Here is a 57,671-nt window from a genome sequence, read left to right as displayed (position 1 = left end):
AAAAATTATATGAAGACAAGGTTAACCTACCGTGCTGATTTCTGGGTGGAGGTGGTTTCCGATCTGCTCTTCCAGGCAACGAACTTTATCTTCATTCTGGTCATTTTCATGCATACCGACAGCCTGGGCGGCTGGAATCAGAACGAAGTGGTGTTCGTCTACGGCTTCTTCATGGTGCCGTTCGGCGTGTTCAGCTGCTTCGTGAATATGTGGGGCTTCAGTGAGCGTTATATCGTCAAAGGCGAGATGGACCGTATTCTGACCCGTCCGGCGCATAACCTGTTCCAGATCTTCCTGGAGAATGTGGACCCGCCGTCACTTGTGGGTTCCTTCATCGGACTGATTGTTATGGCCATCAGCGGCAGCAATCTGGGCTTGCCGTTCGAATGGTGGACCATTCCGATGCTGATTATCCTGACACTCAGTGCGGTAGCAATCTATACCGGCATCTATACGACATTGACTTCACTTTCGTTCTACTCGGATGCGCCGACGGGTATTCTGCCGCTGATGTATAATATCCAGACCTACGGCCGTTATCCGGTTACGATCTACAACCGGGCGATTCAGGTGCTGCTAACCTGGATTATCCCGTTTGCATTTGTCGGGATCTATCCGGCAGCCCTGTTCCTCCACCGTGATGAGATGAAGGGGATGGCGCTGCTGACCCCCGTAGTGGGTGCAGTGTTCCTCGGCATCGGCCTGATGGCCTGGAGCTATGGCGTTAAGCGGTACAAAGGTGCGGGGTCTTAAGGGATTCCGCAAAGAACATTATACAGGGTCGTCCAAGCAGCTATTCATTGGCTGGCGCGGACGGCCCTTTTTTGTGTAGAAAATACTATAACAATGCTCAAAAAATCCTACCTGCCCAATACATGAAAGCGCATAATAAGTGGTGAGAGTAAAGTAAGGATAAGGACAATTGCTGTAAAGGAGCAGAAGCGATGAACAATTATACTATAGGCGTCGATTTGGGCGGCACCAATATCAAAGCGGGATTGTTCGATGGGGATTTCAACGCAGTCGAGGAGCTGTCTCTGCCAACGGAAGCGGCGGCAGGACCGGCGCATGTGCTGGAGCGGATCAGATTGGCCGTTACACAGCTGACAGAGGGCAAGGGGATAGATCAGCAGCAGATCACCTGTATGGGGATGGGAATTCCCGGTCTGCTGGACCCGGAGGAAGGCCTGTCCATCTTTTCGCCTAACTTTCCCGGATGGGAACAAATACATATAGTGAATGCAATGAAACCCTTTTATGATTATCCGGTCTACATCGATAATGATGTGCGGGTTAACTTATATGGGGAATGGCAGCAGGGAGCCGGAAAAGGATGCCGTAACCTGGTGCTGCTCACACTTGGAACCGGACTGGGCTCAGGCATTGTCGATGACGGCAAGGTGTTGTACGGAACAACCTTCAGCGCTGGTGAAATCGGACATATGAATATGTACCGGCAGGGCCGGCCCTGCCGCTGCGGGAGCTCCGGCTGTCTCGGGAGGTATGTATCTGCTGTGGGTATGGTCAACACGTTCAAAGAGAAGCTGCTGGATGGCAGGAGCAGTCTGATTCAGACTTGGACGAATCAGGATGACGGACAAATTACCGCAAAAATGATTTCGGAGGCTTATGATCTCGGGGACCCGCTGGCGATTGAGGTCATGCATGAAACCGGAGAGCTGCTGGGGTACGGTCTGGCTAATGTAATTAATCTGCTGAACCCGGAGCTGATCATTATTGGAGGCGGTATGGCTGCCGCAGGAGAACGGCTGCTGGGCAGCGTCCGCGGCACTGTAAATGCTCATGCGCTGAAGCTCTCAGGGAGCAAATGCAGGATCGTTCAAGCCGAACTGGGCAGCAGGGCGGGCACACTTGGCGCAGCAGTATATGCGGACCAGAGACTGAATGCTCTTAAATGATGATTGACCGGAACAATGATCGGCGAAGATTAACGTAAGGTGATGCAAAACTATTGAATCCCAATAATTCACCATATCTACATATTAAGGACCTTAAACGACAATAATCGTCAAATTATCCCAATGATGACAGCATATTCTTGGCTGTATACTAATAGCAGGTTAAGAATTCGGCAGCAGTTCTATATCCGGCAGTTCCTGAGGAAGCGGCATGTAACGGTTCTTCATAACTGCTAAACATCATCCCGGGCAGACTGAATAAACACTGAAGCTGGTGGCTGAAGGTATTCATACGCTCGATAAGGAGCCGGTAATGTTATGAATCTCGTAATCGGAGGCAATGGCGGTTTGGGCCATTCCATTACCCAAGAATTACTGTGGCGGGGGAAGCTGGTAACAGCGACCTATAATCGTTCTAATGAGGCACTAAGCAGACTGAGAGGACCTCTGCTGACTATGGCTTCACTGGATATACAAGATGAGAGGGCTCTTGCTGCTCTCCTGACAGGAGTGAAAACGGTCTACTTCTGTCTTAATGTGCCTTACCAGGACTGGTACACGATCATGCCCAAAGCGCTGGAACGGGTAACCGCGAAGCTGCATTCCGGGCAGACGCTGGTATTTCCCGGCAATGTTTACGGATACGGCAGATTCCAATACCTTCCTGCAGATGAAAACCATCCCAAGGCGGCACTTACCCGAAAAGGGAAGCTCCGTAACCAGCTGGAGGAGCTGCTGAAGAAGCGGGCAGCGGAGAAGGGCTTCCGCTATGTCATTCCGCGTTATCCCGACTACTATGGACCCAACGTTACGAACAGGGTATTCGGCCCGATATTCAACGGAGCGCTGCAGGCCAAAACCATCGCCTGGCCGGTCAGGCTGGATGTTCCCCATGATCTGGTCTATATCCGCGATGCGGCCAAAGCAGCCGTGCTGCTGGCTGATAGCGGGGAAGAAGGGGAATGGCATGTGTCGGGCTCCGGGGCGATTGAAGGCGGCCAGTTCCTGAATATCATCCAGGATGAAGCAGACAGTCCAAGGAAATGCCGGACCCTCCCGGGCTGGGCAGTTGGTTTGGCAGGTATATTCGATAAAGAAGCTAAGGAATTCCATGAGCTGCTATACGAATTCCAGTATCCGCTGGTGCTGAGCGAGAACAAATTCATGAAGCGGTTCCCGGAATATACTCCAACCGCTTACAAGGATGCAGTCAAAGAAACCTTGGGCTGGTTCCGGGAGCAGCAGGAATAGACCGGAGAACCGATAGGAGGCATGGCCGTTCATGCATATCATTGCTGTATCACTCGGGACTGCTTTTTCGATTCCTGAGCTGCTGCCCCATGTGTCACCGGAGCGCCGGATGAGCAGCAGCCGGCTGAAACGTGAAGACGATGTTCGCAGGTCTCTTATCGGAGACATCCTTGCCCGGATGTTCGCCATGGATATGGAGGGAATGCGGAATGATGAGATCCGTTTTGACAAAGGGGTGTTTGGCAAACCCCGGCTGTCTGCTATGCGTGAACCGTGGGACTATAACCTCTCACATTCGGGAAAATGGGTAGCAGGTATCGTCAGCCGCAAGGGACAGCGGGTTGGAATCGACATTCAGAAGATGGCTGCCATAAATCCGGCGTTAGCCCGGTACAGCCTGTCCCCTGAAGAAATGGAGCAATACCAGAGCTTGAAATCAGAGGCTCAAATACGCTATTACTATGACTTGTGGACGCGTAAGGAGAGTTATCTGAAGATGGAGGGCATTGGCCTGACGATTCCAATCCGATCTGTATTCTCCGAGCAGTACGCTTTGAAGTATGAGCAGTCTGTGCTTAGTGACCGGCTGCCCGATCATGCGTTCAGGCAATATCCGGTAGATCCGGGTTACGTGCTGACCGCTTGTTCAACAGATTTCCGCTTTCCTGATCAGTATTTGGTGGTCCGGGCTAAGGATCTTGCTGAAGTGTTTCTGCGGCGCTGCCGGCTGCAGGCGGAGCAATCCGCTTCAGAGCCTGACGGACTCACCGTCTTGTAGGGAAGATGGCACCTGCCAGCCGATATTAGATATACTGGGCACAGAATGTCATTGCACTGCGCGACACTTACATATAGCAGCGATTGCCAATCATGGCACCGCTGCTTTTTTGGCGAGTATTACCATTCAGGGCTTAGTTTCTAGGTCTCAGAATTGTACGCGATCCGGGGTAGCATGATATGCTGTAGATATTGAAGCTCACAGGAGGGTAATGATGAAACGAGACATTCAGCATGTGCCTTATGGTTATGAACCGCCAGCCGGTGAACGCAAAGGGACCTTGATCTTCTATGATTCATTCGAGCATATCTCGGATATGGATTTGTTGAAGGCGGCTGAGACAGCGATTGAGCGCAAATTCACCAAGCTGGTGCTGTATCCGCTGCATGAAGAAACCGTGAGACGGATGACGAAGGAGCCGGTGCAGGCTTTTTATAAACGGGAGGACCGGCTGCATGAGTGGAAAAGAGATCAGGGGCGCTCTTTCATTACCGTGGAAAGTCTGGAGGGGAAACGCAAGAAATACACCCCGCTTGATTCTGCGCTGCGCCATATCAGCGAGGTCTATTCCGCACCTTACTTTCTCTATCTGACTCCGGAGATGGCTAATCTGTTCGCTTCCTATTCCTCATTCGAGGAATGGATCGTCAAGCTGCGTTTGCTGTTGTCAGAAGCGCCCGCACAACTGCATCCGCGGCTGGAGAAATTCCGTCACCGCTGGGATGTGGCTGGCGAAGGCCGCTAGGCAAATAGTTGTATACCTAAACCCGTGGGAGGGTGATGAGCATGAATGAGGCCTATCAACTCGATGTCAGATTGCAGCCCAATGAGACGCTTGCGCTGATCAAAGAGGGAATGACGCAGGAGTCGGAGCTGTTGTACGAGGAGCTGAATGATCTCGGTGAAGGCAAGATGATCGGAACGCTGGTCTATGAGCGGTATTATTTCCGGTCCGGTAATCAGGCGGCGCTGGTGATTCTAGTGGATAATCTGAAGGGCAGAAGTAATGTCCGGCTTATTCCGGCGGGAGGCTCCAACGGATTGATCCTTAAGCTCGATTGGGGCGCCGGCAAAAGCTTCGCTTCTTCAGTGGAGCGAATTCTGGCGGATTATATTGTGGAATAACCGGGGATGTTAAGGAGAAGGAGCTTGGAGGCCAGCATAGGTCTGGCAGCATACTGCTGCTGCTGTGGCTTACTGGCCTTGTAAGATACACCGTACGGGCAGACTCCTGCTTATTTGTGGAGGGCTGCCTGTTTGCGTCTATAGGTATACATTCTCCACTGGTAGTGGATGAAGCACCCGATGCAGAAGCCGAGGATAGCTACTGTGGCTGCTACCGCAACCATGATCGTGAAGATATAAGCCGCTACGGTCCAGCCGGCAAGGAAGCTGACCAGCCCTGCAGTCAGGCAGAAGACGGCAATGCTCTGGTTGAACTGCTGCTGTTCCCAGTCTTCCAGTACATAGGCGGAGCGCTCCTTAGTCAGGAAGTTCGCCGCAACCTTGATCACCGGATTATATCCGAAGATTAGGCCAGACAGTCCTGCGGCAAGCGGCAGGGCAAGAATCCAGTAAGCTCCCGTAAACAGTGACAATAATACAGAAATTACGATAAAAGCCTGATTAGTTCTGACTAACGGCCGGGGAATTCCCTTAATGATTGAAGGCTCACTCATTTAAATCACACCTTTCGCATTGGAATAATTAAATTATAACCAATGATCCGCAATGTGGCAATCGGTAAGCGTAAACATTAAAATTTGAAATTATTATCCATTGACAGCCGGAGCCCACTCGTGGTTTTATTATGTAGACCAATTGTTATAAAAGTGCAGAAACATCTATAAAGGAAGTGTCCGGCTTGTCAAACAAGCATAATGCACGTGAAGCTATTCTGGATACGGCTTCAAGATTGTTTTTCACACAGGGCTATCATGCAACCGGACTAAATCAGATCATCAAGGACAGCGATTCGCCCAAAGGATCATTGTATTATTATTTTCCTCACGGCAAAGAAGAGCTGGTGTTGACCTGTATTAACCGGACAAGTGAAATGGTCTCCCAAAATTTGCGGCATTATGTAGAGAGTGAAGACTCACCTGCTCAGGCAGTGCAGAATTTCATTCTGTCTATGGCCAGGGAAGCGGAGGAATCGTCTTTTGAAGGATTGGTGCCGTTCAGCTTCTGGGTAGCCGTGGAGACTTCCTGTGTCAGCAATGAGCTGCGAACCGCTTGTCAATGTGTGTTCAAGGATTGGCAGGATGTGATCGCCCAGCGTCTGATGAAGGATGGCATGCAGGAGGAAGCTGCTGTGGGAAAAGCGACTGTTGTGGTCTCCTTGTTTGAAGGTGCGCTGCTCCTGGCGTTAACCTGCCGAAATGTCCAGCCGCTGGTTGCGGCAGCAGAGAGTATTCCGGCAATACTGGCTTAAGGTTTCATAGTACCATCGCAAGACTGCAACACAGTAACAAATAGAGAGAGAACAAACAGATTATCAGGAGGATATGAGAGTGAACGCAACTATGACTGGTAAGGGGCACACAGAGCCCCGCAAATTTAAGACCCTTCCAATTCTCGTCTCCTTATTGCTTGCCGGATTTATCGGCATGTTCAGTGAGACCGCATTAAATGTAGCCTTAAGTGATCTTATGAATGTATTACAAATTACTCCGACCACAGCGCAGTGGCTGACTACAGCTTACCTGCTGACGCTGGGGATTCTGGTTCCGATCTCCGGGCTGCTCCTGCAGTGGTTCACGACCAGACAGCTGTTCATTGCTGCGCTATGCTTCTCGATTGCGGGAACATTCCTGGCTGCAATGGCGCCGAACTTCGAATTCCTGCTTACAGCGCGTGTGGTTCAGGCGATGGGAACTGCACTTCTATTGCCGCTGATGTTCAATACGATCCTGATTATTATCCCTGCTGAGAAAAGAGGCGCGGCGATGGGGCTCATCGGCCTCGTCATCATGGTAGCTCCAGCGATCGGCCCTACTATTGCCGGCTTGCTTATTGAGAGTCTGAGCTGGCACTGGATCTTCTGGCTGTCCCTGCCGTTCCTTGTGATCGCGCTGTTCAGCGGAATTTTCTTCATGCAGAACGTCACAGAAGTGACCAAGCCGAAGATTGATATCCTCTCGATTGTATTATCCTCACTTGGTTTCGGCGGTGTTGTGTATGGATTCAGCAGCGCCGGTGAAGCGGAAGGCTGGGGAAGTCCGAAGGTGATTATCGCCATTGCTATTGGTGTAATTGCGCTCGTTCTATTCTGCATCCGGCAGTTGACGATGAAGCAGCCGATGATTAATCTGCGTGCCTTCAAATTCCCGATGTTCGTGGTCGGTGTACTGATGGTCTTCATTTGCATGATGGTGATTCTGTCTTCGATGCTGATTCTTCCAATGTACCTGCAGCAGGGACAAGGCTATACAGCGTTCAAAGCAGGATTACTGCTGCTGCCGGGCGGAATTATCAACGGACTGATGTCACCAGTGATGGGACGCCTGTTCGATAAATACGGTCCGAAATGGCTCGTTATTCCAGGACTTGTGCTCGTTGCTGTCTCGCTGTGGTTCTTCTCGAGTATTACAGCAACTTCTACCGTTATCTTCGTAATTGTACTTCACAGCGTGCTGATGATCGGAATCTCGATGATTATGATGCCTGCCCAGACGAACGGGATCAATCAGCTTCCGCTGGAATACTATCCTGACGGTACAGCGATCATGAATACTCTGCAGCAGGTTGCAGGGGCAATTGGTACGGCTCTGGCAGTAAGCATTATGACCTCCGGTACCAAGAGCTACATGAAGACTGTAACTGATCCTGGTGATCCGCTGAATATTGGCGCTGCATTTACCCATGGGGTACAGAATGCGTTCATCTTCGGCATGGTGATGGCCATTATCGGTCTGGTTGTTGCTTTCTTCCTCAAACGTGTTATTGTCTCGCACAAAACACAGGCTTCCATGCACTAATCTCATTAATTGACTGCAAGCACATCCGTAATCCGGGTGTGCTTTTTTGCTATGTGCAATATGGAGCTTACAGAGCATTCATTGTATAAAATCCTGCCCTAAATACAACATTTCCCTCATGATATCGCTCCTAATTCATATTTGTTGTAAAAAAGGCAACATTTCTCCTACTCCAAACGGATTATTTGGACAATTCTTGTATTTCGTACAACAATCCTCTCTGGCGCCCGGGTATCTGGGGATCAAAGTTGTAAAACGTACAACATAAATGCCCAAGAGGCTGCTTATCTGCAAGTGCAAGTATTATCGGGTTACTTGTCTGCCAGCGTTAACTGTTACTCATACGCAAGTTAACGGATTACTCATATGGCTGACGTGGAGACAATCTCTGGACATCAACTGGGAATTAAAGTATATTAAGCATAGATTAACGATGTATCGACGGACAGCCATTCGTACGGGAGGGAATGCCGATGAAAGTCAGTAAAGAAATGCTGAAGGGCAGCACGGGGACCTTGATTCTCACTCTGCTGCTCGATAAGCCGTTATACGGCTACGAACTGATTAAAGAGCTGGAGCAGCGCTCGCAGGGGGTATTTTCCCTGAAGGAGGGCACGCTCTATCCAATACTCCATGCGATGGAGAGCGAACGCTGGGTAGAGGCGTATTGGCTTGAGGTAGAAGGGCGCAAACGCAAATATTACCGGCTGCTGGATGAAGGCAAGGCGAAGCTGCAGGAGAAGAGAGCAGAATGGAATCTTTTCAAAGGCGCGGTGGATTCGGTACTGGGGGAGGGCGGCGCATGATGGAGCAGTGGAAGAAGCTGGACAACTATCTGGACAGGGTGTGTGCAGAGGTTAGAGCCAAAGGGATGCACAGGGAGATAAGGGAGGAACTCAGCGGGCACTTCCAGGACTTGATGCTGGAGCGGCAGCAGCTTGGTGCAACTGAAGAAGAAGCACAGCAATATGCTATCGCGCAAATGGGTGATCCGCAGGTGGTCGGCCGGGATCTGCACAGAATCCATAAACCGCGGATTCCGTGGGGACTGCTCACCGCAGTAATGATGTTGTCAGCTGTGAGTCTGCTGGGGATGGGGGCTATAGAAGCCGGAACCTCCTTCAACCCGGCCCTATCTGATCTGACGATGCGCCAGACGGTGTATATCATCCTTGGGATCGCCGTTATGACAGGAATGTACTTCGTCAATTTCAAGCTGCTTCAGAAAGCATCAGTAATTATATATCTCGCAGCATTAATGGCTATCGTTGCCAGCCTATTGCTGGGTCCTGAATTAATCAATGGGAATAGACGCTATGTTGGTTTTATGGGCTTTTATTTTGATCTGGTTGGATACAGTCCTTATATATTTGTTGTCGCTCTGACAGGAATATGGACCAGCCACAGCTTTGTGCTGAAATGGAGCGGACGGACCAGGGAATTCGCGGAGTTCGCCTTACTGCTGCTGCCTGCGGTGATCTATGCGGCGATCCGGTCTTTACCGGAGCTGGTGGTTTATTTGGCAGTATCGCTGACGCTATATGTATGGATAACACGGCGCTGGATTACAGCCGGATTAATGGCTATAACATTTGTGTCGGGCGGAGCCATCTATGTTTGGAATAATTTGAACTTGCGTGACAGGGTCATCGGAGCGATAAATCATAATTACATGCTTAATGGCCCGGGTTACCTCAACCGCAGAATTCACGAGACCATTACATCCGCAGGCTGGAGAGGGTATGGCTTCGGAGGTGCGGAAGAAGGACTGCCGTATGCGTATTCGGATCTTTTTCCGGTATTTCTGGTTCAATGCTTCGGCTGGGCCGGGGGCTTGCTCTTCATCGCGGCAGTGTGCTGGTTCGTTCTCAAAATGATTTCCTATACCCGCGCTGTACGCGATACCTACGGGCGGATGCTTATCCTTGCTCTGGCCCTTATGCTAGCCATCCGCTTAGCTTATGGTCTATCGATCCTCAGCGGAAGAATGCCAATTACAGCTATACCGTTCCCATTCCTCAGCTACGGACAGCATGTCTTCATTGAATTCGCCGCTGTCGGGCTGCTGATGGGTGTCTACCGGCGGAAGGATATGCTCCCTGCGGACACAAGCCTAGACTTAACTATGGACGCCTAGTGCGGCTGCACGTATACTGGTAGGGTGAAAATACGGACGAGGCAGGAGAGGGGGAGCATTGTGATGAAGCTGCGAAATACAGGTAGAAAATTAGGGCTGGTCTCATGTGCGCTTATCCTAGGCGGAGCTACGCTTTTAACGGCAACAGCAACAGCAGCCACAGCGGCTGCTCCTAAGCTACAGAATACAGCCGCAGCCCCGGCGCAAAGCAAGGTGGAGAAGAAACACAATCTGCCCGGCGGCTTTGTGTATCTGGATGAAGTGATTCCAACGGCGCAGTATGAGATACGCTACTACAGTGAGAATAATTTTACCGGAACAAGGGTGGACGGGTATAAGGCTCCGCTGGCGATTTTCTCGCGGACAGCAGCGAGTGCGCTGAAGAAAGTCAGTGAGGATCTGGCTGGCAAAGGGTATATCCTGAGAATCTATGATGCCTACCGTCCGCAACAAGCCGTTAATCACTTCGTACGCTGGTCACAGGATGCCGCGGATATTAAGATGAAGCAGCAGTATTATCCCAAGCTGGACAAGCGTAATCTGTTCAAGCTGGGCTTCATCTCCAAGAAATCGGGGCATTCGCGGGGCAGCACTATCGATCTGACACTGGCTGATAAAAAAACAGGGGCACTGGTTGACATGGGCAGCCCGTATGATTTCTTCGGCGAGATTTCTTACTATAATACCACTCTGGTCAACAGTACCCAGCATGCCAACCGTAAAGTTCTTAAGGATGCCATGTCGAAGCAGGGCTTCAAGCCCTATACCAAGGAGTGGTGGCATTTCACACTGATCAAGGAGCCTTATCCACAGCAGTATTTTAACTTTAATGTGGAGTGAGGCTGTTCCAAAGCTGCGCAGAACGGTTAATGATTAATATAAGTTTAGTCCCTGAAGTTTGCGTGCATAATAATTATATTACAGGAGAGGTGGGATCGATTTGAAGAACAGAATCGCAGCCGTTTTCCTAAGTGTACTGTTATTGGCAGCAGGATTGGGAGTATTAACCGGAAATAGTGTCCACGCAACACCGGGTGTAAATATTATTGTGAACGGACAAGCCTTGCAGCTGGATGGACCGCAAACCTATACCAGCGGAACAACCCTCATGCTCCCGCTCCGGGAGACTACGGAAATCCTTAAGTATAAGACTACCTTTGTAGGTGCCACAGGACAGTTCAAGCTGAATCGCTTCAAGGAAACCATTGAGTTCAGATTGAGCGGGAAAGAGATCATTCTGAACGGCAAGGATCGGGTGCCTTTTACAGATAGTATTGAACTGAAGCAGCAGCGCGCATATGCACCTTTGTCGTTTTTTGCAGCGATCGGGCTGGTTACATCCTATAATCAGGCAAAAGGGCAGGTTGAAATCTACTCACCGGAGGTAACTGCCGGAGCTGTAGCCGGATTGCTGGCCGCAGGCAACTATACAGGACTCCGCGAGCGTTACTTCACTGCGGAAGCAGAACAGCCCCCGCTGCCCGTCATTCAGCAGAACTGGGAGGGTGTAAGCGCTCCGGCTGGCCAGTACTTCGGAGTGAAATCTACGGAGAGCCGGCAGCATGACGGGAATATGACAATAACAAGCGTGTTGTCCTTCTCCAAATCTGAGGCGCTGCTGACCCTGGAGCTGAATACATCGGGCAAGATCGTGAAGCTGAGCCTGGCGGCGCTGCAGGCAGCGGAAGTGCTGGTCAACCCTTCGAAATAACAAACAACGGATCATTCATAGCAGGAGCATCTCGCAGCTGTAATCCGCTGCCGGAGATGCTTCTTTTTTATTAATGCTAACTCTTTTGAAAATTCCTGAAAACTTCTGTTGACAGATCACTCCAAAGAGAGTAATTTTAAATTCTGATTAAACGCTGTTTAAATCGATGATTAGAAATCGCGGCAAAGGAGGGCGACAAGCTGCATTATGGTTAAATATGACAACAAAGCTGATTCTTCAGATAAAGATACGAAGCAGATTATACTCGATGCAACCGTGGATTTGATCCGCGAAGAGGGGTTCAGCTGTATCACCCTTCGGAGTATCGCAGCAAGGGCAGAGACGAATCTTGCACTGGTGAATTATTATTACGGCTCCAAGGAAAAACTGTTTGGCGACGCAGTGAAGAGACTCGTGTCTACCTTTGATGATGCCTTCAAAGCACTGGAAGATGACAGCCTGCCGCCGAAGGAGCGGATGAAGTTATTTTTCATGCGTTATATTATGAATCTCAGCCGTTACCCGGGAATGGCCCGGCAGATGCTTGATCAAAGACATCATATTATGGGCTCACAGGATGAATATGCGAAGTACTCCAAGCTGATGAGACTGGAGCGCATTAAGGAAGTGCTCAGTGAGATCACTGGGGAGCAGGACCGCGACAAGCTCATGATGATGATGATGCAAGTCTATGGGGCCATTGTTTTTCCGGTAATTATGGTCTCCAGCCTGCCGAAGGAACGGGAGGATCTCAAGGAGATGTTCAGGCTTTCGCCGCTTGAGGAGCAGATTGACGGTTTATTTGATCTTTATTTTCATAAGTATAACTAATTATAAACAGAGAAAAGAGTGGAGAATAGAATGACAAACACCGCAAATAAAGGAAACAGTGCAGCAGTAGAAGCACCGTTCTCGCTGAAAGCCATTATTCCGCCGTTAATGGCTATTATCGTCGGCATGATTATGGTTATCCTGGACAGCACTGCCGTAAACGTTGCGGTACCGAATCTGGTGCAGTATTTCGCAACAGATCTTAAGACCGTTCAGTGGGCCATTACGGGTTATACGCTGGCGCTGGCTGCCGTAATTCCGCTGGCTGGCTACATGACTGACCGCTTCGGTTCCAAGCAAGTCTTTCTAACGACTATTGTTATGTTTGTACTGGGGTCCGTTCTTTGTTCGGTTGCCCAGACCTCAACGCAGCTGGTCATCTTCCGTGTCATTCAAGGTCTTGGCGGCGGTATGGTAGCTCCAATCGGTATGGCCATGGTCTTCAGACTGGCTCCGGCAGAGCGCAGAGGTTCTATTATGGGGATGCTCGGAATTCCCATGCTGCTGGCTCCGGCACTTGGACCGATCCTCTCCGGCTGGCTGGTAGAATACGTGAGCTGGCACTGGATCTTCCTTATCAACCTGCCTATCGGTATCGTTGGTATCATTCTGGGAGTTAAATATCTGCCTGTTACAGAGAAGAAGGGCAAAGCCCATCTGGATATCTTCGGTATCATTCTGGCTCCGCTTGCGTTCTCCATGCTTGCCTATGGCGTCAATCAAGGCGGAGGCGAAAGCTGGACTTCGACGGGGGCTCTCGTAGGTCTATCTGTCGGCGGTGTGGCGCTGGTGCTGTTCGTCATTGCTGAGCTGATGCAGAAGCATCCGCTGCTGGAGCTGCGCGTCTTCCGTTCATCGGACTTCACACGCGGCATTATCCTATCCTGGGTGACCCAGGCTGCCTTGTTCGGTTCCATGCTGTTCGTTCCGTTGTATCTGCAGCAGATCCGCAACTACACACCGCTTGAGACAGGTCTGATTCTGCTTCCGCAGGCGCTGGCATCCGGTATCGGTATGCCGGTGGGCGGCCGTTTATTTGATAAAATTGGTGCACGTCCGCTGTTGTTCGTCGGACTCAGTGTCATTTCCACTGCACTGTTCCTGTTGTCCGGTGTTACGGTAGACACCAGTCTTCCCGTTATCATGGGCTGTCTCGCTATGATGGGTCTGGGTATGGGCTTGTCGATGATGCCGGTTAACACTCATGTTCTGAACTCTGCGCCGCGTGAATGGGTTGGCCGGGTGACTCCGCTGACCGCCGCAGCCCAGCAGGTCGTAGTATCGTTCGCGGTTGCCGGAATGACCGGATACTTAACCAGCCAGATTACCGTTCATATGGGTGAGATGGCTGCCGGAAGCAATCCGCTTGTCGCCGCTGTTCAGGGCTTCAATGATGTATTCTTCCTCTCCGCATGCATCGCGCTGGCCGGAGTGGTCATCAGTCTGATTCTGCGCAAGCCGAAGACAGCCGGTTCCGCCGGAACTCCGGAAGGGCAGCAGGCCGACGCTGCTGTAATGATGGGACATTAATTTATATCTTGGGTTTACGGCCGCCTCAGCTAATCGCTGCGGCGGTTTTTTCTCATTTCACCCCCGTTGTCGCGATTACGATTCGAAATCCTGCACGAAATACAACATTTATGTCTTTACAGCAAGAACTGAAGTCACTCAATTGCTGTCATCTTATAGGACGGCTATACAGAAGGGCGAAAGGAGGAATTAGAGGTATACATCACATCGCCTTGGATGCGATACAGAAGGCGAAATGGGAGGAATTACGGCGGTATGTGGGATTTATCCGGGGCAGGCGCCAGTTGGAGTATTTTGTGAACCGCTTGACGGCTGATAAGGAATTCTATATAGTTTTAATAAAACTATTAACGAGGGGTTTCCTTATGTATGAATTACTGGTCCTGTCATTGCTGATGCATTTCCCGCTGCATGCTTATCTGATTGCGAAGATTATCAGCCCGTGGGAGAAAATCAGCCGCGGAACGCTGTCCACCCTGTTGTCCAGACTTGAGAGAGAGGGACTGATCTGCGAAGCCGATCCTTCATCAGTGCCTTATCCCAGTGAACGGCCGTCCCGTGCGCTGCAGCTCACCGGTAAAGGGCGGACCCGGTTCACCGAGCTGATGATGGATACGGGGACGGAGTCGGCAACCTATCAGAAGCTTTTTCATATTAAAGCCCAGCATTTGGAGTTCCTTGCCCCTGAAGCGCAGCTGGCGCTTGTAGACCATTATCTTGCGTACGCCGCTAAAGGCATTGCAGAGCTGCTAAAAGGGATAGACGCCTTCCGAAAAGAGACTGCTCCTGATGCTGCCGCGCCGGGAGGGCGATTCTATGCGACAACGATGGATCTGCTGCAGGTGCGTCTGGAGGCGCAGGAGCTGGATCTGGCCTGGGCGCAGCGTTTGCGGGAAGCCGTGATGACGCAGAAAGAAGGACAACAATGAAGGGTTCCCAAGAAAGCTGGCAGAGCAGAGCGGTTAAGCTGGGCTTGCGCCTCATGAGGATTAACGCCATGTGGAAGAAGACAGGGATAGCTTTGCGGAAGGAAATTGAAACGAAGCAGCGGAAGGAGAGCAGTAAGCCGCCGGCTAAAGTGTATACGTTATGCAGCGTCGAAGAGCGTGAGATAGCCGGTTCTCCTTACTATGTGCTGTCTGCAAAGTCTCTTTCGGGCGGCAAACAGATCCTGTATCTGCACGGCGGAGGTTATGTGCTGAAGATATCCCCGCTGCATTGGGAGTTCCTGGCCGGTATGGCAGACAAGCTGAGGTGTACGATTGCGGTTCCCATGTACCCTTTGGCACCGCAATATGGACATAAGGAAGTATTTCAGATGCTGGTACCGCTATATGAGGAGATGTTAGCACAAAGTTCTGAGTGTGGAGACAAGCTTGTGGTCATGGGGGATTCGGCTGGCGGCGGAATGGGGCTTGCACTAGTGCAGCTGCTTAAGGAAAAGGGGATACCACGGCCTGCACACACGATCCTGATCTCCCCGGTGCTCGACATGACCTTCAGCAACCCGGATATCAAGGCTGTGGAGCGTAAAGATCCTGTCACGGCAGTTCCTGCCATCAAAGAAATTGCTGAGTGGTATGCGGGGGATCAGGAGATTACTTCTCATTTGATCAGCCCCGCTTATGGGGAGGTCACGGATATAGGGCCGGTCAGCATCTTCATTGGGACGCATGACATTGTGTATCCCGATGTCAAGAGGTTCAAAGACCGGTTACTGGTTGAAGGAATAAAGATCGGCTACTATGAATATCCGCAAATGCTGCATGTCTGGCCGCTGTTCTTTTTCCCGGAATCCAAGACAGCGAGAGCACAGATCAGAGCAATTATTGAAGACTTATAGATCTGCCCGCCGTTTCTTGAGCATCCTTGCCTGAAAAGGGGCGAAGTGCAATCTGCCGAGCAGTTCGGAAGCTATAATGCCCAGCAGGACAAGGGCAGCGCCGGTGTAGCCCTGCAGCGAAAGCTGTTCATGTGCGAACCAGTAGCCGAAGAAGGCGGCAAAGACCGGTTCGAGGGCGAAGATTAATCCGGTGCGGGTCGGCGTTGTGTATTTCTGGGCAACGGGCTGCAGGATGAAGCCGCAGGCACTGCAGAAAATACCGAGTGCGAGGATGGCGATCCAGCCGGGAAGTGTCGAAGGCAGTGCAGGAGTCTCGAAGACTGCTGACAGAATCAGGGCATATCCTCCGGCGAACCCCAGCTGCAGAATGCCGATATTCAGCGAATCGCTGCTCTTGACAGCGCGGCTGGTAACCAGAATCTGCACTGCGTAGAAAATGGCAGCCAGAATACAGAGCAGATCACCAGGCTGTACATGCAGCGACCCGTTCAGGGTGAGCAGCCCGATGCCGGCGATGGCCAGAATGGCACCGAAGATTTGCGGAGGGGCGACCTTCTTTTTGAAGATCAGAACATCCAGCAGCGGTACAAAAACAACGGTCAAAGCGACCAGAAATCCGGCATTGGAGGTCGTGGTGGTCTTCAGTCCGAAGGTGATGCAGGTGAACACACCGAGCAGAAGAAAGCCGAGCAGGGCTCCATATTTCAATGTTCTGGCGTCCACACTGCGCAGCCGTTTGCGGAACAGCAGAGCCGCCAGAATGAAGGCCAGTCCGAAGCGCAGTGCAATCAGATTGAATTCCCCCAGTGTGCCGAGTCCCATTTTCATGAACAGGTAGGAGGAACCCCAGAACATCGTTACTACTATGAGCATCAGCTCGGCCTTTAACGGCTTCATTCCATCATCATCCTTCTTTATTTCAAGTGATTATAGTATAATACGCTCAAATACATAAGGTAACTGAATGTTTATCATATGAAACATGAGAAATTCTCATGCAAACTGTGGGGGTCAGCGATGAGTATAATCAAATACGAAGTGTTCCTCAAAGTGGTTGAACTGGGCAGTCTGACCAAAGCCGCTGAGGTGCTGGGCTTCACCCAATCCGGTATCAGCCATACGATCAGCAGCCTGGAGAGCGAATTTGGTTTTCCGCTGCTTGTGAGGAGCCGTTCCGGTGTCAAGCTGACTGTCAATGGGGAGCAGGTTATTCCGCCTATCCGCGAAATCCTCAAATGGAATGAGCAGCTGAAGCAGCAGGTGGCCGATATTCATGGTCTGGAGACAGGGACAATTACACTAGGCACCTTCACAAGCGTATCCGTTCACTGGCTGCCGGACATGATCAAACAGTTCCGCAAAGAGTACCCATACATTGAATTCAAGCTGATGGAGGGCGGATATCTGGAGATTGAGCAATGGATTGAGGCTGGTGTGGTCGACTGCGGCTTCCTGTCGCTGCCTACCCGGGAGAAGTTTGAGGTCTTTCCGCTGAAGCAGGACCGGATGCTGGCGATTCTTCCGTTGGACCACCCGCTGAGCAAAGCCCCGTACATGCCGCTGGCCCAGATCGCCTACGAGGATTTCATCATTCCGAGACCCGGCTCGGACTATGATGTGCAGCGGGTGCTGGAGAAGGCGGGGATTAAGCCGAACATCAAATTCTCGGCCGGGGATGACTATGCGATCATAGCCATGGTAGAGAAGGGGCTGGGCATCAGCATCCTCCCGGAGCTGGTCACCCGGTTCCAGAATCATAATGTGGCCATGCTTGAGCTGGAGGAACGGAGTTTCCGCTCATTGGGAATTGCCGTCAGCTCGATGAAATATGCTTCTCCTGCAACGAGACGATTCCTGCAGCATGTGCAGAGCTGGTCGTCCGGCCAAGAAGGGATTTGACTTGATAAATCCAGCGCAAAAAAGGCACGTTTTCAGTTTTGAAAACGTGCCTTTTTGCAATGCGCATCATTTGCTTAATTTGCGTCCTTCTTTGTCGAGAAACAACAGCTCGTAGTATTTTTTCGGCCGCCCTTTACTGTTGTCACGTTTTTCAAATACCGTTTGTACGTATTTTTTTTCTTCAATTTTGTTAAGGATACGGTTTGCACCTTTGACGGTCATGGACAGGCACCCAGCAACATCCTCAGAGGATAATTTATTTGTTCTCATAATTTCTGCGTAGGACATGATTTTCTGCAAATTGATGTTGTTTATTCCAATATTTTTGGCCAATGCGATGATTTCCGGGTCCCCCTGTTCAGAGAACTGTATGACATTCATGCTCTGCATTGGGCCGATAACCTTCTGATCCTCGTTTATAAAAAAGCTGCAGCTGCCCGTGTAGGCTTTCGCCTGTCTGTAAGCTTTGGCGGCGTTTTCGTTAGCTTGAAAATATTCATGTCCCGAGCCCCACCCGATCTTCACCTTGTAGCTTACGTACAATTCCAGATACTTCAGCAGTGAGCAGTTCTGCGCATTGGAGGTAATTTTCATGAAATTTCCGTAAGTGGTGTATAGTCTGACAAAGCCTTCCGAAATTTGGGCTGTGTCGGCAAGATTCACGCTATGCAGAAACCTGCCAACCAGGGCTTTCAGCTCTTGAAGCTGATCTTCAGATGGTGGCTGCTCATTGTGGACCGATAAGTATGCGACAACTGCCCGCTGGTTCTTGAGCTTGAGGATGGTAATCTCGTTGATGACCTCGCTTAGGGTCTCTTTAACATCTTCCAAAGTGGGCCGGATCAAGATATATCTGACTCCATGCTTCTGAAGTTTCGGAACAAAATGGCCGAATGCCGTGATGGACAGATCAATCTTCTTGTCTTCCCACAGCGTGATATGGTTCTCCAGCATGGTCTCCACCCGTTCGAACAAATCTCCGCTGTCAACAGGCTTCCCTTCATGAGTCAGGTATTGCTGGAATTCACTGAAGGAATCGATAACATACGCATAATCCACATAGATCCTCGATATATCAAGCCCGGGCTCTGTCACCAGCACCCGGAAGAGTTCTCTATATAGAAGGTTCTCATTATCCTGCAAAATGTGAATAGGGACCTTCTCATCCAGGCAATCCTTATCTATTGACTCATAAAGCATCCTGCCGCTGACCACAAATCCATCCACCGAATCTAAGTTCTGCAGATACAGGTCTGTTGTTTGTCCGAAGGTGCTGATGGTAAGGAACCGGAACTGGCATATGGGCCGCATTTCTTGTTCAATGGCGCGGAAATAATCCATATGGCTCTCTGGCGTGATAATACCCAGCTTGATTTTCATAGTATATTCCTTTCAAAAGACAATGCAATCAAAAGAGTTATATCACAATAAATGTGATATTACAACGTTCCACCACCTTTAAAATAATGTTCTTAAAATGTCTAATAATCTCTTGACAGCGAATGAATTTAAAAGTACGATAAAATCGTTCTTAAAAAGTCTTAAAATGTGAAGGAGGCCATTTAAACTCTGTACTTACATTCATTCAATTTGTGTTTTGGGAGATGTTATTGTGATTGAAGAAGCTGGAGACGATTTGAGTATGGCTCATCAGCTACAGGACAAATTGGTCATGTACAGGCATCATCTTCATGCGATTCCGGAGCTTGATTTAAGTTTGCCCAGAACAACGGCCTACGTCAAAGAGGTGTTGGAGTCGATGGGTCTTAAGCCCGCTCCCGTAGGGGAATCAGGGCTAACAGTTACCATTGGCGGACAGCATGACGGGAAGGTGGTTCTTCTCCGTGCAGATATGGACGCTTTGCCCATTTCAGAGGAAACGGAGCTTTCTTACGCGTCGTTGAACGGGAACATGCATGCTTGCGGTCATGACATGCATACTTCCATGCTGCTGGGAGCGGCGGAGATCCTGAAGGCTAACGAAGAGCAGCTTCGCGGGACGGTTAAGCTTATGTTTCAGCCGGGTGAAGAGACGCTGCACGGGGCAAAAATGATGCTTGAGAGCGGGATTCTCGACAAACCTAAAGTGGATGCAGCCATGATGCTTCACGTGTTGACCGGAATGCCACTTCCTATCGGACAATTTGTAGTGCCTGAGGAAGGTGGAGCGATTTCTGCTTCTTCGGATTGGTTCGAAATCATCATCCGCGGACGGGGCTCACATGGCGCAATGCCCGAGGCCGCAGTGGACCCCTTAAATGTGGCTGCTCATCTTCATCTGGCGCTGCAGGGTATACTTAGCCGGGAAATTTCGCCGATTGATAATGCAGTCCTTACCATAGGCGTGATGGAAGGCGGAAGTACAAACAATGTGATTCCCGATACGGCCAGAATGAAAGGCAGTGTACGCACATTTAACACCGCACTGCGGGATAAAGTGGAGACCCGAATCCGCGAAATTAGCGCAGGGATCGGAGAAACTTTTCAGGCCAAGGTGGAAGTGATCTATACCAGAGGCTGTCCCGAAGTGAAAACGGATGGCAGGCTTAATGAGCAAATGAGGGTTTCGATTGCAAATACCTTTGGTGACGGTTCCTACATTGGTATAACCGAACTGGTACCCGGCGGCAAATTAATGGGCTCGGAAGACTTCGCGTTTGTCTCACAGGCGGTGCCAAGTACCACAGTGTTTCTTAACGCAGGCAATATCGAAGATGGTTATCGTTACCCTGTACACCATCCAAAGACGATGTTCTCGGATGAGGTGCTTCATAGAGGGGCTGCGGCTTACGCAGCTTTTGCCAGAGACTGGCTTGAAAGTAACAGATAAGCTCTAAACCAAACTTAGGAGGAATTACAATGACAGAGAGACGGATGATTGGACCCACCAAATTTGAAGAGTACTCGGAGAAATACAAGGAATTCCTGTTAATGACCCGCCGTGACGGAATCCTTGAAGTGCGTCTTCACACCGACGGAGGATCGTACACGCACAATTGGGAAGCTCATACCGCCTGGTCTCATGCCTGGTCAGATATTGGCCGTGACCCTGAGAACGAAGTCATGATTATTACGGGAACCGGGGATAAATGGCTGATTGGCGACCCTGAGGTCTGGAATACTAAATTCATGGACTGGCCGAAGCAAAAGAAGCTCGAACAGTATCATGAATCGCTGAGACTGCTTGAAAATCTGATCTTCTGCATTGACATCCCGACCATCGGGGCGGTCAACGGGCCGGGAACGCACTGTGAACTCGCAACGCTCTGCGATATTACCATTTGCACGGAAGACGCGGACTTTTTCGATCCGCATTATCTGGGAGGCACGCCTCCAGGAGATGGAATGCTGCTCACACTGCAGAGCATGATCGGTTTCAAAAAAGCAGCCTACTACGCATACACCGGCAAGAATATCAACGGTCAGACCGCCTTGGATCTGGGTATTGTCAGTGAAGTTCTGCCCCGTGAGCAGCTTCTTCCACGCGCTTGGGAGCTCGCGGAGATGATCATGCAGGCACCGCGTTCAACGAGACATCTGTCTCACTCCATTATCTCCCGGCCATGGAAGCAGGCTCTGGTCGCCGATCAGGGATTCCAGCTTGCCCACCAGATGTACGACATGGCTATTGATGAAGAAGGAGCACTGGAACGGCTGAAGAAAATGCAGGGACGCCTGATGGGCAACGATGTTCAATAGAAAGATGACGGGGCCTACTCGGCTCGAAGAATACTCGGAGAAGTACAAGGACTTATTCCTCATGACCCGCCGCGGCGGCATCCTGGAAGTGCGTATGCACACTGACGGGGGACCTTTACAATTCGACTGGCCGGTCCAAGCCGCTTATGGTCACGTATGGTCAGATATTGGCCGTGATCCTGAGAATGAGGTCATGATTCTTACAGGGACAGGAGAGTTATGGCAGACCGGCAATCCTGAAGTCTGGAATACGAAATTCATGGATTGGCCGAATCGCCGGAAGCTGGAAATGTACCATGAATCACTTAGAATGATTGAGAATATGGTTCATTGCCTGGATATCCCCACCATTGGGGTGGTTAATGGCACTGGTGCACACTGGCAGCTGGGAACGCTTTGTGATATTACCATCTGTGCGGAAGACACAGCGTTCTTCGATGCCCATTACCTGGGCGGTGTACCGCCCGGAGACGGAATTGTCTTAGCACTTCAACAACTGCTGGGAACCAAGAAAGCGGCATTCTACGCATATACGGGGATGAACATTAATGCTCAAGCGGCATTAGACCTCGGTCTGGTCAGTGAGGTGCTGCCTCGTGAACAGCTTCTTCCACGCGCGTGGGAGCTGGCAGAAAGAATCATGCAGGCGCCCCGCTCGGTAAGACATCTTACACATTCGATTGTGTCGCACCCGTGGAAAAAAGCCCTTGCCCATGATCAGGGTCTACAGATTACTCACCAATTGTATGACATGGCCATGGATGATGAGGGGATTCATGAGCGGCTCATGAAGCTCAAGGAACGTTTTCAGAGGAATGGGCAATAGCCAGAAGGGGGATAAGGGTGCTATGAGATCTTTGACTGAGCTATTTAAGATTGGCAGTGGACCGTCCAGCTCCCATACTATGGGGCCGGAGAAGGCGGCCAGGATCTTCAAATCAGAGAATGAAGACGCAGATGAGTTCAAGGCGTTGATCTATGGTTCCCTTGCCAAAACAGGCAAAGGCCATTTGACGGACAAGGCTATTCTTAGAGCACTTTCACCCGTTCCGGCGGAGGTTGAATTTGTTCCACAGGCAGATTTTGTTCTGCCCCATCCCAATACGATGGATTTGTTCGCTTACAAAGACGGGCGCCAAATCTCATCCATGCGTGTCGTCAGTATCGGCGGCGGGGACATCGTTATTGAGGGACGGGAGGAGATGCAAACGCCAGATGTCTACCCTGAGAACAGCTTTGCTGAGATCAGCACCTTTTGTAACGCCAATCATATTCGTCTAAGCGATTACGTCGAGCAGCGCGAAGGCAAACAGATCTGGGATTTCCTCCAAGGAATCTGGGAAGCGATGAAGCGTTCGATTGACGAAGGGCTGTCTGTCACAGGTATTCTGGAGGGCGGTCTTGAGGTCGAACGCAAGGCGAAATATCTGTATCATCAGCGGGATATGGATGAGAGCCCGGAGACGAGGGAGAACAGGATCGTCAGCGCGTACGCTTTTGCTGTCAACGAACAGAATGCCGCCGCTGGCACAGTCGTAACGGCCCCGACCTGCGGGGCCAGCGGTGTCGTGCCCGCTTCGCTCCGTTATATGCAGGAGAAGATGCAGGTCCCGGACGAACAGATCCTCCGGGCTCTGGCCGTCGGCGGGCTCATTGGCAACCTGGTCAAGCAGAACGCCTCCATCAGCGGCGCTCAGTGCGGCTGCCAGGCGGAGGTTGGCACGGCTTGCTCTATGGCAGCGGCTGCACTGGCTGAACTGTCCGGTATGGAGATTGACCAGATTGAGTATGCGGCGGAGGTTGCTATGGAACACCACTTGGGGTTAACCTGTGATCCGATTAACGGACTCGTTCAAATCCCTTGCATTGAGCGGAATGCTGTCGGTGCGATGCGGGCGATCAATGCGCTGAGCCTGGCCAAATTCTTGTCTGGTACCCGTAAGATATCCTTTGATCTGGTTGTACAGACCATGTATGAGACAGGCCTGGATATGAACAGCAGGTACCGCGAAACTTCAGAAGGCGGGCTCGCTAAGCTCTACAAAGCTGACAGTTAAATGATACTTCCATGATCATGTGGCTGTAATTTCATACTTGTGTAATGTAACGAAGAACGTCCCGTGCTGCCGGTTGGCAGAAAGGACGTTCTTTTTTTGGAGGCTATACAGGGCAGGCTGCTGCTTCAAGAAGCAATTTGACGGGGCGCCGCTTGGATGAGAAAATGTATGCGTGTACATGGAGTGTGATTTCAACAGAGGAGGCTTCAAATGGAACAGCTACGCATTGGAATGATAGGTTATAAATTCATGGGCAAGGCCCACAGCAACGCCTACCGCAGTCTGCCGATGTTCTTCCCGAAGGCCGTCAAACCGCAAATGTCCGTCATCTGCGGACGCAATGAAGAAGCGCTGAAGGAGGCGGCAGACCAGCTGGGCTGGTCGGAGAGTGTAACCGACTGGAAAGAGCTGATCGGGCGTGACGATATTGATCTAATCGACATCAATGCGCCGAGCAATGCCCATAAGGAGATTGCGTTGGCGGCTGCTGCTGCAAGCAAGCATATTTTCTGCGAGAAGCCGCTGGCGCTGAATCTGGCAGATTCGCGAGAAATGCTCCAGGCTGCAGAGGCGGCCGGCATTGTTCATATGGTTGGCTTCAATTACCGTTTCTCCCCGGCGGTCAGGCTGGCGAAACGGCTGATCGAGAGCGGGCGGCTGGGAAAGATCTATCATTTCCGTGCCTGGTTCCTGCAGGACTGGATTCTCGACCCTGAATTCCCGCTGGTCTGGCGGCTGCAGAAGGAGATTGCCGGTTCAGGATCGCATGGGGATCTGGGGGCCCATCTGATTGATCTGGCCCATTTCCTGGTAGGGGATGTGCAGGAGGTCATCGGCATGAGTGAGACGTTCGTCAAGGAACGGCCCCTGGCAACGGAGATGACAGGTCTCAGCGCCCGGGCCAGCAAAGATGCACCGCGCGGCGCGGTAACGGTGGATGATGCTACTTTGTTCCTGGCCCGTTTTGCAAACGGCGCATTGGGCAGCTTTGAGGCGACACGGTTCGCGGCCGGGCATCGTTCGACCAATTCTTTTGAGATCAATGGCAGTCTGGGCAGTGTGAAATTCGACTTCGAGCGGATGAACGAACTGGAGGTCTATCTGACCTCGGATGATGAGGATGTGCAGGGCTTCCGGAGAGTGCTCGCCACCGATCCCGCACATGACTATGCTGAAGCCTGGTGGCCGCCGGGTCATACGATTGGATTTGAGCACACATTCATTCACGAGATGCTGGAGCTGTCGAATGCGATTGCCGAAGGCCGTCAGCCTGAGCCGAATTTCCGGGACGGTGTGAAATGCCAGGCTGTACTGGAAGCTGTGGAACGTTCGATTGAAGAGCGGCGCTGGGTTCCGATATCTGAAATGTAAATAAGCTCATAGAGCATTTAAATAACACCGCACGAAATCTGCTGCGGTGTTATTTTTATGTCTTATTTTCGCGCCCTGGTTGGGGTCAGGCCTTTGTACTGCTTATAGAGCTTCGTGAAATAATTGGGATTGTCACAGCCGACTCTGCCGGAAATCTCTGTAATGCTGAAGCCGGTCTCCCGCAGCAGCCGCTCGGCTTCATCCATCCGGCACAGGTTCACATAGTCAATGAAGGTGCGTCCGGTCAGCTTCTTGAAGGTTTTGCAGAAATGGAAAGCGTTCAGATTGACAAAGCGGGCAGCACGCTCGACCGACATTTTCTGATCGACATGTGTTTCCAGGTATTCCAGCAGCGGCTTGAAGCGTTCGCGGTTGATAGAATGACGTTCACTCTGCTGGGCGGGGAAGGTACGGGACAGGAGTGTGAAGAATAAGTGGAGCTGGTTCTTCACCACGAGCTGAAAAGCCGGTTGTTTAGCCTGCACCTCCTCAATAATCCGCTCAAGCAAGGGATAATACGAGGCGCATTCCGGGTTGTGGACCACCGGCATGACCGGAAACTGATACTGATTGCTAAGATAAGGGGCCACAAATTGCTCATGCTGGGAATCCTGATTCCGGTCCTTGAACAATGAGGCATGAAAAACAATCGAGATATAAGAAACATCTCCGCTATACAAGCTATAGCCGACATGCAGCCCGCCGGAAGGTACCATGATTACGTCTCCGGGACCGGCTTCATACGGTTTGCTGTCCACATGAAAGATCGCCCGGCCTTCACGCATGACAATAATCTCGAAATGCTCATGCCAGTGCAGGAAAAGGATATTCTGCTCGGGCTTGGCGCCCTGGCACTGATTAAAGAACAAGCGGAATGGATAGATCTTCTCCTCGAGCGCAGGGTATTCCTTAAGTTCCTTCGGATAAGTCATGATGGCTTCAACTCCCACAAGATTCAGCTAGTTTAACACAAGATAAGAAGAGATTTTGCCCGAAATGAAGGATATACTTGGGTTGTTGAACTAACTATAAACCAATATTGGAGTGGTATACAAGATGCAGGATACAATGAGAATCGGGACACTGGTGGGAGGCGGGGATGCACTAAGAGTGATTCCACAAATTATAGGTCACGGGTTCGAATCATTCAGCCTGACCTTCTGGCAGACAACGGGAAACACGGATCTGACAGAAACTGCTGCACGGGTGCGTGAACTGGCTGCGGAGCATGATTTCGTGATCTCTTCTGTAGGGATATTCGGGAATCCGCTTACAGGCACTGGGGATAACTCGGATGCGCTGGGCAGCTGGGAACGGCTGATCGACCACGCCCATTTGTTTGGAACCGATATGGTCTCCGGCTTCACCGGACGACTGCCCGGGGTTTCGATTGACGAGTCCATCCCGAAATTTGCAGAGGTGTTTGGTGAGCTCTCCAAAAGAGCCGCGGACCGTGGCGTCAGAATTGCCTTTGAGAACTGTTCCATGGATGGAAACTGGCAATCCGGAGACTGGAATATTGCCCATAACCCTACAGCATGGGAGAAGATGTTCAATGCGGTGAATGCCGATAATCTGGGTCTGGAATGGGAGCCCTGCCACCAGATGGTGCAGCTGATTGATCCGATTCCGCAGCTGCGCAAATGGACGGACAAAATTTTCCACGTGCACGGCAAGGACGCTACGATTGCCTGGGATATTATCAAGGAATACGGAATTCACGGACCTAAACCGTATGTGTGGCACCGGACACCGGGCTTCGGGGATACGAATTGGACTGATGTAATCTCGGTACTGCGGCAGGCCGGATACACAGGAACGATTGACATCGAAGGCTGGCATGATCCCGTTTACCGTGACGATCTGGAAATGACCGGCCAGGTTCATGCGCTCCATTATTTGAAGAATTGCCGGGGCGGCAGTTTCGTGCCAAATCCGGTCTAATCCAGAAAGCGGGGAACACCTATGACAGCAGTATATCGTGTAGTTGTTGCGGGCTGTGGAGCGATGGCTAATGAATGGATCAGCTATGCGCTGAAGCATGCTGATATTGAAATCGTCGGACTCGTAGATATCCGGGTGGAATCCGCGCAGGCCATGGCAGAGAAACATGGACTCACCTGCCCGGTATTTACAGATATATCACAGGCAATTGAAGCTACAGCGGCCAATCTGGTGTTCGATATCACCGTGCCTTCCAGCCATTTCAGTATTGCCAGTAAGGCACTGGAAGCCGGATGTCATGTCTTTACCGAGAAGCCGCTGGCGGAAACGATGGAGCAATGTAATGAAATCGTTAACATGGCCGGACGTACCGGGCTGAGCCATGCCGTCATGCAGAACCGCAGGTATGATCCGCATATCCGCTCTTTGCGCGGGCTAATCACCTCGGGAGTCATAGGGCGGACGGGCTCCATAAGCGCAAGCTTCTTTCTGGCTCCGCATTTCGGCGGTTTCCGGGAAGCGATGGACAGCCCGCTGCTTCTGGACATGGCCATCCATACCTTCGATCAGGCCCGCTTTATCAGCGGCGCCGATCCTGTAAGTGTGTACTGCCAGGAATTCAACCCTCCAGGATCGTGGTATGAAGGGAATGCGGCGGCTATCTGTATTTTTGAAATGTCAGACGGCTCCGTATTCTGTTATCAGGGCTCATGGTGTGCAGAAGGAGCGCCTACGTCCTGGGAAGCCTCATGGCGGGTCCAGGGGGAACGGGGGGCAGCCATCTGGGATGGCCGGGATATGCCGTATGCCGAGATTATCGGTGGCGGTGAAGCTGCCGGACAGTTCCTCAATGAATATGAGCGGGTAGAAGGGCCGGCTGTGCAGATGGAGGAGACCTTCCATCAGGGCTGTCTCGAAGAGATGTTCCGCTCGCTTGCGGAGCAGCGCCCAGCCGAGACCGACTGCCGCGACAACCGCTATAGTATGGCGATGGTGCTTGGCGCTTTGGAGAGTGCGCGGACAGGCAGCAAGCTGGACATTGCCGAATTCATCCGGAATGCCGAGCGGAATGTGCCGGATAAATAAAATGTGCGGAAGAGGGAAGGGCAGCCGACCGGCGGCTCTTTTCTTTTGTGAAAGATAGGAAATCAGCGATTCTCTAAGAAACTTGTAACTGGTTACTGGTAGTGCTGGAACAAGACGAGTAGCGTGATGCGGACTGAGAATCCGTTATGCAAAATAAGTCACATAAATCCATCTGAATCTGACAATGCTGTATTCCTGATTACTCCAATTGAGATTACAATGAATACCAGGGTAGTGGATGCTAATCAAGGAGTGATCCGGTTGAATGAACCATTAAGAGTAGTGATTGGAAGCGGAGGTAGTCCGCACAACAAAGGATGGCTGCATACGGAAGAAACGGAACTGAATCTGCTGCGTGAAGCGGACTGGTCAGAGAAATTCCGCCCCGGCTCCCTGAAGGTCGTTCTTGCCGAACATGTCTGGGAGCATCTGACCTATGAGGAAGGTGTGCAGGCAGCCTGCAACTGTTATACCTATCTGGCTCCAGGCGGATATATCCGCTGTGCTGTTCCGGACGGATTCTTCCCGGATGAAGCTTATCAGAACATTGTGCAGATCGGCGGGCCGGGACCCCTGGACCATCCTGCTGCCTCTCACCGGATCGTACATACTTATATTACTCTGCAGAAGATGTTCACTGCCGCAGGGTATCAGGTTAAACTGCTGGAGTACTGTGATGAATCCGGCCAATTTCATGAATTTCCCTGGGATGAGCGCGGCGGTTTCATCTACCGGTCCAAGCGTTTTGATCACCGTAATACGGAGGGGAAGTTAGGTTTTGTTTCATTAATTGCAGATGCAGTTAAAGTGTGAGACTTGTATTTAAAAGTAACAAATAGGCTGATCCGGTAGCAGAGAAATCTGCGTATGGATCAGCCTTTTTGCGTTCTTAATAACTAATGCCGGTTAGAACCCTTTATACTGCGGCTCTTCTTTCTCGATTTCGGCTACGCGGCCTTCCACCTGCTGGACAATCTGCAGCGTCTGCTCTGCAGCATTGGTGAACAGGGTTTTGGCTTCCTCGTTCTGGGTTTCCATGGCGAACTGCTCAAGACTGGCTTGGGCGCTCTTCAGCGAAGCTACGCAGGTTTTGACCTGTGATGCAACAGTCATTGGATCATTACCTCCTCGGGTCTGGGTTGGAACAGAATCTCACAGTGTAGTATCCGCATCCCTTAGCAGGACATACAGGTAACAAATCCCATTTGGCAGATAGTCTGTGCGCCCATTTGGCAGCAGGAATTTATTCTCTTGGTTATTTTCCGCCTGTTTTGACAAATAATGAAGCTGATGCGATATATGCGGGTAATGAATAACTTTACAGGAGGTTTTACGAATGCCGGAAGCACTGGAGGTCATTCTTCGGACAATTTTTGCTGTAGTAGTGCTTTTCTTCCTTACTAAAATACTGGGGAAGCGTCAGGTTTCACAGCTGTCTTTTTTCGAATACATTACGGGAATTACTATAGGCAGCTTGGCAGCATATATCTCGCTGGATACGGACAAAACCTGGCACCTCGGCCTGATTGCACTAATTGTCTGGGTTGCCTTCTCGTTCGGAATTGAATTCCTTCAGATCAAGAGCAAGAAAGCGCGGGATTTCATTGATTTCAAATCGACCGTACTGATCAAAGACGGTAAGATCCTGGAAGACAATATGAAGAAGGAGCGTCTGTCGACGGACGAGCTGCTGGAGGAGCTGCGCAAAAAGGATGTCTTCAAAGTGGCTGATGTTGAATTTGCCATTATGGAGTCGGACGGTGCGATCAATGTGCTGCTCACCCGTGAGAATCAGCCGCTTACACCCAAGCATCTTGGGATTAAGGTTGCTCCAGAGAGAGAGACTCAGGCTGTGATTATGGACGGCGAAATTATGGATGAACCGCTCGATACCCTGAATCTGTCGCGCGGCTGGCTGGAGGGGGAACTTGGTAAGCTTGATCTGAGCGTGGAGAATGTATTCCTGGGCCAGGTAGACTCTTACGGCGAGCTTACCGTAGATCTGTACACGGATAATGTGGAGGTTCAGCAGCCGCAGGACAAGCCCCAGCTGTATGCGCTGCTTAAGAAATGCGAAGCCGATCTGGAGCTGTTCAGCTTGTCAACGAAGCATAAAGAAGCCAAGCAGATGTACGAAAATTGCTCAGAACAGCTGCAGACCTTGCTGAAGAAGCTGAAGCCTTTTATCCAAAATTGACACCAAATATTGATTGAAGCTAAGACCCCACATAGTGGGGTTATTTCCTATGCACATCGCTGTGAATCCAGAAGAGTCCGGCGGAAAATTCATAGAAAATTCTATAATTCAAAGAAATACAATAAAATGGTTCTGAAACCTCTGTACAATTACAAATATTTACTTATAGTGGAGATTAGATTGGCTGCTGCGAAAAAGAACACAAAGCAGTGATCTGCATAGTCGGGCAAAGGGAGGAACGCCATGGCGTATAGCTGCTGCACTTAGACAGACAAGTTTTCGTTGGAATTGCAACCGTAATGCAAACGCTGCAAATGGTTATTAAATAATCCAATACTTTGGAGGTTAATGTTAACGTGAAAATAAAAAAGCGATTTACTTATGCTTTAATGATTGCGCTTTCTTCAGTGCTCGTCTTGGGCGGGCTGCAATGGGGCATACCTTCAGCTGCTGCGGCAAGTCTGTTCAATGATGATTTTGAATCCGGCAGTGCAGGCAGCTGGACCAGTACCACAGGTACATGGTCTGTGATTCAGGATGGCAGCTCCAAGGTATATTATCAATCTGCCAGTACAGAAGGCCGCACCTCCGCAGGCAGCAGCACATGGACTGATTATAGTGTGCAAGCGGATGTGAAGGTGGATAACTTCAACGGAAGCAACCGGACTTATGTGTGCGGGCGGTATACGGACGGGAACAACTACTACGCAGCTTCTTTGTCGAACAGCAATGGCGGCACACTCGAAATCCGCAAAAAAGTCTCGGGTTCGAGCACAACGCTGGCCTCCAAAGACTTCGCGGTTTCTACAGACACTGTGTACACAGTGAAGCTTGAGCTGAGTGGAGATTCAATAAATATGTATGTGAATAATGTGCTGCAATTAAATGCACACGATAACAATTTGACTGCCGGAGGCATTGGCCTTGTCGCTTACAAGACTTCAGTCAAATTCGACAATGTCGTAGTCAACGGGGCAGGTTCCACGGTTCCGACCGCTGCACCATCCGCAACACCAGCAGCGACAGCAACCGCAAGTCCAACTACCGCCCCTACAGCTACTGCGACTTCAGCACCTACGGCAACCCCTGTAAGTACACCAACAGCAACAGTAACACCGAGCACAGCACCAACTCCAGTTCCTACGGTCGCCCCGACGCCAACGGTAACACCGGTATCAGGAAGCCTGTATGTTGCACCCAACGGGGCAGCCGGTAATCCGGGTACAATTGGCAGTCCGACGACACTCTCTTCGGCACTTACCAGAGTGGCTGCCGGAGGAACAATTTACATGCGCGGAGGTACCTACTCCTTCACAGCCCCGGTAACGGTTGAGCGGGAGAACAGCGGAAGCTCCGGGCTGCGCAAGAACCTGGTGGCCTACGGAAGTGAGAAGCCGGTACTGGATTTCTCAGGAGAGACCTTTGCTTCTACTGAGCGCGGCCTGCAGATATTCGGACACTACTGGAATGTAAAGGGCCTTGAAGTGAAAGGGGCAGGAGATAACGGTATCTTCATCGGCGGTAACTACAACATTATCCAGAATGTTGAGGTTCATCATAACCGGGACTCCGGGCTGCAAATCAGCCGCTATTCCTCTACCTTGTCTAACATGGCCGATTGGCCCAGCTATAACCAGATCATCGGCGTGTATTCCCATGACAACTTCGATCCGGATAATGGCGAGGATGCCGACGGATTTGCCGCCAAGCTGACGATTGGACCCGGGAATGTGTTCGACTATTGCATCTCGGCCTGGAACACAGATGACGGCTGGGATCTCTATACCAAATCGGATACCGGCCCTATTGGGGTGGTCACGATCAAGAACAGCATTGCATATAAGAACGGCCAGACCTCGGACGGAAACAGCACAGCGAACAGTGACGGCAACGGCTTCAAGCTTGGCGGTGAAAAGATTGCTGTCAATCACATCGTGTTGAACAGCATCGCTTTTCAGAACAAAAAACACGGGTTCACCTACAATAGCAATCCAGGTTCCATTCAAATGACCAATAATACCTCGTGGAGCAATGGTCAGAGCAATTTTGCCTTTGATACAGGAACTCATCAATTTACGAATAATCTGAGTTTTGCCGGCGCTTCCAGCGATAAGACCAGCGGAACGGACATCCTCAGCACCAATGTATGGTGGAAAAGCAATGCCAGCACCAATGCCAAAGGCCTAAGCGCAAGCAGTAGTGATTTTGTCAGTCTTACACCTTCGGTCGTGAGAAATGCGGACGGTTCGTTCAGCCTCGGCAGCTTTCTGAAGCTGGCCGCCGGAAGTGATCTGATCGGATCAGGTACGCCAAGCGGTACGAACATCGGCGCTACGTTTCAATAAGCCGGATAACAGGACGGATTTCCATTTCCGGCCGGCAGCGGTATACTATAATCGGTTTCATAGGATCTAATTTGCTATAGGGAGGATGCTGCCGATTATGGAATATGTGAAGCTGGGAACAACGGGACTGGATGTATCACGGATTTGTCTGGGGTGTATGAGCTACGGGGTGCCGGAACGCGGAACTCATCCCTGGTCACTGAATGAGCAGGAGAGCCGGCCGTTTATCCGCAAAGCGCTGGAGCTGGGCATCAACTTCTTCGATACGGCCAACATTTATTCTGACGGTACCAGCGAAGAGATTGTCGGACGTGCGCTCAAGGATTTCACCTCCCGTGATGAGGTAGTCATTGCTACTAAGGTGCATGGTAAAATGCGCCCGGGCCCCAATGGCGGAGGCCTGTCGCGTAAGGCTATTATGAGCGAGATCGACCATAGCCTGAAGCGGCTGGGGACGGATTATGTGGATTTGTACCAGATTCACCGCTGGGATCCGTCGACACCGGTTGAAGAAACGATGGAAGCGCTGCATGATGTGGTGAAGGCGGGCAAAGCACGCTACATCGGAGCATCCTCGATGTCTGCCTGGCAGTTTCTGAAGGCACTGCATGTGGCGGAGCGGCACGGCTGGACACGATTCGTATCGATGCAGAATTATGTAAATCTGCTGTATCGTGAGGAAGAACGGGAAATGCTGCCGCTGTGCAAAGCGGAAGGGATCGGAGTGATTCCCTGGAGTCCGCTGGCCCGCGGGCGGCTGACCCGGGACTGGCAGGAGACGAGTACCCGATCGGAAAGTGACCAATTTGCTAAGCTGCTGTACTCCCGGACGGAGGAAGCCGACCGCCTTGTGGCGCTGAGAGTGAAGGAGATTGCTGAAGAACGGGGTCTTCCGCGTGCCCAGGTTGCACTAGCCTGGGTCCTCCAGAAGAAGCCGGTCACAGCACCGATTGTCGGAGCGACCAGCATGAGCCATCTGGAGGATGCTGCTGCAGCGGTATCGGTCACGCTCAGTCCGGAAGATGTACTCCGTTTGGAGGAGCCTTATATTCCTCATCCTGTGATGGGCTACTAAGGACAGATACAGCAACGATAATACACCGTTTAATGAAGGAGCCGGGATGATCCGGCTCCTTTTTTAATGAAATTTATATATTTTGGGGCCCGCATAGTGGGGCTATTTGCGCTTAGGGGGCATAAATTCAGGGTGTTCTGGCACACTAAGGAAGATTCTCTATAACCGGAAGGAGGCAGGCAGGGTGCCGGACAAGAATATACTGGAGCTCATCAAAGAACAGCTCACGGATTGCAGCGATGCTGTATACCAGTCGATACATGTGTACGGACACGCCTGCATGCTGATCTATATACCTGCCATCGTGGACATGCTCAGCCTGCAGGAGTTTGTTGCCAGCCCGCTGAAATCAGAGGCTAACAGTGAACCGGACTGGCCGCAATTCATGGAGCGTCTGGACCGCGGCTCAGCCTTTGCCATTCCTTATATGAAGGCTTTTCATCCGGACAGGGCCGTGGAGCTGATTGTCAGCGGGAATCCGGTTCTCTGTATTGAAGGACTGCCGTATGTCTATTATTTCGAAATTACCCAGTATCAGAAGAGGGCAGTGTCCGAATCGCAGAACGAGCTGGTGGTCATTGGACCCCAGGAGGCTTTTATCGAGGATGTTCAGACGAATCTGTCCTTGCTGCGGCACAAGATCAAGCATGCCGATCTGAAGACCAAACATTTCTCGATCGGCAGATACACCAAAACCGATGTATATCTGGTTTATATCGAAGGGCTCTGTAAGCCGGAAATCCTGGCTGAAATGGAAGAGAAACTAAATAATCTCTCAGTCGACGGAATTCTGGGCATCAGCTATTTGGCTGAGCATATGCGCCAGGGGCATTTTTCACCTTTTCCAATCTATCAATATACAGAACGTCCCGACTCTGTAGCCGCATCGTTGATGGAGGGCAGAATCAGCATATTGCAGGACGGTACCCCGTCGGCATTACTGGCACCTGTAACTTTCTTTGCGCTCCTGCAATCCTCTGAGGATTATTACCAGAACTTCTATGCCGGCAGCTGGATCCGGCTGGTCCGCTTCTTTTTCTCGCTGATATCGATGATTCTGCCTTCTTTATATGTGGCGATCACAACCTTCCACGCACAGATTATTCCGTCCAACCTGCTGATCACCATTGCTGCCGCCCGTGAGAATATCCCTTTCTCCGCACTGACGGAAGCTTTGCTCATGGAACTTACTTTCGAAGCACTGAGAGAAGCAGGGACCCGCATTCCGAAGCCGGTTGGCCAGACTGTCTCTATTATCGGCGGTATTGTCATAGGGCAGGCTGCGGTACAGGCGGGAATTGTCTCAGCACCCATGGTCATTGTAGTTTCCATTACGGGTATCGCCTCCTACATCATCCCCCATCTTGAGCTTGGATTGACCTTCAGGCTGCTGCGTTTCGTGCTCCTGATTCTGGGGGGGACGATGGGACTGATTGGTGTCTTCATCGCCGTTTTTATCATATATGGCCATCTGGCTAATCTAAAATCGTTTGGCACTCCCTTTCTCCAACCGGTGGCTCCGCTGGTTCTGGAAGACTGGAAGGATACCGTGGTCCGTGTTCCGTCCCAGTATATGACGGAGCGCAGCTCCTCCTATACCGACAGGAAGAATAAAAGGAGACAGAAGCAATGAAGCCCCTCAAGCTGATCCTTGTGTTAGTGCTGCTTTTGAATCTGACCGGCTGCTGGTCCAAGCTGGAACTCGACGAATTGACCTTTGTATTTGGCTTGTTTATTGATGTTGGTGAGGAACCCGGAACGGTTGAGGTGACTATCAGTTCGCCGCTCCCGAACCGTCTGGATTCAGGCGCACAAGGGGGCGCGGCTGGAGACGGAAAGAGCTACTCTATGGTATCCAAGACTGCACCGACCATTCCGGAAGCTATCCTGCTGATTCAGAAGGATTTGTCACGCAAAATGGAGGCTTCACATCTCAAGATTATTGTACTGGGCAAACAATATGCCAAGCAGGGGATAGGAGATATGCTGGAATGGTTCCAGCGGCAGCCTGAGAATTCTCTCGGAACCTATATTATGGCTGCTCCAGGCAAGGCTAAGGAGATCCCGATGCTGACACCGGTCTTCGAGCAATTGCCCGATCAGGTGCTTAATAATATGGCCAGGCAAAAGATTCTGTTCAGCACAACAATCAGAGACTGCATACTGTCGGAATCCTACCATATGGGCTATGCCATGAATTATTTATCTTTCGGCAAAAAAAGTGAAACTTCCGAGCAGGGGAAAACGGAATATTGGTGCGGGGTAGACGGTGTGATGCTGTTTCAGGATAAGAAGATGAAGGCCATACTGAAGGTGAAAGAGGGTAGAGCCTTGGCTTGGGCAGCAGATCATTATGTTCAATCTGTAAATTCGTTTGCTTGGGATGATGACGGCAAGGGGACTGCCACTGCGTATTTTCTGAATGACAAAACCTCCTCCTCTGTCAAGATGACTCCTGAAGGGCCAGAATTCCATGTGAAGCTAAAAGGCCGGGCGAGTATAACCTCCTTCAAGGACTCCAAACAACGTAAAGCGGACCAGCTCAGCCATCTGCTTAAGACCAAACTTCAGGAGAAAGCGGTAAAGGAAGTTTCGGAGACGCTGGAAAATGTGCAGAAGGCGGGAATAGATGTACTTCAGCTCGGTATGCTGCTGGAATGGAATTATCCGGAAGAATGGAAACGTCTGCGTGATCACTGGGAGGATTATTACAGCAGGGAGGCCCGGATCAAGGTGACAGCTGATTTTAAAATTGCGGATTTTGGTTCGGAGAAATAAGGGGGCGAAGGAGGAAATATGCGGACATCTAAATGGCAAATGACTCGGTTCTCGATTGTATACCTTGGCTCTCAAAGTACGATGTTTCTGATTCCCGGTCTCATTGAAACCTCATCCTATCAAGGATGGATAAGCCTGATTCTTGGCGGTTTCCTTGGGCTGATTCTGTTATATTTCACGATCATGGTGGGAAAGCTCAAGCCGGGAATAGGCTGGGTTGAGTTCGGGGCAGAGATTATGGGGAAGTGGCTGCATGGAATCATAGTGATTCTGCTCTTGTGCTGGTGTATTTATTACGTATCATATGATATACACAATTTCGCACTGTTCTTCGGAGGCAATTATTTGCGCGGAACTCCCCCGCTTTTTATTATACTTGTTGTAGGTCTGGTCATTATGTACACCGCTCATCTGGGTTTTGCCTCTATGGTGTATATGTCGGAAGGCATTGCTCTGATCTGCATTGTCTTCGCCATTCTAAGTACGTATTTATTCATCCAGCATGCAGAATATTCTATGCTTCCGGCATTTATCCATTATCATGACCCGCGCATCGTCATTAAGGATTCGATTACGGTGATGTCCTGGTTTGGCGAATGGGTTGTGTTTCTTTTTGTTGCCCCGGAGCTTAAGATCAGCAATAAGATCATGAAGCCACTAAGTTTGGGGGGGATCACTGTGATACTGATTGTTCTGATAGTATGGCTTATGACCATGCTGAATTTCGGCCCGTATCTCGGGAAGGAACTGCAGTTTCCCTTCCTGCAGATGATCCGCAGTTCCTCGAATGATGATCTCCTGGGAAACTCTGATCCGATTCTGATTGGCATATGGTCGTCCTCAATGTTCATTCACAGCTCTTTTATGATCTATGTTGCTTATAAATGCGCCTTGTATCTTACCAGACAAAAAGCAAAAAAAATTATGATTCCGCTCCTGACGGTCTGTTCCATTACAATTGCATTTGTATACTCGATGAATGTGGCCGTATATTACCACAATTATTATTCTTTCAATACGAGTATTTTTTGGCTGATTGTGGAGTTTATACCGGTGTACTATTTTATCGTAGCATGGGTACGCTCGAAGTCCGGCAAGCAGCTGAAATGACTGTTGATTCTCCCAATTATATAATGTAGACGCTTTCTGGTATGATTAAGCTATAGTACATACCTTTTTTTGGAATAGGATGGTGTCATTATACATGAATCTTCAAGAAGCATCTGCTCTAATTGAATCGATAAGGGGAAATTTGGCTAAGGTTATTGTCGGAAAAGAAGATGGTGTAAACCTGCTGCTAACAGCTTTGCTCGCAAATGGTCATGTACTCCTGGAGGATGTGCCCGGAACAGGCAAAACGCTGCTTGCCAAAACACTCGCCCGCTCGCTGGACTGCACATTCAAGCGGATTCAATTCACGCCCGACCTGCTGCCTTCTGACTTAAGCGGCATCAACTACTACAACCAGAAAAGCGGGGAATTTCAATTCCGTCCAGGTCCGGTATTCGCCAGTATTCTGCTCGCTGATGAGATTAACCGGGCCACTCCGCGTACCCAGTCAAGCCTGCTGGAATGTATGGAGGAGCGGCAGATTACCATCGACGGTGTGACTCATGAGCTGCAGCGGCCGTTTCTGGTCATCGCCACGCAGAATCCGATTGACAGCCAGGGGACGTTCCCGTTGCCGGAGGCACAGCTCGACCGGTTCTTAATGCGGATTACAACAGGGTACCCCACATTTAATGAAGGGGTTCATATTCTGCAGCGGTTCCGCCAGAACAACCCGCTGGAGGATACCGGTGCGGTTGCAGGTGCAGAGGAAATTCAAGAGATGCAGCGGCTTACCGCTGGTATTAATGTAAGTGATGAACTGCTGGCGTATATGATCAGTGTGGTCGAGGCTACACGTAAATCTCCTGCTGTCCGGCTGGGTGCGAGCCCCCGGGCAGGCTTCGCCCTCCTGCGTGCTTCGCAGGGATATGCTCTGATTCAAGGGCGGAATTATGTTATTCCGGATGATATTAAGTCTGTGGCCGTTCCGGTGCTTGCACACCGGCTAATCCTTCAGCGCGGACCCGGAGTCCGCGAGGGGCAATCGGCAGAGGTCGTGCTACAGGTGCTGCGCGAGGTGGAGGTTCCGGCGGAGGCTGCTGTCCTGTCCAGAGGCGGAAGGGTGGAATGAGCCATGTCGCTGCCGTGGTTCATTGCAAGCACGCTGTTTCTGCTGTTGTTCGTCTCTGTTATATACGACCGTAACGCACTTAAGAAGGTCACATATACCCGCTATTTCTCGGCCAAGGCCGTATATGCAGGAGAGCAGGTGGAGATGGTCGAGGAGATCATGAATAAGAAGCTGCTTCCCCTGCCTTGGCTGCGTCTGGAATCCAGTATCGCCCGGGGGCTTGAGTTCGGCTCCCAGGAGAATCTGGGCATCAGCAGCGGTGAGATCTCACAGAATCATGTCAGCCTGTTCTTTCTCAGGTCTTACCGCCACATCAAACGCCGGCATAACGTGATCTGCCGGGAGCGCGGATTGTTTCTTCTGGAGACCGCGACGATGACCACAGGGGATCTCTTCGGGATGAGCCGCAAATCGAAGACCTTCCCGCTGCAGCTGGAGCTGCTTGTCTACCCGGGGCTGCTTCAATTTCATGAGCTTCCGCTGCCGGTGCACAGCTGGCTCGGCGAGCTGCCCGTCAAGCGCTGGATTGTAGAAGATCCGTTCCTTACTGCAGGTACCCGCGAGTACAGTGCAGGGGATTCCCTGGCTTCGATCAACTGGAAAGCGACAGCCCGGACAGGAAGCATGCAGGTGCATCAGAAGGATTTCACGGCCGATTCACGGCTTGTAATCTGCCTGAACGTGGAGATCAGCGATTCCATGTGGCGGACCGTAACCGATGTGGAGCGGATCGAGCTAGGCATCCGGTATGCGGCGACCGTGGCTGAATATGCCATCAGCCATGGCATTGAGACCCGGCTGCTCAGCAACGGAAGGCTGGACGGTGGCGGGGCAAGAGATCCGGTGGATACCTGGCCGATATCACAGGCTGAAGAATTCCTTGGCATGCTGGCCAGACTGAATCTGGACAGAACATTGCCAATGAGCAGGCTGATGGAGATTGAAGCAGAGAAGGATGAAGGCGATACGGATTATCTGATCATTACCTGTCACCGGGGGGCGGAACTGCAGGATGCCGCTGCGGTATTGAGCTTCATGGGGAATGGAGTAGAATGGCTGGATATTCCGGAAGAAGGCGGTGCAGCGCTATGAAACTCCGTTTCTCATCTTCATTCCAGGCCAACCTTGCGCTATGGATTACTGCTTTCATAGACTGGCTGCTGCTTCTGCCTGTCTGGCTGGCGCTGCAGACTTATCTGCAATCGGGTGAAGCAGCGGTACGGTGGATTTACCTATTACCGCTGCTGGTTGCAGGCGGTGTACTGCTGCGGCATAGATGCAGCCGGTTATGGCAGCAGCTGCTGGCGGCGCTGCTGCTGGGTCTCTTGACCGGACTGATAAGCAGCACACTGACACTCCCGGGCATCCCGCTGGTAACGGGTGCCGCAGTCTGTGCGTATCTTGGCATGACTACAGCTTCACGGGTGAACCGGTTCAGAATCTATCTGGCCGGAATCACAATCTATTTCATTGGTTCAATAGCCTTCTCCCAGATTCCGGAGCTTCAGGCTAATGTGACTATATTAACCTGGAGCGGAAGCTTATGCCTGGTGCTGGCACTGATTGACTCCAACAGCAGCCATCTGCGCTACAGCTCCTTAAACAGTGATTCTGCACGTCTGCCTGAAGGCCTGCGGCGGCATAACCGCCTGTATCTGGCGGGATTCATTGTCCTGGCGGCAGTCCTGGCGGCGGGCGGCGGCAAAACGGTGGGTATGCTGCTGTGGAATGCGGTGAGGCTCTTCTTCACCTGGCTCAGCCGGCTATCCTCCGGTGCAGAGGAACCTCCGCCGGAGGAGGCTCCTCCACAAGCCATTCAGGAATTCCCGGCAGCGGAAGCCGGTGAACCTGGCATTCTGGCCGCAATTCTTAACATTGGCTTCTATATTATAGGTGCAGCTGCAATAGTTGTGGTGCTGTATTACGGAGTACGCTGGCTATACAGAAATACCGGTGGACTGCTCCGCAGAGCAATGGACTGGCTGTTGACAGTGCTGCGCAGAGAATCGCCTGCAGCTGCTGCCGGTTATCAGGATGAAGAGACCAGCCTGTTCACTTGGGAGCAGACCGTTCAGGGCTTCAGGGATTACTTTCGTACCAGGCTTACACCATCCAGCCGCCGGGACCGGTGGGAGACGATGGATGGAAGCCGGGCACGCATCCGCTGGCTCTATCGTCATTGGCTCCGCGCCAAGCATACCGACGGGTATGAGGTGAAGGCATATCTGACCCCTCAGGAGACGGCTGCCGATGTGGCAGCATGGTCAGAAGGACAGAAGCGGCAGCGCAAAAGCCCGGGCAGCGAAGGGGAAGCCTATAACCGCCTGCTTGCATTTTATATTAGAGCCAGATATGCAGATGAGGAACAGTCAGACCTCACTGAGCTCTCTGCTGAAGAGATTACGGCACTTAAAGAACAGTTGAAGCTGTAGCTAATCCTGCAGGAAGGAGAAATAGGGATGACCCCATATTTACGAGGCGAGCTGGCCAAAGAGGCCGGAGTAAACATAGAAACGCTCAGGTATTATGAGAAATACGGGCTGATTCCGCAGCCTCAGCGCACGTCCAGCGGATACCGGATGTATCCGGAGGAAGCGCTGGAAAGGATCGCTTTTATTCAGAATGCGAAAGCTTGCGGTTTCACTCTGCGTGAGATCAAGAAAGCTTTGGTCAAATCTGCAGACGGCAGTATCGGAATACCGGATTTTATTACAGTTATTGAGAGTAAAATGGCTGCTGTTGATCTGGAGATTGCCAAACGGCACAAGACCCGCACAAAGCTGGAAGAATTGAAGAGCAGCCTCCTTACACAGGACAGGCATCCGGGTGTTCAGGAGACTCTTGATATCTTGAACATGAAGGGCTGAACCGGCGGGAATTTAATCTGAGATAGCCACTTGACCCTGTACTCCGGTACAGGGTTTATATTGTGTCTATGAACGATTAAGAGGAGGAATGAACCGTTATGTTATGCCCAAGTGTTACTCCAGCCGGACAGCTGCAGGCCATTTCCAACCAGTTGAAGCACAATAAACCGTATCCGGGACAATCGGCCCAAGAGATCCGCGCCGCCCTAGCAGAATCCGCCGCACAACTGCCTGTGCTTAACGGTGTGCAGGTTGAGCAGGTAAGGACAGAGAGATTCAGTGGGGAGTGGGTCAGAACTGGTGAGAAAACGGATGCACATAGGGATACAAAGGTAATCCTGTATTTCCACGGCGGAGGGTTTGTGGCCGGCAGCTGTGAAGTCTACCGGGATCTGGCCGCAAGGCTCTCGGCCGCCAGCGGAATTGCTGTGCTTACTGTAGAATACCGGCTGGCTCCGGAATTCCGTTATCCGGCTGCCGGTGAAGATTGCCTGTCCGCGTACCAGTGGCTGCTGGACCAGGGCTTCAAGCCGGGGCACATCATATTTGGCGGAGATTCTGTAGGTGCCACGCTTGCCCTTATGACGCTAATCTCTCTGCGGGATGAAGAGAAGGCGCTTCCGGGCGGCGCATTCCTGCTCTCGCCTCATGGAGATCTTGTTCATTTGGACGGAGAGTCTTATACGAGCCGGGCGGATAGAGATCCCACAGGAAGCCGGGAGACTAATCAGCGTATTCTGGAAGATTATCTTGGGGAGTATGCCGGGGAAGCTCCTGCACTATTATCACCGCTGAGACAAGACCTCACTGGACTGCCGCCTCTGTTCATTCAAGTAGGTGATCACGAGGTGCTGCTGAGCGATGCCGAGCGGCTGGCCGGTAAGGCAATAGAGGAGGGGACACCCGCCACGCTGGAAGTGTGGGAGAACATGTGGAGTGTGTTTCAGATGCTGGCTGCGCTGCTGCCTGAAGCGCAGCAGGCGATTCATCATATTGGCGAATATGTAAAAGAGATGCTGAAGCTTGAAGCTGAAGTATAATGGCTTAAAACAGCAGGCGCAGCAGCATCAGCGCCAGGATGCCGGTGACTACGGTTCCGAGCAGGCTGCGGGTTTTGACGGCTACCCAGAAGGAGGGCAATGCCGCGATCAGCTCCACATTCGTGGAAAGGCCGGCGAACCTGCCGTCTGTTACGAATAGTTCCTGGGCGACCAATGCAGCCATTACCGCAATTGGTACAAAGCTTAACCAACGCATCCCCCAGTCCGGAATGGAGATCCGGCTAAGCAGCATAAGCGGAAGAACGCGCGGGATGAAGGTAACGAGTGCAGCGCCCAGGATAATGAAGAAGATGTCCAGTCTTATTTCCATTGTTCAATCACCATTCCAATCGTAGAGGCTATAAGAGCTGCCGCAATCACGCCCATGCTGGGCGACCACAGAATAGAGACCAGAACGGCAACAATGACAGCTATGAAGCCGACGGTAATGTCCAGCAGATATTTGCGCCGTGCCATGACCGTCAGCACCAGCAGTCCGATGAACATGGCAGGCAGAGCGAAATCCAGCCCCCACTTCTCCGGACTGGATATCCACTGTCCGAGGAAGGCGCCGGCGATATTGGCCAGGAACCAGTTCAGATAGGCTGTGATATTAAGCCCGTGCATCCATTTCTCGCTGATCCGCTTCCTGGAGGCGCTCTTCTGGATGGCTACCCCGAAGGTCTCATCGGTAAGCAGTGATCCAATCAGCAGATTGCGCAGCGGATTCAAATGGCGGAAGTACGGCGATATCGCCGCGCTCAGCAGCAGATGACGCAGATTGACCAGCAGAATTGTGATGATGATGCTGGAGGCGCTGCTTCCGGCCGCAATCATTCCTGCGGCGATAAACTGGGCTGATCCGGCATAAAGAATAATGGAGATCATGGCAATTTCGGCAATGGAGAGGCCGGCAGTTTTCTCCACAACACCTGCTGAAAAGCCAATGCTTAGATAGCCGAGCAGAGTAGGGAGGCAGTCTTTGACCCCTTGCAGGAAGGTGTCATTCCCCTCCGGTACCTCTAGGGCATCCCGCTGCAGGCGGCCATTCGCCGGAGACTCCTGTTGTATGAATTCTGGCTTCACGGATTCACTCGCTCCTCTATATTCCAAACTATTCATTTCCAAGCTATGTATAGCATCACATATAAACTTGTAATAACCGCTTTGGTAAACCGCTTGCTGAAGGTTTGACAGTGACCGGTCACGGTATATCAGGTATGCTTAATTGTACTTTGTACATCTAAATCACCTGATTTACTAGTGTTTAAGCGTTTAGTTGTATTTCGTGCAATTAAACTGCCCTATGTAGGGGGGGCTCGCCCATTCGGGCAAATTTAGTTGTACAGACTACAGTTATAAGAGGCAAACATGCTTTTTTTCTGTTTTTAATTGCACATAATACAACTATCACTAACTTCCACGTTGAAACTGAATATGAATTTCAGTTTTTAATATCTAATAATTCACAGCGAATTGCAAGGAAATTCTATATTTTATATGCTGCAATGCCCTCGCCAGTTTCGGTACCGGGCAGCTTGCAGCAGCAAAAGGGTTCCGCTATCCACAGAGCAATCTGCGGCGGCGGAACCCTTTTATATTGATTTAGTCATGCCTAAGCTAAAAAGGAATTGTTATTCCAGCACCAGAACGCCATATCCATCCAGCGTATAACTTCCCGTGAGGGTTTGCCCGCTTAGCAGATCCGTTCTGGATTCCTTAAGTACGATCTCTGCCGGTTCTTCACTATAGTTAAGCAGGAAGGTGAGTCCTGCAGCGGTATCTCCCTCAGAAGCGCGGATCTGCAGCTCAATCTCCGGCGGCAATTCCAGCCATTCGGCAGCAGGTGAATTCAGTCCCAAACTTCCGATCATTTGCAGCACGGCCTGCTCATTGAATACAGCCCCGTAGTACCAGACTTCCCCCTTGCCGCGCTTGTTGCGGGTTACCGCCGGTTTGCCGGCATAATAATCGGTAGCGTAGGTACCCATAACCTCGACACTGTCCTCTTCCACATGAAGAATATCATTGAAAGCATCCGCACCCGTAAGCGTCCCTGGATTATTCGTCCAACGGATCGAGGTAGGCTGACGTGTTCCTTTGACCATAGTGAACTCTTCCACGGTTACACCGCACATCTCCTGGGCTGCTCCGGGAAAAGGCCGCATATAACATTGTCCGGTGGTATCCTTGTATCCGGTGCGGCAGCCAAAGATCAGCTTCCCGCCTTGCTGTACATATTGATCCAGCAGGGCCGCTGTGTCGTCACTCATAATGGCCGGATGCGGGTAGACCAGCACCTCGTAACTCACAAGCTCCGCAAGCGTTGTATTGCTGCGCATATACAGAACATCATTGGGGATATGCTTCCGCTGCAGTGCCTTGAACCATTCCTTGTTGCTCTGCCACATGAATGGCCCGTGCCAGATGTCATATTCCCCGTCCCACTCATTATCATAATCCCGCACGATGGCGATATTAGCCTGAGTCCGGCTGCCGATGAAGGCTTTGCCGATCTTTGCCAGCTCCTTGCCGATCTGCTCGGCTTCCTTCACGCGCCGATTCGGTTGGTTATGATAGTCATTCAAGCCGTGCCAATAGATTTCGTTCCCCATAGTAGCTGTCCGCCAGCGGAAATAGAGCAGCATATCCGCACCATGGGCGATAGACTGGTAAGTCCACAGCCGCATCTGCCCGGGCTTCGGAGAAGGCATATCCATCCGGTTGACCCAACCGCCGGGTCCCGACTGCTGTTCCATCACACAGAAGTTGCTGCTGATGGAGCGGACCGCAGAGAGTGACAGCCCCCAGCCGCGGTCACGCAGCGGGTTCACCTCTGCCGGATCATAGTAAATGGTCGAGAATTGCGGATATGAATCATAGCTGAAGAAGTCCAGCAGCTCGTCATTCAGCTCATGGCTGTCCAGATGTCCGAATAGGCCGTTCGTAGTCACCCACTGGTCAGGGGCCAGTTCACGGAGGATATCCGCCTGGATTTTGGCAAAATAAATCGTGTTATAAGAGATGAAACGCTTCTCATCCAGTGCCTGATGCGGATTGGGCTGGTTAGGCGAGGGGGTTGGCCGGGTCAGATAGACCTGTGACCAGCGGGTATAGGTCTGATTCCAGAACACAGTACCCCAGGCTTCATTCAGCTTATCCAGTGTCACATATTTATCCTGAAGCCACGTCCGGAAGGCAAGATGGTCACTCTCCGAGTAGAACACATTTACCTCACAGTTCAATTCATTATCGATCTGCCAGCCGGTCACTCCGGGGTGACTGCCGTAATGCTCTGCAAGCTTAGTCACAATTCTGGCGCAGAGCTCACGGTATTTGGGGCTGCTGTAATTATAATGACGGCGCATGCCGTGCTGCATAGTCACACCTTCATAAGTCACATTTAATACCTCAGGGTATTGCTCGGTTAGCCAGGCGGGCGGAGTGGCAGTAGGTGTTCCCATAATCACCTTCAGCCCGTAGCTGTGCGCCAAATCTATAGCACGGTCAAACAGGCCGAATTGAAATTGACCTTCTTCCGGCTCAAATATCGACCAGGCGAACTCGCCCAGACGTACAATGGTGAATCCGGTTTCAACCATACGGCGGTAATCATCCGCCCACATGGATTCAGGCCAGTGCTCGGGATAATAACAGACGCCAAGCTCGAATCGTTCTGCAGCAACAGGTTTCTTCATAGTAACCTCCAAGTGTAAATATATGCTTTATAGTTGGTACCAATCTATTGTATTATCAGCAGTGTATACACTTATATAACATAATATTGCTATTGTATTACTATATTGCGTGCTTGATTCAAGGCGGAGAGAAGAGGGGATCGTATGAAAAAGCATTATGTTCTACCGCAGCCAGCGTATGCCCATTATGTATGTTATCCGGAGATGCTGGGCCATTACAGCGACTTCCCGCAGCATGCGGAGCGCAGAAGTGAAGGTTTCCTGGGCAGCTATAACCTTCATATGGTTTTTGGCGGAGAAGGGTATGTGTTCCAGGAAGGGGAACGGATATCGATGAAGCGGGGGAGCGGGTTTCTGTTCCCGCGGGGGGCTTACCAGCAATACGGTTCTGATCCGGGCCAGGCCTGGAATGTGCGCTGGGTCCATTTCGCCACAGCTTTATCTTTGCCGATGCTGGAGGAGGCGGATCACTCCCGCGGTTATTTTTTTACCTTCGATCCCGGAACGGGCTATGAGCCGGTCTTCGAGGAGATGTACAGGCTAAGTGCGGCTTATGAGACCCGGAGTGAACCGCGTCTGTCTACCCTGCTCTATGAGATTCTTGTGACGCTGATGCAGAATTCTGAGCCGCTGCACGGGTCGGTGCCGCTGGAGATCAGACATTCCATCCGGCTCACGGCCGACAGGATACACAGCGAATGCGAGCGGCCCTGGACGCTGGAAGCGATGGCCCGGCTTGCCGGTTACAGCAGCTATCATTTTCTGCGGCTGTTCCGGAGCATAATGGGCAAGACGCCGAACCGTTATTTAAGTGACTGCCGGATGGCCCGTGCCAAGCTGCTGCTGGTTTCGACTGAGCTGTCTGTCGCGCAAATTGCGCTGCAGAGCGGTTTTCACCAGTCGAGTTACTTCATTAAGGTCTTCAGACAGCTGGAAGGCATGCCGCCAAACCAGTACAGACGGTTGTTCAGCTCATAGAATCATAGTGTAGCCGAAACAATATTAACAAACTTTGTTACATTATCAGCGCTTTTTGTGCTGTACTTGACATGTTTTTGCTTGAGAAGGTTACAACCGGAGGCGAAGGGTTACAAAGTGGATACAATTTCCACGCTGTCTGCAACTATAATATTGCTAGTAAATACATCTGGAGGGAAATAAATGAGAAAGTATAGAGTTACATATGCTGCTCTGCTCGTGAGTACGCTTGTAGCCGGCCAGCTGGCCGGCAGCATCGCTGCCCCCGTTGCCGCCGCAGCCGCAACATCAAAGAACGCGGCGGCACCCGCCGCTGCACCAGCATTCAAATTCAATTCCGTTCCGCTGGGAGCCGGGGTGACTGCAGTCCTTGAGAACGTGAACATCTGGAGTCAGACCGGCGGAAATATCGTATCGTATACGCTGAAATATACCAATTCCGGTAATTCAAGCGCGAGTCTGCTGAAATATTTCTCACGGGTTGTAACACCTGGCGGTTCAGTGCTTCCGGGGAATCCGGTAGGAACGGATGCACTGAAGAAAAAAGTCGGCGCGAAAGAAAGTCTGAGCGTTACCTACTATGTAAATGTGGGACAAACTTCATCCTTACAGGGCCTTAAGATCTCCATGCTGGTCTGGGACGCCAAGGCGAAGGGGTATCTGAAGCAGACGGGTTCTTACGCAGTTCCGGCGAATTACTCTACAGCTGCAGCAGCCGGTACAAGCCTGAATACCACCATGAACGACATTCCTGTTACAGCCAGTGCAGATTCACTGCAGCTCTACAAATACGGCGGCAAAGTCTATGCCAAGGTTGGACTCAATCTGACCAATAAAGGAAATAAGGTGCTGGGTGATCCGGGGTATTCCGCGTATCTGGTATCCGCCAGCGGGACTTCCTTTGAGCTTGCGTTAAGCAGCACGCAGGCAGATTACAAGATTCAGCCGCAAGAGAAGCGGAGCATCTATTATCTGGCCGAAATACCAGTCTACCTTAAGACGGATAATATGAAGCTACAATTTACGCAAAAGGATGAAACTACGAAGCTGGAGCTGCCGAAATCGGCCTATAAGCTTCCAGCGGCCACATCACCTAATCTGGTCGTCGGCAGCGGCGTAGTCAAAAAAATCATCGTGAACAGCAATACCATAGAAACGCTGATACGCAATGCCAATGTATATTCACAGGATGCAGATGCGGTATGGACTTTTCAGATGCAGATCAAGAATACCGGCAACAAAGCAGTAACGCTGCCAAGCTATGAGCTGGCGGTCAAATCCCAGAAAGGCACAACCTTCCCGGTGAGTGCGAAGGGGTTAAGCGGAGTTACACTCAAGCCGCTAGAGACCAAAATCATTCCGCTGACGGTCCGCGTACCGCTTGAAGTGGAGCAGTCCGGCCTGCAGCTGCTGATGATCGAAGCGGTTGGCGCGGATAATATAAGCGGGCCTGATTCATCCGGGACCAGCGAGGGAGCGGGAACTACCGGTACTCCGGGCACACCGGCTCCAGCAAGTCCTGTGACCGCGACTACTAAGATGATTTTCCCTGTAGCCTACTTCGTAATCCCCTATGCGCTTCGTGCTGATGTGATGACCGGCCAGGAGTATATGACGACGAATTCATACGGTTCATTCTCTTACAGTATTCAATCTCTGCAGCGTTACCCATGGAGAGATGATGACATTGTAGCTGCAAGACTGAGAATCACCAACACACAGACTGTGTCACTTACGATCCCGGAGCTGAAGGGTTCAATCAAGCTTGACAATGACAGTCTGCCCGTGACTACGGAGTTGTACATGGACAACAAGGAATCATCGGTGCTAGCCCCAGGTAAATCGGTGGAATTGTATGTACTTGGCAAAATAGCCTACACGTCAGAGTTCCGGGACATGCGGGTTGCCTTAAACGGCACACAGAATTCGGAAAGTGTTCCGTTCCTGGATCTCAGTGTCAACAACTCGATCAACAGTATCCCGACCATTGCGCAGGGCAAGAGCTACACTATAAGCAAAAAAGGTAAAGCGGCAAGTTTGAAGGAGAACAAAACCACTGTATATGAAGGAGAGAATTACAATCTGGTCTACACGGAGCTTCTGCTGAGCAGTGAAGAGAAGCGGCAGAGCAAGATGGCCCGGCTGCAGGCCTACTACAAAACCAAAGATGGACAATATTTTGAAGCAAGCTCCAGCCAATCGGATAACAGTGCTTCTCCAGGCGCCAAACAGCTGGTAGTATTCTGGACCAAGCTGCCCAAAGCTGCTGATATCGCGGACATTTCACTCTACCTGGGTGCCGGTATCAACGGAGGCAAGCTAATTGAGAGTAAAGAGGAAGCGACCGGATTTGTGGATGTGGCTGCGCTCCAGCTGAATCCGCAGGGTAATGTACCTGCTAGTACACTGGCTTCGACTGTGTTATATCCGTATACAATTTCCGTGCAGAGCTCTGAAGGCAAGCATCTGAGGTCATCGGATACCCTTGATATTACGATCAACTATGGCTTGAAGCGGGATAACCAGTATGATGCGGGAGCGCTTGAACATAAGCTGATTCTGCAGATTACCGATCCGTTTGGAATCTCTACAGAGAAGACACTTACACTCGGAACAGATCTGACCGAAGGAACCAACAACCAGTATTCGCTCTCCATCAGCAGAACCCTGTACAAAACGATGGGTGGAGGGGCCTACTCCCTAACATTCTATGATGAATTCCAGGGTGAGCGCATAAAGCTGGGCAGCCAGGCTTATGCAGTCACCAATGTGAATCCGGTCAAGCCTGAGGAATGATCTTCATAAATCAAACTAAATATACCGGTTAAAAAAGGAGCAGCTTCCATGTTGCGTGTTGAAGATATTACGCATTCGTACAAAAGCGGTAATGAATGGACATCCGTTCTTCATAAAATCAATTTTGCCGTCAAGGAGGGGGAGATGGTTGCACTACTGGGCAGTTCGGGGTCCGGCAAGTCGACGCTTCTTAATCTGATGGCCGGCTTGATGAAGCCTACGGAAGGTCATATCTACATTGCCGACAAAGACATTGTGAAGATGGGCGAGAACAAGCTTGCCGAGTTCCGGCGCAAGCATATCGGATTTATCTTTCAGGCGTATGAGCTGATTACCAGCCTGACTGTCCGGGAGAATGTAGAGCTGCCGCTTGTATTCCAATCGGTGTCTCCATCCGTCCGCAAGAAGAAGGCGCTCGCCCTGCTGGAGCAGGTGGGCATTCCCGACAAAGCGGATTTATTCCCTTCCCAGCTCTCCGGGGGACAGCAGCAGCGGGTCAGTATTGCCCGGTCACTGATCACAGAACCGTCGGTCATCTTTGCAGATGAGCCTACGGGGAACCTGGATTCCAAGACCGAGGAGGAGATTATCAGCATTCTGCTGAATCTGAACCGTACGATGAAAACCACGTTTATTGTAGTTACACATGAATATAAGGTGGCGGAACAAATGCAGCGGATCTTTACGCTCAGAGACGGCTTCCTGATCACTGAGCAGCAGACAGCTGCGAAAGCCGGGCAGAAGGCAGCTGTAGAGGTAGAGACTGAAGAGCAGGCAGCTGCAGAGACTGAAGAGCAGGCAGCTGCAGAGACTGAAGAGCAGGCAGCTGCAGAGACTGAGGAGCAGACAGCTGCAGGTACTGAAGAGCAGACGCCTGGTGAAGCTGAGCAGCAGACGCCTGGTGAAGCTGAGCAGCAGACGCCTGGTGAAGCTGAGCAGCAGACGCCTGCTGAAGCTGAGCAGCAGATGCCTGGTGAAGCTGAGCCTGCAGAGGGAGGGAAGCCGTGAAGATCAGAGATATTTCACGGATGGCCTGGGAACAGGTCAAACGGCGCAAGGTGGTTACAGGTCTATGTATGACCGGGATTTCCATCGGCTGCGCAGCAATTATCGTGGCCTTGAGTGTGGGCCAATCTGCTCAAGTCTATGTGACCGAACAGGTGAACCAAAGTTTCAAAATGGACGAAATTATGGTCTCGCCGGGCGGGGGAATTCCTTCAAACGGCAAGGGCGGCAGCGGAGGCGGCGGTTCTGGAGAGGTGAATGAGAACCTCGACCCGGGCAAGCTGACGGACCAGAAGCTGAAGATTATCCAGGGACTGAATCATGTGAAGGCCGCTTCACCTTTTCAGGAGGCAGGATATCTGCAGCTGGTGACGATCGACAATAAGATTGCTGATGTCAGGATCATTGTCGCCGATCTGCAGATGCTGACGGAATACGATCATAAATTCAAGCAGGGCGGAGCGAATGGCCAGCCGGGAACGATCGTGCTCAATTACGGGGCGACGCTGGGCTTAATCGACTTGGAGACCCGCCAGAAGCTTTATGAAAGTATGGGCAATGATCCGTTCAATCAGGATATTCAGGAGCAGTATAGAAAACTATCGGTCCAGCCCTCCGAGCTGTACCGCAAGCAGATTCAGATTCAGGCGCAGGACTATAGCACAACAACACCTGCAACGAAGCTTAGCTCTCCGCTTCAGGTGGGCGGCATTCTGGAAGGAGCAAAAGGGATCGACGATATGCAGGCTTCGTATGACAAGATTATGTATATATCACCTGAAACTGCAGCGCAGCTCTCCAAGGAACTGGTATTTGATAATTCCACCACCAGTGTCCTCAATCTCCCGGAAGAGGGGAGCTATAACGCAGTTACAGTGAAAGTGGATGATGTGGCGAACATCAAGTCAGTCGAGCAGATGATTCAGAAGCTGTCACTGAACGCTCAAGACAATCTGTTCCAGCAGGAAATGCTGAAGGAACAATTTGACATGATTAAGATGGCAGCACTCGGCATCGGTGTATTTATTCTGATCATCGCCTCGATCTCCATTATTGTGGCTATGACGATGTCGACCCATCAGCGTCGCCGGCAGATTGGCATTATGAAAGTCCTGGGGGCTAACATGGGTCAGATCCGCAATATGTTTATTACAGAAGCCGCGCTTCTGGGATTGCTGGGCGGACTGCTCGGTGTCTTGTTCTCCTATTTAATTGTCATGGGGCTAAATAAGCTGGTCGGTTCGGCAGGCGATGGGATGAATTTCTTCATCCCGCCGATGAATTTGCCGATCGGGATATCCTTTGCCATTATGACCGGAGTTCTGTCCGGAATCTATCCGGCCATCAGCGCCTCCCGAACCGATGCGTTGACCGCCATTAAACGAGATTAAGCCTAAGCTAGAAAGGAAGCCGAAATGATGAAGAGGACTCTAAAGAAGAGCCTGAAGTGGATCATAATCTTAGGTATCATCAGTACCGCAGGTTATCTGGGGTATACCAAGTTCTTCAAGGGCAAGGAGGCGGCAGAGCTTCCGCCGGAAACGATGCAGGTAATCAGTTTCCCGGTAACGGAGGAGACGCTGACCAGCTCGATACAGGTAAAAGGAAGATCGCAATACCAGCAGGAGACGCTGGTGTATGCACCGTTTGCCTCTAAGGTGACCGCCTGGAAAGTAGAGAACGGGGCACAGGTCAAGAAAGGGGACGTCCTTTTTACACTGGATCAGAGTACACTCCGCAATGAGATTGCGACGGCAGAAGCTGCCAACCGCAAAACGAAGCTGGAGGCGGAGCTGAACGCTTTTGTCAGCCAGCAGGAGGATGATAGTGCGGCTCCGGCCGGTACGGAAGCGGAACGGCTGAAGGCGCTGGCTGCCCAGGAGGCTGCGCGTCTGAACGACGAGCTGAATCAGGTGAATGCGGAGATCCAGGCCAAGGAGCTTGCGGATAAAAAAACGAAGCTGAACACGGCGGTCTATCATGCACCCGATAACGGCATCTTCCTCTACGACAGCAGTACTGAACGTCCGCAGACAGTTACAGATAATCAGTACATCGGCAAGATCGTTGATCTGAACAAGCTGGAGTTCATTGCACAGGTCGGAGAGCAGGATATCTTCCGTATCAAAAAAGGAATGAAGGTACAGGTGAAGATGACAGCGATGAAGGATCTGATCCTTAATGGGGAAGTAACCGAGGTATCCAAATTTGCGACGACGACCACCGGCCAGAATACGGCTGGGCAAATCCCGCAATTCGAAGTAGTCATCTCCCTGCAGCCCGACGAGCATCTGATCGGCGGCCTCAGCCTCAGCGGTGACATCGAGACCTCGCGTAAAGAGAAGGCGGTAGTGGTCTCCAGTATTGCCGTTGTCCATGAAGGTGATCTGGCTTATGTCATGCTGGACAAAGGGAATGGCCAATATGAGCGCACGGAGATCAAGATTGGCATGGAAACGACAGAGAAGACTGAAGTACTCTCGGGCTTGAAGGCTGGGGATACGGTAGTTCTTCAGTAGTATAGCAGCAGTGAAAAGCCCCAAACCTGGTTGATTGCAGGGTTTGGGGCTTTTTTAAAATATAAAAGTGGAATTAGTACATCTGATTTGATGTCACGGGTACAATTCCTGGAAACAGTTGGATAAACAACACTTAATCAGACCGAATTCTGCTAAAATCCTTGGGGCTCAGTGGATTAATTGTACTTTTTCCAACTGCTTCCCTGAAGCGCATGATTTCGGCAGAATTAAGTGCCTTTTTTCCAACTCTGCTGGTTCACACCTCTCGCTACTGCATAAGGAGTAAGCTTCACTTCCCCAGAGCGTATAAATTGTTGAGAGTGGTACCGATTCCGCTTGTTAACTACTTGTTCTGCTGAAATGGCTTACGCCAGGCTTTGATATCGCTGTTCAGCCCGGTAAGATCGGGGACGGGGACTGCCTGATCGGTCAGCTCATATTTGGCTTTCAGTGCAAGAATGCGGTAGACACTTTCATCAATCCGTGCCTCTGTGATCGTACCGTCCTTCACGCTGCTGAGCAGAGCGGCCCGCACCGCCTGCTCATTCTTGTACTCGTGGGCGACCAGCAGAATATCGCTGCCGGCCTGTACAGTATCGACTGCAGCCGCAGCGAGGCTGTAGTTCTTGACGATAGCGCCCATCGTAAGATCATCGGTTATAATGACTCCCTTGAAGCCCATCTCTCCGCGTAGCTGCTCACCGATGATTACTTGGGACAGGGAAGCGGGTTTCTCAGGGTCCAGCTTCGGATACAGGATATGGGCTACCATTACAGCATCTGCCTTCTCCTTAATGGCCGCCTGGAAAGGCAGCCATTCCAGCTTGGCGAGCTGCGCCTCTGTTTTGTTAATTACCGGCAGCTCCAGATGGGAATCGACGGAAGTATCCCCGTGGCCGGGGTAATGCTTCACTACAGGCACAATTCCTTCAGACTCCAAGCCCTTCATTTCGGCGATGCCGAGGCGGACTACCAGATCTGCAGTGCTGCCGAAGGAGCGGTCGCCAATGACCGGGTTATCCGGATTGCTGTTAATATCTAGGACAGGTGCGAAATCCATGTTGAAGCCGGAGGACTTCACCGCCCGGGCCAGAAGTTCGCCCATCGTTCCGGCAGCGGCAGCACTATTCTCTTTCCCTACTGCTGCATTGGAAGGGAACACTGCATATTCATCAGGAAGTCTGCTCACCTTGCCGCCTTCCTGGTCCACGCTCATGAACAGCGGGGCCGGATTGCCGTTATTGCTCTTCTTCAAGGCATTGGTCAGACTGACCAATTGCTTCAGGCTGCTGATATTATCGGAATAGAGGATGATTCCGCCTACCTTGTCTTCGGCAATCATCTTCTGTGCGGCTGACTCTGCCGTAGTTCCATCGATTCCGACCAGCAGCATCTGCCCGATCTTGTCCTCCAGTGTCATTCCGGCTAGCTTCCGGGAGATAACGTCATTACTGTCTGTACTGTTTGCTGCCGAAGCAGGAGTAGCGGAAGACTGGACACTGGCTGCAGGTGTTTCTGCTGCTGTTGCTGCCGGTGTAGTCACCGGAGCAGAGGGAGAAGCTGATGCCGGTGCCCGCGAAGGACCCGTGCCTGCCTGTGCAGAGCTTCCGCTTCCTTCACAACCGCTTGCCAGCAGAAGACATACAACGGTTGTCAAGAGGAGGAGCGGGTGCTGATGCGGGGTCGACTTATATTGCCGTGGGCTGAACCATTTCATTGTTGAGATTCGTCCTTTCGTTTGCTGATTGGCGGGTAGGAATGATAAGATGAAGTAGATTTTACATAAGAACTGCTTACTGTGTACACAAATGAGAAGGATGAGGTGACCTGTCAATGAAAGAACAATTAATGAACACGCTTAATGAACAGATGAATTTCGAGTTCTACTCCGCTCATGTATACCTGGCGATGGCCGCGTATTGTTCCGGTGAAAGTCTCGACGGATTCGCCAACTTTTTCCTGGTGCAGGCTGAAGAAGAGCGGTTCCATGCGATGAAAATCTACAAATTCCTCAATGACCGTGACTATCGTGCCACCCTTGCCGCCCTGCCGGAGCCGAATAATGAATATTCATCCATGCTGGATGCGTTCGAGCATGCCTTCGCCCATGAGCAGCAGAATACGAAGAAATTCTATCATCTGGCTGATTTGGCCCTGGATGAACGCGAGCATGCTACAATCTATTTCCTCAAATGGTTCATTGACGAGCAGGTGGAAGAAGAAGCGCTCTTCAGCAATATTATCGCCAAGCTCAAACGGATTGAAACGGACAGCAATGCCTTCTATATGCTGGATGCCGAGTTCGCCGCCCGTTCCTTTACACCTCCGGCGGAATAATATGATTCCGGACTTGTCCCTTTCGTTTGTTTTTACAGCGGATGCCTCCTTTATAAGGAGGGTATCCGCTTTTTAATGCGGCTGCCGTGACCGCTTCCTATTAGTTAGACGAAGTTTGCAATGAAAAGTTACTGGGTTCTGCAGCAGGGAGTTGTGCTCAATGTTGAACCGGGGCAAACAATGTTGGGCGAGGCAACATACTTCCGGCTCCGCAACTCTATTTGGCGGGGTTAACTCTTGCGCCGTCCGGCAACACTGTTTCTCTAGACCCACCCGCTAGTCAGCGTGTAGTATGGAACAATACTATTATTTGGAGGTCCTTTTTCTTGGATAATTACAGCGATATCAAGCAAAGTGAAAAAGGGGCTTGGCTTAGTCTAATGGCCTACATACTGCTATCTGCCGTCAAATTGTTCATCGGCACTGTTTCAGGCTCGCAGGCATTACTTGCGGACGGACTGAATAACAGCACCGATATTATTGCTTCCATAGCAATTTTGACAGGCCTGAAGATTTCCCGCAGACCCCCGGATTCCAATCATAGCTATGGTCATTTCAGAGCAGAGACAGTTGCTGCATTGATCGCCTCCTTCATAATGATTGCTGTAGGCTTTCAAGTGCTGTATCAGGGTATCAACAAGTTCATTCAGCCTTCACTGGAAACCCCTGATCTAATTGCCGCGTGGACGGCAGCTGCCTGTGCTGTGATTATGATCGCTGTGTTTAGGTATAACATCAAGCTTGCCCGCAAATTGAACAGCAATGCGATGCATGCCGTGGCGCAGGATAACCGTTCGGATGCGCTCGTAAGCGTGGGTGCCTTCATTGGTATTATCGGCTCACAGTTCGGCATTCCGTGGCTTGATCCGCTCACCGCTACCATTGTCGGTCTGCTGATCTGCAAAACTGCTTGGGATATCTTCCGCAAAGCCACTCATGACCTGACAGACGGATTCGATGCAAGTGAGCTGGAGTTAATGAAGCAGACGGTATCGGAGATTGAAGGCGTAGAGTTAATTAAGGATATCAAAGCCCGCATTCACGGAAACAATGTACTAGTGGATACTACGGTACTTGTGGATTCCAGGCTGAATGTGGTGCAGAGCCATGACATTACGGAAGAGATTGAAGATCAGTTGAAGGACCGCCATCAAGTAGCTACGGTGCTTGTCCATATTGAACCCTTGTGACGATAAAATATTATTTGACCGGTCGTTCTCAATATGGAGTACATATATATATGGATTCAACACCTTTGTACTTGACGCATTCCTCGGCAGCAGGTATATAATAACGATATGTTATTAACAATGGGATAATATTAAGATATTCCTATAAAGGAGCCTGCCAATGTCTAATCAACCCGTCACTGATTACAACGGTCTAACCGAGGAGCAGTTCCTGAAGACTTATGACGCCGGGAACTATGAACGTCCGTCTGTTGCTGTGGATATGCTGATCTTCACCGTAATGGAGGAGCAGCAGGATAATTACCGCAAGCTGGCGGAGAAATCTCTGCAGCTTCTGCTCATACAGCGCGGTGAACATCCTTTTCTGGGACAATGGGCGTTGCCTGGAGGATTCGTGGGGATCCACGAAAGCGTTGAGGAGGCAGCCCGCCGGGAGCTGTACAGTGAGACTAATATCGATAACATTTATATGGAACAGTTATATACCTGGGGCGATGTTCAGCGTGATCCGCGGATGCGGGTGATCAGCTGTTCTTACATGGCACTCGTGGACCGCAAAGCCTTGACTGTACAAGCAGGGGATGATGCGGCAGCAGCCGCCTGGTTTGAGGTTTCCTACAATATCCTG

The 57,671-nt window shown here is 51.0% G+C and carries 51 protein-coding genes and 2 pseudogenes (2 of these 53 running past the window's edge); 44 read left to right on the top strand and 9 right to left on the bottom strand.

The genetic code is table 11. The annotated features are described in order from the left end of the window. From NYE33_RS24435 to NYE33_RS24410, 6 genes are all read left to right on the top strand, one after another. Window positions 1-753: the 3' portion of an ABC transporter permease gene (locus NYE33_RS24435; protein ID WP_039292825.1), read on the top strand. It extends 33 nt beyond the left edge of the window; 753 of the gene's 786 nt are visible here — the last part of the coding sequence; the start codon falls outside the window, past its left edge; its stop codon occupies window positions 751-753. Window positions 754-944: 191 nt separating this feature from the next. Continuing rightward, on the top strand, window positions 945-1,919 hold the full coding sequence (locus NYE33_RS24430) for an ROK family protein (RefSeq protein WP_042136957.1): 975 nt from the start codon (window positions 945-947) through the stop codon (window positions 1,917-1,919). Window positions 1,920-2,237: 318 nt separating this feature from the next. Next, window positions 2,238-3,170: an NAD-dependent epimerase/dehydratase family protein gene (locus NYE33_RS24425; protein ID WP_341067979.1), complete on the top strand. Its 933-nt coding sequence runs from the start codon at window positions 2,238-2,240 to the stop codon at window positions 3,168-3,170. A 31-nt stretch (window positions 3,171-3,201) separates the two neighbouring features. Then, window positions 3,202-3,948 carry a 4'-phosphopantetheinyl transferase family protein gene (locus tag NYE33_RS24420; RefSeq protein ID WP_341067976.1) on the top strand — a complete coding sequence of 249 codons (747 nt, stop codon included), beginning with the start codon at window positions 3,202-3,204 and terminating at the stop codon, window positions 3,946-3,948. A 214-nt stretch (window positions 3,949-4,162) separates the two neighbouring features. Further along, entirely contained in the window at window positions 4,163-4,693 is a 531-nt protein-coding gene (locus NYE33_RS24415; protein WP_340948950.1) for a hypothetical protein, read from the top strand. 41 nt (window positions 4,694-4,734) lie between these two features. Continuing rightward, entirely contained in the window at window positions 4,735-5,073 is a 339-nt protein-coding gene (locus NYE33_RS24410) for a DUF6054 family protein (protein ID WP_042136964.1), read from the top strand. A gap of 110 nt (window positions 5,074-5,183) precedes the next feature. Here the strand turns inward: NYE33_RS24410 and NYE33_RS24405 are convergent, their stop codons facing one another. Continuing rightward, a complete protein-coding gene (locus NYE33_RS24405; RefSeq protein ID WP_042136966.1) occupies window positions 5,184-5,627 on the bottom strand; it encodes a DUF4395 domain-containing protein in 444 nt (147 codons plus the stop codon). Window positions 5,628-5,812: 185 nt separating this feature from the next. Here NYE33_RS24405 and NYE33_RS24400 point away from each other — a divergent pair, with 185 nt between their 5' ends. From NYE33_RS24400 to NYE33_RS24355, 10 genes are all read left to right on the top strand, one after another. Continuing rightward, on the top strand, window positions 5,813-6,382 hold the full coding sequence (locus tag NYE33_RS24400; RefSeq protein WP_042136969.1) for a TetR/AcrR family transcriptional regulator: 570 nt from the start codon (window positions 5,813-5,815) through the stop codon (window positions 6,380-6,382). Between the two features lie 91 nt (window positions 6,383-6,473). After that, entirely contained in the window at window positions 6,474-7,928 is a 1,455-nt protein-coding gene (locus NYE33_RS24395) for a DHA2 family efflux MFS transporter permease subunit (protein ID WP_042141151.1), read from the top strand. A gap of 473 nt (window positions 7,929-8,401) precedes the next feature. Beyond that, window positions 8,402-8,734 carry a PadR family transcriptional regulator gene (locus NYE33_RS24390; protein WP_039292805.1) on the top strand — a complete coding sequence of 111 codons (333 nt, stop codon included), beginning with the start codon at window positions 8,402-8,404 and terminating at the stop codon, window positions 8,732-8,734. Further along, a complete protein-coding gene (locus NYE33_RS24385; RefSeq protein ID WP_042136970.1) occupies window positions 8,731-10,065 on the top strand; it encodes an FtsW/RodA/SpoVE family cell cycle protein in 1,335 nt (444 codons plus the stop codon). The genes NYE33_RS24390 and NYE33_RS24385 overlap by 4 nt, the downstream gene beginning before the upstream one ends. A 63-nt stretch (window positions 10,066-10,128) precedes the next feature. Next, a complete protein-coding gene (locus NYE33_RS24380) occupies window positions 10,129-10,905 on the top strand; it encodes a M15 family metallopeptidase (protein ID WP_340946033.1) in 777 nt (258 codons plus the stop codon). A gap of 100 nt (window positions 10,906-11,005) precedes the next feature. Next, the gene (locus NYE33_RS24375) at window positions 11,006-11,776 is read left to right on the top strand and encodes a stalk domain-containing protein (RefSeq protein ID WP_341067973.1); all 771 of its coding nucleotides are present in this window, start codon (window positions 11,006-11,008) and stop codon (window positions 11,774-11,776) included. 207 nt (window positions 11,777-11,983) lie between these two features. Next, window positions 11,984-12,607, top strand: coding sequence for a TetR/AcrR family transcriptional regulator (locus NYE33_RS24370; protein WP_341067971.1), 624 nt, complete (start codon window positions 11,984-11,986; stop codon window positions 12,605-12,607). 30 nt (window positions 12,608-12,637) lie between these two features. Further along, entirely contained in the window at window positions 12,638-14,137 is a 1,500-nt protein-coding gene (locus NYE33_RS24365) for a DHA2 family efflux MFS transporter permease subunit (protein WP_042136976.1), read from the top strand. Between the two features lie 365 nt (window positions 14,138-14,502). Then, on the top strand, window positions 14,503-15,066 hold the full coding sequence (locus NYE33_RS24360; RefSeq protein ID WP_076244939.1) for a PadR family transcriptional regulator: 564 nt from the start codon (window positions 14,503-14,505) through the stop codon (window positions 15,064-15,066). Further along, window positions 15,063-15,980, top strand: coding sequence for an alpha/beta hydrolase fold domain-containing protein (locus NYE33_RS24355; protein ID WP_052421859.1), 918 nt, complete (start codon window positions 15,063-15,065; stop codon window positions 15,978-15,980). Before NYE33_RS24360 ends, NYE33_RS24355 begins: the two co-directional genes overlap by 4 nt. Here the strand turns inward: NYE33_RS24355 and NYE33_RS24350 are convergent. Beyond that, window positions 15,975-16,877: a DMT family transporter gene (locus tag NYE33_RS24350; protein ID WP_340946021.1), complete on the bottom strand. Its 903-nt coding sequence runs from the start codon at window positions 16,875-16,877 to the stop codon at window positions 15,975-15,977. The two genes, NYE33_RS24355 and NYE33_RS24350, sit on opposite strands and share 6 nt — an antisense overlap. A 120-nt stretch (window positions 16,878-16,997) precedes the next feature. On the opposite strand from NYE33_RS24350, the gene NYE33_RS24345 reads away from it, so the two are divergent. Then, complete coding sequence (locus NYE33_RS24345; protein WP_042136981.1) at window positions 16,998-17,879, top strand: LysR family transcriptional regulator; 882 nt, start codon at window positions 16,998-17,000, stop codon at window positions 17,877-17,879. A 66-nt stretch (window positions 17,880-17,945) separates the two neighbouring features. On the opposite strand, the gene NYE33_RS24340 is transcribed toward NYE33_RS24345, so the two are convergent. Further along, window positions 17,946-19,259 (bottom strand): transcriptional regulator, encoded by a 1,314-nt coding sequence (locus NYE33_RS24340; RefSeq protein ID WP_341067968.1) that lies wholly within the window; start codon window positions 19,257-19,259, stop codon window positions 17,946-17,948. A 232-nt stretch (window positions 19,260-19,491) separates the two neighbouring features. On the opposite strand from NYE33_RS24340, the gene NYE33_RS24335 reads away from it, so the two are divergent. The 5 genes from NYE33_RS24335 to NYE33_RS24315 all read left to right on the top strand — a co-directional run bounded on the left by NYE33_RS24335 (window position 19,492) and on the right by NYE33_RS24315 (window position 25,006). Then, on the top strand, window positions 19,492-20,709 hold the full coding sequence (locus NYE33_RS24335) for a M20 metallopeptidase family protein (protein ID WP_341067965.1): 1,218 nt from the start codon (window positions 19,492-19,494) through the stop codon (window positions 20,707-20,709). Window positions 20,710-20,738: 29 nt separating this feature from the next. After that, window positions 20,739-21,578 carry an enoyl-CoA hydratase/isomerase family protein gene (locus tag NYE33_RS24330; RefSeq protein ID WP_042136985.1) on the top strand — a complete coding sequence of 280 codons (840 nt, stop codon included), beginning with the start codon at window positions 20,739-20,741 and terminating at the stop codon, window positions 21,576-21,578. Between the two features lie 4 nt (window positions 21,579-21,582). Then, the gene (locus NYE33_RS24325) at window positions 21,583-22,404 is read left to right on the top strand and encodes an enoyl-CoA hydratase/isomerase family protein (protein WP_341067963.1); all 822 of its coding nucleotides are present in this window, start codon (window positions 21,583-21,585) and stop codon (window positions 22,402-22,404) included. A gap of 22 nt (window positions 22,405-22,426) precedes the next feature. Next, entirely contained in the window at window positions 22,427-23,635 is a 1,209-nt protein-coding gene (locus tag NYE33_RS24320; protein ID WP_076244948.1) for an L-serine ammonia-lyase, read from the top strand. Window positions 23,636-23,845: 210 nt separating this feature from the next. Then, complete coding sequence (locus tag NYE33_RS24315; protein ID WP_341067961.1) at window positions 23,846-25,006, top strand: Gfo/Idh/MocA family protein; 1,161 nt, start codon at window positions 23,846-23,848, stop codon at window positions 25,004-25,006. A 62-nt stretch (window positions 25,007-25,068) separates the two neighbouring features. Here the strand turns inward: NYE33_RS24315 and NYE33_RS24310 are convergent, their stop codons facing one another. Continuing rightward, entirely contained in the window at window positions 25,069-25,938 is an 870-nt protein-coding gene (locus NYE33_RS24310; protein ID WP_341067960.1) for a helix-turn-helix domain-containing protein, read from the bottom strand. A 124-nt stretch (window positions 25,939-26,062) separates the two neighbouring features. On the opposite strand from NYE33_RS24310, the gene NYE33_RS24305 reads away from it, so the two are divergent. The 3 genes from NYE33_RS24305 (at window position 26,063) to NYE33_RS24295 (ending at window position 28,849) form a co-directional block, all read left to right on the top strand. Further along, window positions 26,063-26,950, top strand: a complete 888-nt coding sequence (locus NYE33_RS24305) for a sugar phosphate isomerase/epimerase family protein (RefSeq protein ID WP_340946005.1) — start codon at window positions 26,063-26,065, stop codon at window positions 26,948-26,950. A 21-nt stretch (window positions 26,951-26,971) separates the two neighbouring features. Further along, window positions 26,972-28,036 carry a Gfo/Idh/MocA family protein gene (locus tag NYE33_RS24300; protein ID WP_341067958.1) on the top strand — a complete coding sequence of 355 codons (1,065 nt, stop codon included), beginning with the start codon at window positions 26,972-26,974 and terminating at the stop codon, window positions 28,034-28,036. Window positions 28,037-28,255: 219 nt separating this feature from the next. Next, the gene (locus NYE33_RS24295) at window positions 28,256-28,849 is read left to right on the top strand and encodes a class I SAM-dependent methyltransferase (RefSeq protein ID WP_042141156.1); all 594 of its coding nucleotides are present in this window, start codon (window positions 28,256-28,258) and stop codon (window positions 28,847-28,849) included. A gap of 93 nt (window positions 28,850-28,942) precedes the next feature. Here the strand turns inward: NYE33_RS24295 and NYE33_RS24290 are convergent, their stop codons facing one another. After that, on the bottom strand, window positions 28,943-29,149 hold the full coding sequence (locus NYE33_RS24290) for a DUF1657 domain-containing protein (protein ID WP_042136998.1): 207 nt from the start codon (window positions 29,147-29,149) through the stop codon (window positions 28,943-28,945). Between the two features lie 223 nt (window positions 29,150-29,372). On the opposite strand from NYE33_RS24290, the gene NYE33_RS24285 reads away from it, so the two are divergent. From NYE33_RS24285 to NYE33_RS24235, 11 genes and pseudogenes are all read left to right on the top strand, one after another. Continuing rightward, complete coding sequence (locus NYE33_RS24285; protein WP_042136999.1) at window positions 29,373-30,233, top strand: DUF421 domain-containing protein; 861 nt, start codon at window positions 29,373-29,375, stop codon at window positions 30,231-30,233. Window positions 30,234-31,264: 1,031 nt separating this feature from the next. Then, window positions 31,265-32,578 (top strand): annotated as a pseudogene (locus tag NYE33_RS24280) (right-handed parallel beta-helix repeat-containing protein); the annotation flags it as partial. A 97-nt stretch (window positions 32,579-32,675) separates the two neighbouring features. Further along, complete coding sequence (locus NYE33_RS24275) at window positions 32,676-33,653, top strand: aldo/keto reductase (RefSeq protein WP_042141158.1); 978 nt, start codon at window positions 32,676-32,678, stop codon at window positions 33,651-33,653. A 184-nt stretch (window positions 33,654-33,837) separates the two neighbouring features. Then, the gene (locus NYE33_RS24270) at window positions 33,838-35,286 is read left to right on the top strand and encodes a spore germination protein (RefSeq protein WP_042137001.1); all 1,449 of its coding nucleotides are present in this window, start codon (window positions 33,838-33,840) and stop codon (window positions 35,284-35,286) included. Then, entirely contained in the window at window positions 35,283-36,431 is a 1,149-nt protein-coding gene (locus tag NYE33_RS24265; RefSeq protein WP_042137003.1) for a Ger(x)C family spore germination protein, read from the top strand. Before NYE33_RS24270 ends, NYE33_RS24265 begins: the two co-directional genes overlap by 4 nt. An 18-nt stretch (window positions 36,432-36,449) precedes the next feature. Beyond that, a complete protein-coding gene (locus NYE33_RS24260; protein WP_042137005.1) occupies window positions 36,450-37,541 on the top strand; it encodes a GerAB/ArcD/ProY family transporter in 1,092 nt (363 codons plus the stop codon). A gap of 94 nt (window positions 37,542-37,635) precedes the next feature. Next, entirely contained in the window at window positions 37,636-38,613 is a 978-nt protein-coding gene (locus NYE33_RS24255; protein ID WP_340945992.1) for an AAA family ATPase, read from the top strand. 3 nt (window positions 38,614-38,616) lie between these two features. After that, a complete protein-coding gene (locus tag NYE33_RS24250) occupies window positions 38,617-39,705 on the top strand; it encodes a DUF58 domain-containing protein (protein WP_076244962.1) in 1,089 nt (362 codons plus the stop codon). Next, entirely contained in the window at window positions 39,702-41,045 is a 1,344-nt protein-coding gene (locus tag NYE33_RS24245) for a hypothetical protein (protein ID WP_341067955.1), read from the top strand. The genes NYE33_RS24250 and NYE33_RS24245 overlap by 4 nt, the downstream gene beginning before the upstream one ends. 27 nt (window positions 41,046-41,072) lie before the next feature. After that, window positions 41,073-41,480, top strand: a complete 408-nt coding sequence (locus tag NYE33_RS24240; protein ID WP_042137014.1) for a MerR family transcriptional regulator — start codon at window positions 41,073-41,075, stop codon at window positions 41,478-41,480. Between the two features lie 98 nt (window positions 41,481-41,578). Further along, a complete protein-coding gene (locus tag NYE33_RS24235) occupies window positions 41,579-42,520 on the top strand; it encodes an alpha/beta hydrolase (protein WP_341067953.1) in 942 nt (313 codons plus the stop codon). Window positions 42,521-42,524: 4 nt separating this feature from the next. Here the strand turns inward: NYE33_RS24235 and NYE33_RS24230 are convergent, their stop codons facing one another. The 3 genes from NYE33_RS24230 to NYE33_RS24220 form a co-directional block, all read right to left on the bottom strand. Further along, the gene (locus tag NYE33_RS24230) at window positions 42,525-42,851 is read right to left on the bottom strand and encodes an AzlD domain-containing protein (protein WP_042137016.1); all 327 of its coding nucleotides are present in this window, start codon (window positions 42,849-42,851) and stop codon (window positions 42,525-42,527) included. Continuing rightward, window positions 42,842-43,561 (bottom strand): AzlC family ABC transporter permease, encoded by a 720-nt coding sequence (locus tag NYE33_RS24225; RefSeq protein WP_341068743.1) that lies wholly within the window; start codon window positions 43,559-43,561, stop codon window positions 42,842-42,844. The genes NYE33_RS24230 and NYE33_RS24225 overlap by 10 nt, the downstream gene beginning before the upstream one ends. A gap of 593 nt (window positions 43,562-44,154) precedes the next feature. Next, window positions 44,155-46,218, bottom strand: coding sequence for a beta-galactosidase (locus tag NYE33_RS24220; protein ID WP_341067952.1), 2,064 nt, complete (start codon window positions 46,216-46,218; stop codon window positions 44,155-44,157). 144 nt (window positions 46,219-46,362) lie between these two features. On the opposite strand from NYE33_RS24220, the gene NYE33_RS24215 reads away from it, so the two are divergent. From NYE33_RS24215 to NYE33_RS24195, 5 genes and pseudogenes are all read left to right on the top strand, one after another. Continuing rightward, the gene (locus NYE33_RS24215; RefSeq protein WP_042137023.1) at window positions 46,363-47,196 is read left to right on the top strand and encodes a helix-turn-helix transcriptional regulator; all 834 of its coding nucleotides are present in this window, start codon (window positions 46,363-46,365) and stop codon (window positions 47,194-47,196) included. Window positions 47,197-47,379: 183 nt separating this feature from the next. Beyond that, on the top strand, window positions 47,380-49,992 hold the full coding sequence (locus tag NYE33_RS24210; protein ID WP_341067950.1) for a hypothetical protein: 2,613 nt from the start codon (window positions 47,380-47,382) through the stop codon (window positions 49,990-49,992). 48 nt (window positions 49,993-50,040) lie between these two features. Continuing rightward, window positions 50,041-50,730 (top strand): annotated as a pseudogene (locus NYE33_RS24205) (ABC transporter ATP-binding protein); the annotation flags it as partial. A 266-nt stretch (window positions 50,731-50,996) separates the two neighbouring features. After that, complete coding sequence (locus tag NYE33_RS24200) at window positions 50,997-52,388, top strand: ABC transporter permease (protein WP_171719390.1); 1,392 nt, start codon at window positions 50,997-50,999, stop codon at window positions 52,386-52,388. A gap of 24 nt (window positions 52,389-52,412) precedes the next feature. Beyond that, entirely contained in the window at window positions 52,413-53,516 is a 1,104-nt protein-coding gene (locus NYE33_RS24195; protein WP_331281722.1) for an efflux RND transporter periplasmic adaptor subunit, read from the top strand. 343 nt (window positions 53,517-53,859) lie between these two features. On the opposite strand, the gene nagZ is transcribed toward NYE33_RS24195, so the two are convergent. Beyond that, window positions 53,860-55,233, bottom strand: coding sequence for a beta-N-acetylhexosaminidase (gene nagZ / locus NYE33_RS24190; protein WP_341067948.1), 1,374 nt, complete (start codon window positions 55,231-55,233; stop codon window positions 53,860-53,862). Between the two features lie 116 nt (window positions 55,234-55,349). Here nagZ and NYE33_RS24185 point away from each other — a divergent pair, with 116 nt between their 5' ends. The 3 genes from NYE33_RS24185 to NYE33_RS24175 all read left to right on the top strand — a co-directional run. Further along, a complete protein-coding gene (locus NYE33_RS24185) occupies window positions 55,350-55,853 on the top strand; it encodes a ferritin (protein ID WP_039292730.1) in 504 nt (167 codons plus the stop codon). Window positions 55,854-56,179: 326 nt separating this feature from the next. Next, a complete protein-coding gene (locus tag NYE33_RS24180) occupies window positions 56,180-57,043 on the top strand; it encodes a cation diffusion facilitator family transporter (protein WP_042137029.1) in 864 nt (287 codons plus the stop codon). 160 nt (window positions 57,044-57,203) lie between these two features. Continuing rightward, window positions 57,204-57,671, top strand: partial view of an NUDIX hydrolase gene (locus NYE33_RS24175; protein ID WP_042137032.1) — the 5' portion only. The gene runs 444 nt beyond the window's last position; 468 of the gene's 912 nt are visible here — the first part of the coding sequence; it begins with the start codon at window positions 57,204-57,206; its stop codon lies beyond the right edge, outside the window.

It is taken from the genome of Paenibacillus sp. FSL R10-2199, assembly GCF_038000235.1.
GTDB classification, from domain to species: Bacteria; Bacillota; Bacilli; order Paenibacillales; family Paenibacillaceae; genus Paenibacillus_AQ; species Paenibacillus_AQ phytohabitans.
Note: the sequence above shows the minus strand (reverse complement) of the source record. Positions and strands in the feature narration are given on the sequence as shown.

Coding starts and splice junctions, on each gene's coding strand:
- NYE33_RS24185 (WP_039292730.1), top strand. CDS start 55,350: ATGAAAGAACAATTAATGAACACGCTTAATGAACAGATGAATTTCGAG.
- NYE33_RS24285 (WP_042136999.1), top strand. CDS start 29,373: ATGCCGGAAGCACTGGAGGTCATTCTTCGGACAATTTTTGCTGTAGTA.
- nagZ (WP_341067948.1), bottom strand. CDS start 55,233: ATGAAATGGTTCAGCCCACGGCAATATAAGTCGACCCCGCATCAGCAC.
- NYE33_RS24310 (WP_341067960.1), bottom strand. CDS start 25,938: ATGACTTATCCGAAGGAACTTAAGGAATACCCTGCGCTCGAGGAGAAG.
- NYE33_RS24380 (WP_340946033.1), top strand. CDS start 10,129: ATGAAGCTGCGAAATACAGGTAGAAAATTAGGGCTGGTCTCATGTGCG.
- NYE33_RS24340 (WP_341067968.1), bottom strand. CDS start 19,259: ATGAAAATCAAGCTGGGTATTATCACGCCAGAGAGCCATATGGATTAT.
- NYE33_RS24290 (WP_042136998.1), bottom strand. CDS start 29,149: ATGACTGTTGCATCACAGGTCAAAACCTGCGTAGCTTCGCTGAAGAGC.
- NYE33_RS24360 (WP_076244939.1), top strand. CDS start 14,503: ATGTATGAATTACTGGTCCTGTCATTGCTGATGCATTTCCCGCTGCAT.
- NYE33_RS24330 (WP_042136985.1), top strand. CDS start 20,739: ATGACAGAGAGACGGATGATTGGACCCACCAAATTTGAAGAGTACTCG.
- NYE33_RS24420 (WP_341067976.1), top strand. CDS start 3,202: ATGCATATCATTGCTGTATCACTCGGGACTGCTTTTTCGATTCCTGAG.
- NYE33_RS24410 (WP_042136964.1), top strand. CDS start 4,735: ATGAATGAGGCCTATCAACTCGATGTCAGATTGCAGCCCAATGAGACG.
- NYE33_RS24425 (WP_341067979.1), top strand. CDS start 2,238: ATGAATCTCGTAATCGGAGGCAATGGCGGTTTGGGCCATTCCATTACC.
- NYE33_RS24220 (WP_341067952.1), bottom strand. CDS start 46,218: ATGAAGAAACCTGTTGCTGCAGAACGATTCGAGCTTGGCGTCTGTTAT.
- NYE33_RS24325 (WP_341067963.1), top strand. CDS start 21,583: ATGACGGGGCCTACTCGGCTCGAAGAATACTCGGAGAAGTACAAGGAC.
- NYE33_RS24230 (WP_042137016.1), bottom strand. CDS start 42,851: ATGGAAATAAGACTGGACATCTTCTTCATTATCCTGGGCGCTGCACTC.
- NYE33_RS24295 (WP_042141156.1), top strand. CDS start 28,256: ATGAATACCAGGGTAGTGGATGCTAATCAAGGAGTGATCCGGTTGAAT.
- NYE33_RS24355 (WP_052421859.1), top strand. CDS start 15,063: ATGAAGGGTTCCCAAGAAAGCTGGCAGAGCAGAGCGGTTAAGCTGGGC.
- NYE33_RS24430 (WP_042136957.1), top strand. CDS start 945: ATGAACAATTATACTATAGGCGTCGATTTGGGCGGCACCAATATCAAA.
- NYE33_RS24210 (WP_341067950.1), top strand. CDS start 47,380: ATGAGAAAGTATAGAGTTACATATGCTGCTCTGCTCGTGAGTACGCTT.
- NYE33_RS24245 (WP_341067955.1), top strand. CDS start 39,702: ATGAAACTCCGTTTCTCATCTTCATTCCAGGCCAACCTTGCGCTATGG.
- NYE33_RS24235 (WP_341067953.1), top strand. CDS start 41,579: ATGTTATGCCCAAGTGTTACTCCAGCCGGACAGCTGCAGGCCATTTCC.
- NYE33_RS24415 (WP_340948950.1), top strand. CDS start 4,163: ATGAAACGAGACATTCAGCATGTGCCTTATGGTTATGAACCGCCAGCC.
- NYE33_RS24260 (WP_042137005.1), top strand. CDS start 36,450: ATGCGGACATCTAAATGGCAAATGACTCGGTTCTCGATTGTATACCTT.
- NYE33_RS24405 (WP_042136966.1), bottom strand. CDS start 5,627: ATGAGTGAGCCTTCAATCATTAAGGGAATTCCCCGGCCGTTAGTCAGA.
- NYE33_RS24315 (WP_341067961.1), top strand. CDS start 23,846: ATGGAACAGCTACGCATTGGAATGATAGGTTATAAATTCATGGGCAAG.
- NYE33_RS24350 (WP_340946021.1), bottom strand. CDS start 16,877: ATGAAGCCGTTAAAGGCCGAGCTGATGCTCATAGTAGTAACGATGTTC.
- NYE33_RS24370 (WP_341067971.1), top strand. CDS start 11,984: ATGGTTAAATATGACAACAAAGCTGATTCTTCAGATAAAGATACGAAG.
- NYE33_RS24250 (WP_076244962.1), top strand. CDS start 38,617: ATGTCGCTGCCGTGGTTCATTGCAAGCACGCTGTTTCTGCTGTTGTTC.
- NYE33_RS24265 (WP_042137003.1), top strand. CDS start 35,283: ATGAAGCCCCTCAAGCTGATCCTTGTGTTAGTGCTGCTTTTGAATCTG.
- NYE33_RS24305 (WP_340946005.1), top strand. CDS start 26,063: ATGCAGGATACAATGAGAATCGGGACACTGGTGGGAGGCGGGGATGCA.
- NYE33_RS24195 (WP_331281722.1), top strand. CDS start 52,413: ATGATGAAGAGGACTCTAAAGAAGAGCCTGAAGTGGATCATAATCTTA.
- NYE33_RS24240 (WP_042137014.1), top strand. CDS start 41,073: ATGACCCCATATTTACGAGGCGAGCTGGCCAAAGAGGCCGGAGTAAAC.
- NYE33_RS24320 (WP_076244948.1), top strand. CDS start 22,427: ATGAGATCTTTGACTGAGCTATTTAAGATTGGCAGTGGACCGTCCAGC.
- NYE33_RS24215 (WP_042137023.1), top strand. CDS start 46,363: ATGAAAAAGCATTATGTTCTACCGCAGCCAGCGTATGCCCATTATGTA.
- NYE33_RS24345 (WP_042136981.1), top strand. CDS start 16,998: ATGAGTATAATCAAATACGAAGTGTTCCTCAAAGTGGTTGAACTGGGC.
- NYE33_RS24275 (WP_042141158.1), top strand. CDS start 32,676: ATGGAATATGTGAAGCTGGGAACAACGGGACTGGATGTATCACGGATT.
- NYE33_RS24255 (WP_340945992.1), top strand. CDS start 37,636: ATGAATCTTCAAGAAGCATCTGCTCTAATTGAATCGATAAGGGGAAAT.
- NYE33_RS24300 (WP_341067958.1), top strand. CDS start 26,972: ATGACAGCAGTATATCGTGTAGTTGTTGCGGGCTGTGGAGCGATGGCT.
- NYE33_RS24395 (WP_042141151.1), top strand. CDS start 6,474: ATGACTGGTAAGGGGCACACAGAGCCCCGCAAATTTAAGACCCTTCCA.
- NYE33_RS24365 (WP_042136976.1), top strand. CDS start 12,638: ATGACAAACACCGCAAATAAAGGAAACAGTGCAGCAGTAGAAGCACCG.
- NYE33_RS24390 (WP_039292805.1), top strand. CDS start 8,402: ATGAAAGTCAGTAAAGAAATGCTGAAGGGCAGCACGGGGACCTTGATT.
- NYE33_RS24385 (WP_042136970.1), top strand. CDS start 8,731: ATGATGGAGCAGTGGAAGAAGCTGGACAACTATCTGGACAGGGTGTGT.